At 70.5% G+C, this 47,146-nt stretch carries 37 protein-coding genes, 1 pseudogene and 1 riboswitch; of the genes and pseudogenes, 30 read left to right on the top strand and 8 right to left on the bottom strand.

Translation table 11 applies throughout. From position 1 onward, the window contains the following. A pseudogene (locus tag QM626_RS12335) lies at nucleotides 1–497 on the bottom strand (D-alanyl-D-alanine carboxypeptidase); the annotation flags it as partial. Between the two features lie 42 nt (nucleotides 498–539). Continuing rightward, a riboswitch (TPP riboswitch) is annotated at nucleotides 540–650 on the top strand. Here QM626_RS12335 and QM626_RS12330 point away from each other — a divergent pair. The 3 genes from QM626_RS12330 to QM626_RS12320 all read left to right on the top strand — a co-directional run bounded on the left by QM626_RS12330 (nucleotide 643) and on the right by QM626_RS12320 (nucleotide 3,508). Further along, nucleotides 643–1,263: an ECF transporter S component gene (locus tag QM626_RS12330; protein WP_415077247.1), complete on the top strand. Its 621-nt coding sequence runs from the start codon at nucleotides 643–645 to the stop codon at nucleotides 1,261–1,263. Its footprint overlaps the riboswitch before it by 8 nt. Then, the gene (locus tag QM626_RS12325; protein WP_415077246.1) at nucleotides 1,260–2,726 is read left to right on the top strand and encodes an ABC transporter ATP-binding protein; all 1,467 of its coding nucleotides are present in this window, start codon (nucleotides 1,260–1,262) and stop codon (nucleotides 2,724–2,726) included. The genes QM626_RS12330 and QM626_RS12325 overlap by 4 nt, the downstream gene beginning before the upstream one ends. Beyond that, complete coding sequence (locus tag QM626_RS12320; RefSeq protein WP_415077245.1) at nucleotides 2,723–3,508, top strand: energy-coupling factor transporter transmembrane component T family protein; 786 nt, start codon at nucleotides 2,723–2,725, stop codon at nucleotides 3,506–3,508. Before QM626_RS12325 ends, QM626_RS12320 begins: the two co-directional genes overlap by 4 nt. 66 nt (nucleotides 3,509–3,574) lie before the next feature. Here the strand turns inward: QM626_RS12320 and QM626_RS12315 are convergent, their stop codons facing one another. Beyond that, a complete protein-coding gene (locus QM626_RS12315; protein WP_415077244.1) occupies nucleotides 3,575–4,288 on the bottom strand; it encodes an aspartate/glutamate racemase family protein in 714 nt (237 codons plus the stop codon). After that, nucleotides 4,285–5,946, bottom strand: a complete 1,662-nt coding sequence (locus QM626_RS12310; protein WP_415077243.1) for an NCS1 family nucleobase:cation symporter-1 — start codon at nucleotides 5,944–5,946, stop codon at nucleotides 4,285–4,287. Before QM626_RS12310 ends, QM626_RS12315 begins: the two co-directional genes overlap by 4 nt. A gap of 217 nt (nucleotides 5,947–6,163) precedes the next feature. On the opposite strand from QM626_RS12310, the gene QM626_RS12305 reads away from it, so the two are divergent. After that, nucleotides 6,164–6,772 carry a helix-turn-helix domain-containing protein gene (locus tag QM626_RS12305; protein WP_415077242.1) on the top strand — a complete coding sequence of 203 codons (609 nt, stop codon included), beginning with the start codon at nucleotides 6,164–6,166 and terminating at the stop codon, nucleotides 6,770–6,772. 43 nt (nucleotides 6,773–6,815) lie between these two features. Beyond that, nucleotides 6,816–7,469: a DUF1345 domain-containing protein gene (locus QM626_RS12300; protein WP_415077241.1), complete on the top strand. Its 654-nt coding sequence runs from the start codon at nucleotides 6,816–6,818 to the stop codon at nucleotides 7,467–7,469. 3 nt (nucleotides 7,470–7,472) lie between these two features. On the opposite strand, the gene QM626_RS12295 is transcribed toward QM626_RS12300, so the two are convergent. After that, nucleotides 7,473–7,868: an MmcQ/YjbR family DNA-binding protein gene (locus QM626_RS12295; protein ID WP_415077240.1), complete on the bottom strand. Its 396-nt coding sequence runs from the start codon at nucleotides 7,866–7,868 to the stop codon at nucleotides 7,473–7,475. 222 nt (nucleotides 7,869–8,090) lie between these two features. Between QM626_RS12295 and QM626_RS12290 the strand changes: the two genes are divergently transcribed. From QM626_RS12290 to QM626_RS12280, 3 genes are all read left to right on the top strand, one after another. Next, nucleotides 8,091–8,852 carry an SDR family NAD(P)-dependent oxidoreductase gene (locus QM626_RS12290; RefSeq protein ID WP_415077239.1) on the top strand — a complete coding sequence of 254 codons (762 nt, stop codon included), beginning with the start codon at nucleotides 8,091–8,093 and terminating at the stop codon, nucleotides 8,850–8,852. Beyond that, entirely contained in the window at nucleotides 8,849–9,652 is an 804-nt protein-coding gene (locus QM626_RS12285) for an enoyl-CoA hydratase/isomerase family protein (protein WP_415077238.1), read from the top strand. The genes QM626_RS12290 and QM626_RS12285 overlap by 4 nt, the downstream gene beginning before the upstream one ends. A 136-nt stretch (nucleotides 9,653–9,788) precedes the next feature. After that, on the top strand, nucleotides 9,789–10,631 hold the full coding sequence (locus QM626_RS12280; protein ID WP_415077237.1) for an SDR family oxidoreductase: 843 nt from the start codon (nucleotides 9,789–9,791) through the stop codon (nucleotides 10,629–10,631). 99 nt (nucleotides 10,632–10,730) lie between these two features. On the opposite strand, the gene QM626_RS12275 is transcribed toward QM626_RS12280, so the two are convergent. Further along, entirely contained in the window at nucleotides 10,731–11,558 is an 828-nt protein-coding gene (locus tag QM626_RS12275) for an HAD family hydrolase (RefSeq protein WP_415077236.1), read from the bottom strand. 310 nt (nucleotides 11,559–11,868) lie between these two features. Here QM626_RS12275 and QM626_RS12270 point away from each other — a divergent pair, with 310 nt between their 5' ends. The 19 genes from QM626_RS12270 (at nucleotide 11,869) to QM626_RS12180 (ending at nucleotide 37,641) form a co-directional block, all read left to right on the top strand. Beyond that, nucleotides 11,869–18,663, top strand: a complete 6,795-nt coding sequence (locus QM626_RS12270) for a PA14 domain-containing protein (RefSeq protein WP_415077235.1) — start codon at nucleotides 11,869–11,871, stop codon at nucleotides 18,661–18,663. A gap of 669 nt (nucleotides 18,664–19,332) precedes the next feature. Next, entirely contained in the window at nucleotides 19,333–19,590 is a 258-nt protein-coding gene (locus QM626_RS12265; RefSeq protein ID WP_415077234.1) for a DUF4190 domain-containing protein, read from the top strand. Between the two features lie 107 nt (nucleotides 19,591–19,697). Then, nucleotides 19,698–20,156: a hypothetical protein gene (locus QM626_RS12260; protein WP_415077233.1), complete on the top strand. Its 459-nt coding sequence runs from the start codon at nucleotides 19,698–19,700 to the stop codon at nucleotides 20,154–20,156. A gap of 339 nt (nucleotides 20,157–20,495) precedes the next feature. Then, the gene (locus QM626_RS12255) at nucleotides 20,496–20,801 is read left to right on the top strand and encodes a hypothetical protein (protein ID WP_415077232.1); all 306 of its coding nucleotides are present in this window, start codon (nucleotides 20,496–20,498) and stop codon (nucleotides 20,799–20,801) included. Between the two features lie 140 nt (nucleotides 20,802–20,941). Further along, a complete protein-coding gene (locus tag QM626_RS12250) occupies nucleotides 20,942–22,573 on the top strand; it encodes a DUF4407 domain-containing protein (RefSeq protein WP_415077231.1) in 1,632 nt (543 codons plus the stop codon). A 121-nt stretch (nucleotides 22,574–22,694) separates the two neighbouring features. Beyond that, nucleotides 22,695–23,945, top strand: a complete 1,251-nt coding sequence (gene rlmN / locus QM626_RS12245; RefSeq protein ID WP_415077230.1) for a 23S rRNA (adenine(2503)-C(2))-methyltransferase RlmN — start codon at nucleotides 22,695–22,697, stop codon at nucleotides 23,943–23,945. A gap of 77 nt (nucleotides 23,946–24,022) precedes the next feature. Continuing rightward, on the top strand, nucleotides 24,023–25,756 hold the full coding sequence (locus QM626_RS12240) for an ABC transporter ATP-binding protein (RefSeq protein ID WP_415077229.1): 1,734 nt from the start codon (nucleotides 24,023–24,025) through the stop codon (nucleotides 25,754–25,756). After that, the gene (locus tag QM626_RS12235; RefSeq protein ID WP_415077228.1) at nucleotides 25,753–27,819 is read left to right on the top strand and encodes an ABC transporter ATP-binding protein; all 2,067 of its coding nucleotides are present in this window, start codon (nucleotides 25,753–25,755) and stop codon (nucleotides 27,817–27,819) included. The genes QM626_RS12240 and QM626_RS12235 overlap by 4 nt, the downstream gene beginning before the upstream one ends. Before the next feature lie 47 nt (nucleotides 27,820–27,866). Beyond that, complete coding sequence (locus tag QM626_RS12230; protein WP_415077227.1) at nucleotides 27,867–29,822, top strand: ABC1 kinase family protein; 1,956 nt, start codon at nucleotides 27,867–27,869, stop codon at nucleotides 29,820–29,822. A gap of 282 nt (nucleotides 29,823–30,104) precedes the next feature. After that, complete coding sequence (locus QM626_RS12225; RefSeq protein ID WP_415077226.1) at nucleotides 30,105–30,434, top strand: PadR family transcriptional regulator; 330 nt, start codon at nucleotides 30,105–30,107, stop codon at nucleotides 30,432–30,434. A 1-nt stretch (nucleotide 30,435) separates the two neighbouring features. Beyond that, nucleotides 30,436–30,801, top strand: a complete 366-nt coding sequence (locus QM626_RS12220; protein WP_415077225.1) for a DUF1048 domain-containing protein — start codon at nucleotides 30,436–30,438, stop codon at nucleotides 30,799–30,801. Then, the gene (locus QM626_RS12215; protein ID WP_415077224.1) at nucleotides 30,798–31,571 is read left to right on the top strand and encodes an ABC transporter ATP-binding protein; all 774 of its coding nucleotides are present in this window, start codon (nucleotides 30,798–30,800) and stop codon (nucleotides 31,569–31,571) included. The genes QM626_RS12220 and QM626_RS12215 overlap by 4 nt, the downstream gene beginning before the upstream one ends. After that, the gene (locus tag QM626_RS12210) at nucleotides 31,568–32,332 is read left to right on the top strand and encodes an ABC transporter permease (protein WP_415077223.1); all 765 of its coding nucleotides are present in this window, start codon (nucleotides 31,568–31,570) and stop codon (nucleotides 32,330–32,332) included. The genes QM626_RS12215 and QM626_RS12210 overlap by 4 nt, the downstream gene beginning before the upstream one ends. Before the next feature lie 90 nt (nucleotides 32,333–32,422). Further along, nucleotides 32,423–33,370, top strand: coding sequence for an ABC transporter ATP-binding protein (locus QM626_RS12205; protein WP_415077222.1), 948 nt, complete (start codon nucleotides 32,423–32,425; stop codon nucleotides 33,368–33,370). Further along, the gene (locus tag QM626_RS12200) at nucleotides 33,367–34,203 is read left to right on the top strand and encodes an ABC transporter permease (protein ID WP_415077221.1); all 837 of its coding nucleotides are present in this window, start codon (nucleotides 33,367–33,369) and stop codon (nucleotides 34,201–34,203) included. Before QM626_RS12205 ends, QM626_RS12200 begins: the two co-directional genes overlap by 4 nt. Then, entirely contained in the window at nucleotides 34,204–35,382 is a 1,179-nt protein-coding gene (locus tag QM626_RS12195; RefSeq protein WP_415077220.1) for a sensor histidine kinase, read from the top strand. Further along, nucleotides 35,379–36,005 (top strand): response regulator, encoded by a 627-nt coding sequence (locus tag QM626_RS12190; protein WP_415077219.1) that lies wholly within the window; start codon nucleotides 35,379–35,381, stop codon nucleotides 36,003–36,005. The genes QM626_RS12195 and QM626_RS12190 overlap by 4 nt, the downstream gene beginning before the upstream one ends. Before the next feature lie 36 nt (nucleotides 36,006–36,041). Next, nucleotides 36,042–37,058: an aldo/keto reductase family protein gene (locus tag QM626_RS12185; protein WP_415077218.1), complete on the top strand. Its 1,017-nt coding sequence runs from the start codon at nucleotides 36,042–36,044 to the stop codon at nucleotides 37,056–37,058. A 121-nt stretch (nucleotides 37,059–37,179) separates the two neighbouring features. Beyond that, entirely contained in the window at nucleotides 37,180–37,641 is a 462-nt protein-coding gene (locus tag QM626_RS12180) for an NUDIX domain-containing protein (RefSeq protein WP_415077217.1), read from the top strand. A gap of 16 nt (nucleotides 37,642–37,657) precedes the next feature. On the opposite strand, the gene QM626_RS12175 is transcribed toward QM626_RS12180, so the two are convergent. The 3 genes from QM626_RS12175 to QM626_RS12165 all read right to left on the bottom strand — a co-directional run bounded on the left by QM626_RS12175 (nucleotide 37,658) and on the right by QM626_RS12165 (nucleotide 40,275). Beyond that, complete coding sequence (locus tag QM626_RS12175; RefSeq protein ID WP_415077216.1) at nucleotides 37,658–38,065, bottom strand: transferase; 408 nt, start codon at nucleotides 38,063–38,065, stop codon at nucleotides 37,658–37,660. Nucleotides 38,066–38,146: 81 nt separating this feature from the next. After that, the gene (locus QM626_RS12170) at nucleotides 38,147–39,286 is read right to left on the bottom strand and encodes a GtrA family protein (protein WP_415077215.1); all 1,140 of its coding nucleotides are present in this window, start codon (nucleotides 39,284–39,286) and stop codon (nucleotides 38,147–38,149) included. 5 nt (nucleotides 39,287–39,291) lie between these two features. Next, on the bottom strand, nucleotides 39,292–40,275 hold the full coding sequence (locus tag QM626_RS12165) for a phosphodiester glycosidase family protein (RefSeq protein WP_415077214.1): 984 nt from the start codon (nucleotides 40,273–40,275) through the stop codon (nucleotides 39,292–39,294). 173 nt (nucleotides 40,276–40,448) lie between these two features. Here QM626_RS12165 and QM626_RS12160 point away from each other — a divergent pair, with 173 nt between their 5' ends. The 3 genes from QM626_RS12160 (at nucleotide 40,449) to QM626_RS12150 (ending at nucleotide 47,057) form a co-directional block, all read left to right on the top strand. Further along, the gene (locus QM626_RS12160) at nucleotides 40,449–43,034 is read left to right on the top strand and encodes an LPXTG cell wall anchor domain-containing protein (protein ID WP_415077213.1); all 2,586 of its coding nucleotides are present in this window, start codon (nucleotides 40,449–40,451) and stop codon (nucleotides 43,032–43,034) included. A gap of 151 nt (nucleotides 43,035–43,185) precedes the next feature. Continuing rightward, nucleotides 43,186–44,175: an ABC transporter substrate-binding protein gene (locus QM626_RS12155; RefSeq protein WP_415077212.1), complete on the top strand. Its 990-nt coding sequence runs from the start codon at nucleotides 43,186–43,188 to the stop codon at nucleotides 44,173–44,175. Then, nucleotides 44,172–47,057 carry a GGIII-like transmembrane region-containing protein gene (locus QM626_RS12150; protein ID WP_415077211.1) on the top strand — a complete coding sequence of 962 codons (2,886 nt, stop codon included), beginning with the start codon at nucleotides 44,172–44,174 and terminating at the stop codon, nucleotides 47,055–47,057. Before QM626_RS12155 ends, QM626_RS12150 begins: the two co-directional genes overlap by 4 nt. The last annotated feature ends 89 nt before the right edge of the window (nucleotides 47,058–47,146 follow it).

The following is a 47,146-nucleotide window of genomic DNA, read 5'->3' as shown; positions in this document are numbered from 1 at the left end:
GGCGACGCCGCGGCGGCCGCGGTCGGCTGCGCGGCCAGCGCGGTGACGGTGGGGGCGACCGCGGTCAGCGGCCACAGCAGCGTCGTCGCGCAGTAGGCGACGACCAGGAAGAGGATGAGGCCGGCGGGGACGAGGACGCCGGGCCTGCGGATCGTGCGGCGCGGTGCGCGCGCGAGCAGGTCGACCGTCGCGGGGGTGAAGGAGGCCGCCTCGAGCTGGAGCATCGGCGTCGCCCGCGCCGCGACGGCTGCGCCGTCGACCCAGGCGAGCGCGGTCGGCGGGATGACGACCGGGACGGAGGGCGCGACGGCGGGCTCCGCCGGCATGTCGTCGTGATCCGGCTCGGCGGTGTGGCCGGGCTCCGTGTCGACGGCGAGCGCGGCCGCCGCGATCAGCAGCGGCACCGCCGAGTGGTCGTCGGCGGCGGGGGGCGTGAACTCCGGGATGCCGGCCGTCCCCTCGCGCAACGAGCGTCGCGTCGGCGGCGGGCCTTCCATCCTCACCCGCCTACGGTATCGCGCCGCGTGACTATACTCGGGCACGACAACCACGGGAGTCCGGTGTGCCGGGCTGAGAGGAAGCGAATCCACGCTTCGACCGTCGAACCTGATCCGGGTCATGCCGGCGCAGGAAGGAGTATCGATGCACACGTCCACGTCCCCATCCGTCCGATCCGCGCGCTTCCGCTGGCGGGTCGTCGACATCGTCGTCGCGAGCGTCATCGGCGTCGCGGCGGGAGTCATCTTCTGGGCCTGGGGCCAGGCCTGGACGCCGTTGAGCACCGGCCTGGCGTTCCTGCCGGGCCTGGAGGGGCTGCTGTCCGGCGGCTGGCTCTTCGCCGGCGTGCTCGGCGGCCTCGTCATCCGCAAGCCGGGTGCGGCGCTCTACACCGAGATCGTCGCGGCCGTGGTCTCCATGGCCGTCGGCACGCAGTGGGGGTTCGAGACGTTCATCTGGGGCGTCCTCGAGGGCGTCGGCGCCGAGATCGGCTTCGCCGTCCTGCTCTACGCCAACTGGCGGCTGCTGGGGGCGTTGGTCTCGGGCGCCTTCGCCGGGCTGTCGACCGCGATCCTGGACACGAACCTGTCGTCGATCGCGGCCTACGACATCGGTCCGCGCACGGTGTACTTCTTCTCGTCCATCGTGTCCGGCATCCTGCTGGCGGGGCTGGTGTCCTGGCTGATCGTGCGTGCGCTCGCCGCGACCGGCGCGCTCGATCGGTTCGCCGCCGGCCGGGAGGCCCGCGCCGCCGACACCGCGTGAGCACGGCTCCGGCGGGCGCGCGGGTCAGCGCGCACGGGTGGGGATGGCGCCACGCCGGACGCCGCCGGGCGGCGGTGTCCGGACTGGATCTCGAGATCGCCCCGGGGGAGCGCGTGCTGCTGCTGGGCGCGAGCGGCGCCGGCAAGTCCACGCTGCTGCGGGGGCTCGCCGGCGTGCTCGGCGACGCGGAGGACGGCGAAGCCGCCGGCGCGCTGCTCGTCGACGGTCGTCCGCCGGGGCGTGCCCGCGGGCGCTCCGGGCTCGTGCTGCAGGATCCCGATGCCCAGGTCGTGCTCGCCCGGGTCGGCGACGACATCGCGTTCGGCTGCGAGAACCTCGGCGTCGACCCGGACGAGATCTGGCGCCGGGTCGACGAGGCGAAGGATGCCGTGGGCCTGCGCATGCCGCGGGACCACCCGACCTCGGCGCTCTCGGGCGGCCAGAAGCAGCGGCTCGCGCTGGCCGGCGCGCTCGCCATGCGTCCGGGTCTGCTGCTGCTGGACGAGCCGACCGCGAACCTGGATCCGGCCGGCGCCGTCGAGGTCCGCGACGCGGTGCTCGACACGGTCGCGCGTGCGGGCACGACGCTGGTCGTGGTCGAGCACCGGGTGTCGCTATGGGCCGAGCACGTCGACCGGGTCCTCGTGCTCGACGCCGAGGGCGGGGTCCTCGCCGACGGCGTGCCGGACGCGGTGTTCGCCGTGCACGGCGCCGCGCTCGCCGGTGCCGGGGTCTGGGTGCCGGGGATCGGTCACGGCCTCGAGGCGCTCCCTCGCACCGGGGGAGCCGAGGTCCTGCTGGCGGGGTCGGCGCTCGCGGTCGGCCGCCGTCCTTTCGGGCAGCGCGCTGCGCTCGTCGCGGCCTCCGGGATCGACGTCGCCCTGCGTGCCGGCCGGGCGCTGGCGATCACCGGGGCCAACGGCGCCGGCAAGTCCACGCTCGCCGAGACGCTCGCGGGACTCCGCCCGCCGCTGGGCGGTGAGCTCACGGCATCCGACGCCCTGCGTGCGGGCGTCCGCGGCGCACCGCACCGCTGGCGTTCCCGGGAGCTGCTGACCCGCATCGGCATGGTGTTCCAGGAGCCGGAGCATCAGCTGCTGACCGCGCGTGTGCGCGACGAGCTCGCCGTCGGCCCCCGCGCGCTGGGGCTGGGCGACGCGGAGATCGCCTCCCGGGTCGACCCGCTCCTGGAGCGGATGCGGCTGACCCGGCTCGCCGATGCCAACCCGTTCACGCTCTCCGGCGGAGAGAAGCGGCGCCTCACGGTGGCGGCGGCGATGGCGACCGAGCCCGCGGTGCTGCTGCTGGACGAGCCGACGTACGGGCAGGACGCCCGCACCTGGCGCGAGCTCGCCGGTCTGATCGACGCGCTGCGCGCCGGCGGCGCCGCGGTCGGCTTCGTCTCGCACGACCCCGACCTCGTGTCGCTGCTGGCCGACGACGAACGGCGGGTCGGCGCGTGAGCCTGTTCGTGCTGGACGCCGCGCGCAGCCCGCTCGGCCGCGCCAACCCGGTCGCCAAGCTCGCGGCGACGCTCGTCGTCTCGGTGACGCTGCTGCTGTCGATCGACCCGGTCTCGGCGGGGGTGGCGCTGGCGGCGACGCTGGTGCTGCTGCCGTTCGCCCGGCTGCCCGCACGGCAGCTGTGGCTGCGGCTGTGGCCGATCCTGGTGGCGGCGGGGATCGCGGCCATGGCGACGGTGCTCTACGGGCGGGCCTCCGGCGAGGTGTTCGCGCAGTGGGGGCTCGTGCGGGTCAGCGAGGGCTCGCTCGACCTCGCGTCGTCGATCCTGCTGCGCGTGCTGGCGATCGCGGTGCCCTCGGTGGTGCTTTTCGCCACGACCGACCCGACCGACCTCGCCGACGGGCTGGCACAGCTCCTGCGGTTGCCCGCCCGGTTCGTGCTCGGCGCGCTCGCGGGCCTGCGCCTGGTAGGGCTGCTCGTCGACGACTGGCGCGAGCTCGGCATGGCCCGACGCGCGCGCGGCGTCGCCGACCGCGGCCGCATCCGCCGGTTCCTGGGCCAGGCCTTCGCGCTCCTGGTGCTCTCGATCCGTCGCGGCACCAAGCTCGCGACGGCGATGGAGGCGCGTGGGTTCGGCGCCGACGGACCCCGTACCTGGGCGCGGTCCTCCCGGCTCGGCTGGCGGGACGGGGTGCTGGTGGTGATCGCCGTCGCGGTGGCGGCGGCGTCCGTCACCGCCGCGATCGCCGCCGGCACCTGGACGCTCGTCTGGGCCCTGTGACCCGCTCTCCCGGGATGCTCACCTTCTGAACCGCCCCGCGGGTCAGAAGGTGAGCATCCGGCAGGGTCAACGTGTGGCGAGCCGACGCGGCGGCGGCGCGTACTCGCCGTGCTTGCTGGTGCCGATCCCCATCCGCGACATCGCCGAGACGAGACCGACGGCGGCGGCCACCCCGTCGACCACCGGCACGCCGCAGCGCACGGTCAACCGCGCGCACAGGTCGGCCATGCCGGCGCAGCCCAGCACGATCGCCTGCGCCCGATCGTCCCGCACCGCACGCTCGCAGGCCGCCGCGATGATCTCGACGGCGGCGGGATCGGCGTCCTCCAGATCGAGCACGGGGACGCCGGTGCCGGTCATCGACACGCATGCACGGGTCATCCCGTAGCGGTCGAGGAGGTCGTGCGCCCGGCCGAGGGTGCGCTCGAGGGTCGTCACCACCGCGAAGGTGCGACCGGTGAGAGACGCCACGTGCATGGCGGACTCGGCGATGCCGACCACCGGAACGTCGACGAGCTCGCGGGCGGCGTCCAGGCCCGGGTCGCCGAAACAGGCCACGACGTAGCCGTCGCTGCCGCCGGCGTCGAGATCCCGCTCGACGAGCTCGACGACCGCCGCCGCCGCGTACACCTCGTCGAGATGCGACTCGATGGCGGCCGGACCGGCGTCGGGGCAGACGGCGGCGATCTCGACACCCGGCCCCGTCACCTCCCGAGCGGCGACGGCGATCTTCGCGGTCATCGCCCGGGAGGTGTTCGGGTTCAGGAGGGTGATCCTCACGGATGCGTCTCGGTGGCCACGGGGATCTCGGCCGAGATCGCGGGCGGCTCGGATGCCGCCGTCGCGGCGGCCCCGTCGAGGGTGCCGTCCGAGATGCCCTCGGCCTCGCCGACGAAGGTCGGAACCTGCGGGTTGCGCTTCTCGAAGAGCACGAACAGCGCGTAGCCCAGTCCGCATCCGATGAACCAGCTGAAGTCGCTGATGTAGGTCACGTCGAACAGGCCCAGGTCGGCGAACAGCTTCGGCAGGATCGCGATGACGACGGTCGGGATGCCCGCGGCGAACACCGTCTTGACGGCGTTCGGGTTGAAGCCGTTCCGGTACCAGTACGGCCCCTTCTCGTCCATCGTGAACATGGCGTCCGTCTTGATGCGCTGCTTCGCGGCGACGTAGTACCCGGCGATGAGCAGGCCGAACAGCGGGCCGATGAGGGCGCCGAGCAGGCTCAGCGTGTAGTGGATGGCGTCGTCGTTCGAGTACCAGTTCCACGGCGTGAGGAACACCGAGCCGACCGCGGCGATCATGCCGCCGGCGCGCCACGAGATCTTCTTCGGCGCGACGTTGGAGAAGTCGAAGGCCGGCGAGATGAAGTTCGCGACGATGTTGATGCCGACCGTCGCCGTGACGAAGGTCAGACCGCCCAGCAGGATCGCGAAGGGCGCGTCGATCGCCTCCACCGTCTTGATCGGATCGGTCAGCAGCTCGCCGAACACCGGCACGGTCGCCGAGGCGGTGATGACCGTCAGCAGCGAGAAGAACAGGAAGTTGATCGGCAGACCCCACAGGTTGCCGTTCTTCACCGCCGTGAACGACTTGCCGTAGCGCGCGAAGTCGCCGAAGTTCAGCATCGGGCCGGAGAAGTACGACACGACGAGGGCGACGGCGGTGAAGAAGACCGGCACCGACGACCAGAAGTCGAGTTCCTTCGTCGACAGGTTGAAGGAGATGTTCCCCCAGCCCGCCTGGGAGACGAGGTAGACGGCGAGCACGATCATCACCACGTAGACGGCAGGCCCGGCCCAGTCGATGAAGCGGCGGATGACCTCCATGCCGTTCCAGAACAGGAGGAACTGCGCGACCCAGAGGATGCCGTACGAGATCCAGCCGAGCGCCGACAGGCCGAGGAAGCTCACGTCGAGCAGCGCCTCGGAGCCCGGGATGAACTTCAGGAACACGATGTTCAGCGACTCGGCGGCGAGGAAGGTCTGTACGCCGTACCAGGCGATCGCGATGAGGCCGCGGATGATGGCGGGGATGTTCGCGCCGCGGATGCCGAAGATCGCACGGTTCACGACCGGGTACGGCACGCCGGTCTTCTGGCTCGGCTTGGCGACGAGGTTCGCGAAGTACTGGACGATGACGATGCCGACCAGCAGGGCGATGAGCACCTGCCAGCTCTGCAGGCCGAGCGCGAACAGCGAGCCGGCGGTGACGTATCCGCCGACGGAGTGCACGTCCGACATCCAGAACGCGAAGATGTTGTACGACGACCAGGCCTGTTTCTTCAGCGGGGCGAGATCCTCGTTGGCGAGGCGCGGGTCGTAGTCGGGCTTCACGTTGCCGGCGCCGACCGGCAGGCCGGCGGCCTCGACCACGTCGTGGGGCTTGGTCAGCGGGGCGGGTTCGGTCGCTCGGCGACCGGAGGATGATGCGGGCATGCGGATACCTTCCGAACGGGGCGCGTGCGCCCGGGACATGGATCGAATGACCACGACATGGAGTCCGCGGCGGATGGTGCGTGAGAGTGAAGCTATTGCTTCATCCCGGATCACGGGTTTCTCGGATGTAACAGGCTCATGACGTCTTTCGAGAAGCGATCACTTCACGACGACGACGTCGAGGCGTCGATGCGGATCGGGCCGATAGGATTTCGCCATGTCCGCGCCCGAGTCGACGACCGCGTCGACCGATGCGATGCCGGGAGTCGGCGCTCGGCTGCGCACGCTGCGCAAGGAGCGGGGCATGTCCGCACGGGCGCTCGCCGAGGCGCTGGGCATCTCCACCAGCGCGATCTCCCAGATCGAGCGCGGTGTCCTGCAGCCGAGCGTCTCGCGGCTGATCGCCATCACGGACGCGCTCGCGGTTCCCCTGGCGTCCGTCTTCGACGCCCCCGTGGACACCGCGCGCGATCCGGGCGCGGGCGGCTTCGCGCTCCAGCGGGCGGCGCAGTCGTCCGTGGTGATGCTGGACAGCGGTGTCACGTTCCGCCGGCTCTCGCCGGGGGACACCCCCGGCGTGGACTACTTCGAATCCGTGTACCCGCCCGGCGCGTCCGCGCACGGCGACGTGGACCTGTTCCGACACGAGGGGTACGAGGTCGGCACCGTGGTCTCGGGAGAGCTGACCGTCGACTTCGAGTCCGAGCGGGTCGTCCTGCGCGCGGGGGACGCGATCAGCTACCCGTGCTCGCGGCCGCACAGACTCCACAACGCGGGCGCGGAGGACGCGGTCGCGCAGTGGCTCATCGTCCACCCCGGCCGCTGAGGATCGGCGCGGGCCGATGGCGGGGGGCGAGGGGAACGGGTCGGTGACCGCCGTCGTGGTCGTCGCCGGTGTGGTCGATCTGCTGGTGCAGACGATGCTCGTCGTGCTCGGGCTGCTGCTCGTGCTCGGCGAGGAGAGCGAGCAGGCCGTCGTCGCCCTGCTCGTGGCGTGGTGCCTGCTCGCCACCGCGTACTGGGCGATGGCGGCCGTCGCCATCGCGATCGCCGTGCGTCGCCCGCCGCCGAGCGTGCGCACCTACTCCTGGCTGGAGCGCACGCGCTTCGCCCGGCTGGTGAGCACGCTCGCGACCTTCGTGGCCAGTCTGGTCGGCGCGGTCGCGGCCACCGAACTGCTGACGCTGCGGCGGATCGAGGAGTGGTCCGGTGTGATCGAGTGGGTCGCGGTCTGGGCGATGCTGCTGTCCTGGGCGCTGTTCCACTGGGGGTTCGCGCGCATCTACGATCGCCGCTACCGCCTCGCTCCGGCCGACGAGCCGCCGCTCGTGTTCCCCGGCACGCCGTCGCCGCGTCTGGCCGACTTCGTGTACTTCTCGTTCACGAACGGCACCGCGTTCTCGGTGTCCGATGTATCGGTCACCACGACGCGGATGCGGTTCACCGTCGTCTGGCACACGACGTTGTCGTTCTTCTTCAACGCGCTGATCATCGTGCTGGCGGTGAACACGATCATCGCGTAGGACTCAGCCGGCGTCGTCGAGCGCCCGCACGAGTCGCGCGGGCGCCGTCACACGATAGGACGCGTCGATCAGCTCCGCGAGCTCGGTCCAGTCGGTGCCGGCGGCGAGGTCGAGACCGAGCCAGCCGTGCGGGCCCAGGTAGGCGGGCACGAAGAACCTCGGATCCTGCCGCAGCGCGGGGGCGTCGGCGGGGTCGGGCTTGACGAGAACGGCGGCGTCGTGCGCGACCCACGCGCCGTCGACCCGCTGGCTTCCGCCGAAATAGCAGAAGGTGCGCGTCGTGAAGAAGTTCGGCCGCCCGTGGCTGATCCGCTCCGCCGCCTCCGGATAGGCCAGGCACACGGCGCGCACCCGCGCGAGCAGCGGGTCGTCCTCGTCGAACATGAGCGGATGCGGCACGCCGCCATCCTCGCGCTGCGCAGGCGCGCGCGCCACTGTGTCATAACTCCGCCTGCGCGCGCGGCGCCCGCAGTCGGAGCCGCGGGATCACCGCACGCGCGCAGGAGCTCCGCAGAGCTAGCCTGAGTCGTGACACGCACGCGCTCGCCGGGACCGACGATCCCGACTGACACGCAGTGTCGCCTATAGTGACACCGGATGCCATAGTTCGAAGGAGACCGTATGGACGTCAGCGGATCGTCGGCCCTGGTCACCGGCGGCGCGAGCGGACTCGGGCACGCCACCGCCGCCGCGCTCGCGCGCACCGGGGCGGCCGTCACGATCGTCGACCTGCCGTCCTCGGCGGGCGCGGAGCGCGTAGCGGAGCTCGGGGGCGTGTTCGTCCCCGCCGACGTGACCGACCCGGGCCAGGTGGTCGCGGCCGTGGCGACCGCCGCGAGCCAGGCGCCGCTGCGGGTCGTGGTGGGCTGCGCCGGCATCGCCCCGCCCGCCAAGGTGCTCGACCGGGAGGGGAGCCCGACACCGCTCGCCGACTTCGAGAAGCTCGTCCGCGTGAACCTCGTCGGCACGTACAACGTGATCGCGCAGGCGGCGGCGGCGATCGCCCGCACCGACCCGACCCCGGACGGCGACCGCGGCGTCATCGTGAACACGGCCTCCGTCGCCGCCTTCGACGGCCAGATCGGCCAGCCGGCGTACGCGGCGAGCAAGGGCGGGGTGCACGCCATGACGCTGCCGATCGCGCGGGAGCTCGCGCGCTACGGCATCCGGGTGTGCACGATCGCCCCCGGCATCATGGAGACGCCCATGCTGAAGGGACTGCCGCAGGCCGCGCAGGACTCCCTCGGCGCGCAGGTGCCCTACCCGGCCCGTCTCGGCCGCCCCGACGAGTACGCGTCGCTCGTGCTCGAGATCGTGCGCAACGGATACCTCAACGGCGAGACGATCCGCCTGGACGGTGCGATCCGGATGGCGCCGCGATGAGCGACACGATCCTGCTCGAGGTCCGCGACGGCCTCGCCCGCCTGACGTTCAACCGACCGGCGTCGCTGAACGCCATGGACTTCGAGATGGGCCAGCGGTGGCGTGAGCTCGCGCACGAGGTGACGTCCGACCCGTCGATCGGGGCCGTGATCCTGGATGCCGCCGGCCCCGCGTTCTGCGCCGGCGGCGACGTCATCGCGATGAGCCAGGCGGATGCCGGGGGCACCGAGATCACGCGGATGGCGCACGTGATCCACGACGGCATCCGCACCTTCGTCGCCTCGGACAAGCCGATCGTCGCGGCCGTGCAGGGCGCCGTCGCCGGTGGGGGCCTGGGCCTCATGCTCACCGCCGACCACATCGTCGCGAGCGAGCGCGCGAGGTTCGTGTCGCGCTACGCGAACATCGGCCTCACCCCGGACCTCGGCGTCTCGACCCTGCTGCCGGCGGCGATCGGTCAGCGCCGCGCGCTGCGGCTGCTGCTGCAGGACGAGACGATCGACGCGGCCACCGCCCTCGACTGGGGGCTGGTCAGCGAGGTCGTGCCGGCGGAGGCCGTCGGCTCCCGCGCCGATGCGGTAGCGCGCTTCTGGCTCGAGGGCGCGACCGGCGCGTTCGGGCAGGCCAAGCGGCTCGTCCGCGGCGGCGCAGCGCGCTCCCTCGCCGAGAACCTCGACGACGAGGCGGCCACGATCGGCGCCGCGTTCGACACCGCGGATGCGCGCACGCGGATCGCGGCGTTCGCTGCGGCATCCGCTCGCCGTCAGGGTCCGGACTCCCCGCGACCCGCATCGAGCTGACCATGTCCCAGTTCGGCGCGGTTGATGTCCCACTTCGGCGCGGTAAGAGGCCGCCATACCGCGCCGAAGTGGGACATGCGGGCGAGTCCGGGGGAGTGACGGAACCCGCACGAGCATCCGAACAGAAGGAGAAGCAGTGACCGAGGCGAAGCCCCTGGCGGGCAAGACGATCCTGATGTCGGGCGGCAGCCGCGGCATCGGCCTGGCGATCGCGCTGCGCGCCGCGCGCGACGGCGCGAACGTCGCGCTGATCGCGAAGACCGACACCCCGCATCCGAAGCTCGAGGGCACGGTGCACACCGCGGCGGCGCAGATCCAGGATGCCGGCGGGCGAGCCCTGCCGATCGTCGGCGACGTGCGCGACGAGGACGCCGTCACCGAGGCCGTGCTGACCACGGTCGGCGAGTTCGGCGGCATCGACGTCGTCGTCAACAACGCGAGCGTGATCGACCTGTCCGGCACGCTCGACCTGTCGGTCAAGAGGTACGACCTGATGCAGGACGTCAACGTGCGCGGCACGTTCCTGCTCAGCCGCGCGGCGCTGCCCGTGCTGAGGGATGCCGCCAACCCGCACGTCCTGTCGCTGTCCCCGCCGCTGAACCTCTCCTCGAAGTGGCTGGGCGCCCACACCGGCTACACCCTCGCGAAGTACGGCATGACCATGACCACGCTCGGGATCGCGGCCGAGTTCGCGAAAGACGGCATCGCCGCGAACACGCTGTGGCCGCGCACGACGATCGCGACCGCCGCGGTGCGCTTCGCGCTCGGCGGGGACCGGATGATGCGCGTCAGCCGGACGCCGGAGATCTATGCCGACGCCGCCTACGCGGTGATCACGAGGCCGGCGCGCGAGTACACCGGGCAGACGCTCATCGTGGAGGACGTGCTCGAGGAGGCCGGTGTGACCGACTTCTCCGGCTACGCGGCCGTGCCCGGCACGCCCGACGACGCGCTGTTCCCCGACATCTTCCTCGACTGAGCGCGCCGCCGCCTCCGCGAGACCGCATCCTGCCGCCGAGACCCTGGCGTCACCCCACCGTCTCGGCGCCCAGATGCGGTCTCGCGAGGAAGCCGCCCCTCACGGCATCGGGATCAGCCCGTGGCGCTCGAAGGCGCGCGCCACGCCGTCGGTCGACACCGAGGTCGTCACCTCGTCGGCGATCGCCTTGAGCGCGGGCTCGGCGTTGCCCATCGCGATGCCGACGCCGCACACCTCGAACATCTCGACGTCGTTCCAGCTGTCGCCGATGCCGATGGCGTCCGCGGCATCCCGGCCCAGATGCTCGAGGACGGACAGGATCGCCGAGCCCTTCGTGACCCCGCGCATCCCGACCTCGCCGTTCGAGCCGCCGGGCAGCGGCATGCTGCCGGGCACCACATGGAACGCGTCGCCCAGGTCGGCCTGCGCGCGGGCGACGGTGCCGGCGTCCTCGCTCATGAACACCGCCTTCGCGACGTCGCCGCGGTCGAGGTCGGCCAGGTCGCGGAAGCGGGGCGCCGCAGCCGGGTCGTTCTCGATGCCCCAGCGCCGCCGCATCTCGTCGACGACGCGATGCACGCGCTCGCTCGCGTACACGCCGTGGTCAGTCTGCAGGAAGTACAGGACGCCGTCGGTCTCGAAGTACGCGGTGAGCCGGTCCACCGCGTCCACCGGCATGGTGCGCGCGAGCACGGTCTCGTCGCCGACTCTCGCGAAGGCGCCGCCGTTGGAGATCACGCCGTCGAAGCCGATCTCGCGCACGGTGGGGTGGATGTCGGATGCCGCCCGGCCGGTCGACAGCAGCACCAGGTGGCCGCGCGCGCGGGCGGTGCGGATCGCGTCGATCGTGGACAGGGCGACGGTCTTGCCGTGGTCGAGGATCGTGCCGTCGACGTCGAGGAAGGCGATGCGGGGGGATGATGTCACGGTTCCATGCTCCAACATGCGGGTAGCGAACCCCTTCGCGTGAGATCAGCCGCGTGTCGACGATCTCTCCGCGACCGCTACGCTCGCGCCCAACGTCACGCGCTCCCGGTGGGCGAAGCATCGCGTAAAACATTTCTTGCGCCTATGCGATCCCTCGCAATAGTCTGCGAAAAGACTATGTAAGTCTCATGAGCGCGCTCGATGCGGAGCGCAACTGGGGGAACGAGTGGCTCGTTGGGGGAAGTCTGTCCTGCTCGCGCTGGGACTGGCGATCACGTTGGTCGTGGGAGTGGCCGTACCGTCGCAGGCGTTGACGCCCGCGGACGATCCGACGCCCGTCGAGCAGGACGATGCCGATAGCGGTCCGGCGCTTCCGGCCACGCCGGTTCCGGAGCCGGAAGCGGCGGTGCCGGAGGGTGACCCGGTCGGGAGCCTGGCGTTGCCCGAGGCGCCGGAGATGCCTGCGTCCGACGAGCAGGCGCTGGCGGATGCCGCCGCCTCGAGCGGAGCGGATGTCCCGGGCGCGGACGGCTCGCCGATCGATGTGGCGGGGCTGCAGGTCGTCGATCGGAGCGAGACCACGACGACGTATCGCACGCCGGAGGGCATGTACATCGAAGAGACGTCCCTCTCCCCGTTGAACGTCCTGGGCGAGGACGGCACATGGCGCGAGATCAACACGAGCGTCGCGCGCAGCGGTGACGGGCTCGTCGTCGACGATCATCCGCTGCAGCCGTCGTTCGCCGATTCCGCCGCGGACGACGATGCGGTGACCGTGACCCGCAACGGGCATGACGTGTCGTTCTCGCTGATCGGAGCGGACGCTGCCGACGCCGAGACTCCGTTCCAGTGGTCGAACGACGCCGACGCTCTCAACTCGTTCGACGTGACGTCGAGTGCAGTGACGTACCCGGAGGTCATGCCTGACGCGGATCTCCAATACGAGGTGCAGAAGGGCGCGGTCAAGGAGACGCTGCTGCTGAAGCAGGTGCCGTCGCAGTCATGGTGGACATGGCGGATCGACGCAGGTGGCCTCACGCCCCGTCTCGGTGACGCCGACACGCTCGAGTTCGTCGACGAGGCCGGCGAGGTGGCGCTCGTCGTGCCCACGCCGATGGCGTGGGACTCGTCCGGCGACAACGTCACCTCGTCGCCGGCGACGACGCAGTTGAAGGTATCGCTTCGCCAGGCCTCGGATGGTTCATGGCGGTATTCGTTGGGCGCCGACCCGACCTGGCTCGCGGATGCGGCCCGTGCCTACCCGGTGCACATCGATCCGACCGTCACCTGGTACCCGACCTCGCGCGACGGCTACAAGTCCGACGGCACGCACTTCAGCGGTCAGATGCACGTCGGCAACACGCGTGAGAACAACACGAACAGGTATTGGCGCTCGGTCATCGGACTCAACTACGACGGGCTGATGGACAAGTTCATCGCCGGTGCTCAGCTCGCCGTTCAGTACACCGGGTATGACACGGCCGTTCAGGAGGGGTGGGTGCAGCACGCCAGCGCGTTCGGCTACAACGGTACGGGCACCCATGTCGGGTACTACCACCTGGGAACAGGCATCGCGCAGACGGAGGGGACCGGATTTGCGCAGGAGCTCGCTCACAGCATCTTGATCGGGGACCGCCCCGCGTGGATGATCGGCGGCTGGGAAGGCAGCACGTACTCCCACAAGCAGATCGACGCCGCGATGTACGTCGCATATTGGGACTATCCGAGCGTCAGCGCGGGGACGCCGGCCGCCAACGCGACGGGCGCGTCCCTGACCCCCACCTTGACAGCGTCCACCACGAATGCCGGAGGCCTTCAGCAGTGGTTGTCCTTCCAAGTCGCCACGGACGCAGGAATGACCAACCTCGTCGCAGGCTCGGGCGCGATCACCAGCACATCGTGGACGGTTCCCGACGGCATCCTGCGCCCCGGGACGGACTACTACTGGCGCGTATCGGTCGTCGACAGTGCCAATGGCACGTTCGGCCAGTCGACGCTGCGGCAGACGGGGGTGCGGAAGCTCACGACGAACCAGGTGCCGTTGCCGGACGTGACGTCGGCCACCCCGGGATCGGTCGGCTCGAACCAGCCCCAGACGGTGACGACGCTCACGCCGAGTCTTCAGGTGGCGGCGGTCTCGGACACGGACGCCACGGGCGGCAGCATGAAGTACCAGTTCCGCATCGCGACCGGCACCGATGCGAAGTCCGGCGCGGTCGTCACCTCGGGATGGGTGACGGCTGCGAACGGGGTAGCGTCGTGGACGGTCCCCGCGGGGACGCTGCAGGACGGCGGCGTCTACTCGTGGACGGTGTTCACGGATGACGGGCAGGACAAGAACTACTTCAACACCTGGGTGAAACGCATCCGGGTCGATCTGCGACTCGGGTCCACGAGCCCGTCGCCGTATGACACCGCGGGTGGGGTGAACGTCAATCTTGCGAACGGCAACGCGAGCCTGACCTTCGCCTCGCCGACGGTGCAGACCCTTGGCGGGTCGATGGGGATGTCGTTCTCGTATAACTCGCAGGAGGTTCCGGACGCGAACCGTGGGCTCACGGCCGAGTATTTCGAGGCGCGCGTGAACGGGACGGCGCCGTCGAGTCCTTCCGGGTACACGTTCGACGGGAAGACGCCGGTGCTGGTGCGGACGGATCCTGCCGTGTCGTTCCAGTGGGGTGAATCATCACCGGCCGATGCGGTGCCCAACGACCACTTCCTCGCTCGCTGGACGGGTTTCCTCAAGCTGCCGGCCAGCTACACGGGGCAGGCGCTCACGTTCGGCGCGAACCACGATGACGGGATCAGGTTCTACTACGACGGGCAGAAGCTGCTGGACCACTGGGAGGGCGGGTCGTTCGTCACCGCCGCGACCACGACCGTGACCAGCACCGGTGTCGCCGTTCCCATTCAGGTCGAGTACTACGAGCAGACGTCGCCGGCGTACGTGGAGCTGTGGGTCGAGTACACGGCGTCCGGGGCGAGCGCGCCGACGCGCGTGCTGCTGCAGCCGGACTGGTTCACCAAGAAGGTGCAGATCCTCCCGGCGGGCTGGTCGTCGTCCACACCGATCGCGGGGGAGACTTCCGGTTGGGTGTCGGCGTCGATCGCGGATTCGGCGGTGGTGCTGACGGACGCGACGGGCAAGGCGCACACCTACACGAAGACCTCCGCAGGCGGATACACGCCGCCGGCGGGCGAGTACGGCGTCGTCTCGCTCGACGGCAATGGCTGGGTCGTGCTCACCGACGAGGACGGGACCGTCTACCAGTTCGGCAAGGAAGGGCGGGTGACCAGCGCCACACCGCCGGCCGACATCAAGAAGCCGGCGTCGCCGCAACTGCTCCTCGGCACGAACGGAGTGGCCACCGCGGTGGTCGACCCGGTGTCGAAGAGCGGAACCGACTATCTCCGGAAGGTCACGTTCACCTACCAGGACGGTGCCCAGACGCTGTGTCCCGAGCGGGCGGGCGACGGGTTCGCGAAGGCCCCGGTCGACATGCTGTGCGTGATCGGATACCCGGATGGCACGAGCACCCAGGTCTTCTACAACGCGGCCGGCCAGCTCGCGGCCGTCAACGATCCGGGCGACGCGCTCACGCTGTTCGGATACGGCAACGTGTTCGGTCTCCTCGACCAGATCCGCGGCAGCGGGGCCAACGACAGCCGTCCGCTCAGCACGTCGATCGCGGCGGACGATCCCGCCAGCGTCGGCATCGGCTACAGCTCGCTGGACGGGAAGGTCAAAGCGACGACCCTCAAGCTCCCTGCCGCGAACGGCGTTACCGCGACCGCGCGTCCCACGCGCACCTATGACTACTCCGTGCCCGGGACGACGACGGTCACGGTCGCCGGTATCAGCGGTGTCAGCCAGACGGTCACCTATGACTCCGCGTGGCGGTCGACGTCCGTGACCTCTGCCATGGGTGTGACCTCGTCGCAGGTATGGGACCCGGTCAAAGACTTGGTCCTGTCCTCGACTGATACCGCGGGACTGATGACGACCTATATCTACGACAACACCGATCGCAATATCGAGACGTACGGTCCGGCCTCACCGACCTGTTTCAGCGCGAACCGGACGCCATCGGGTAACTCCGCGAGCATCGCCTCCTGTGGGATCGTTCCGGCGAAGAACACCACGACCTACGACAGCGGGATGCAGGGGCTGCAGGCAACCTATTACACGAACACGATGAAGCTGTCCGGCAAACCCGCCGTGTACGCACTCGGCATCGGCACCTCCGACGGCAGCGTGTACAAGGAGTGGGGCACCGCCGCGCCGGTGGCAGGGGTCAGCGCGGATGGCTTCTCGCTGAGATTGACCGGGCTCGTCACGTTCTCGCAGGCCGGTACCTACCGGCTGCGGACATACAGCGACGACGGTGTGCGCGTCTGGCTCGATGACGTGATCATGATCAACAGATGGGTCGATCAGTCTCCCACCGACGTCGACAGCGCCGAGTTCACCGTCGCTGCCGGGGAGACGCGACGTGTCCGACTGGAGTATTACGACAACAGCAGCGGCGCTCACATCGACCTGCAGTGGAAGCTGCCCGGTGCCAGCGTGTTCACGGTCATCCCGGGGACCCAGCTGCATCCCGATTACGGCCTGACGACCCAGACCACGATGGAGGACGTGAGCACGACCGCGAACACGGCGGCGCCGTCGATCACGACCCGCACCGCGTATCAGAACCCGTGGACGGGTCAGGCCACCTCGACGACGGTGGACCCCGGCGGCCTGAACCTGACGACGGCGGCGACCTACGAGGATCCGGCGAGCACGACGCTCTGGATGCGCCAGCTCACCAGCACGCTGCCTGCGGCGACCGCGGCGAGCACCGTATCCGCCGCGACGAGCACGACACGCGTCTACTACAGCGACCTCGGCCAGATCACCTCCACCACCTGCGGCGTCCCATCCGGGACCCGTCAGTACGGCATGCTGAAATCCGTCACGGGACCGACCCCGGCGACTGGCAGCGCGGTCACCACGACCTACCTCTACGACGTCATGGGCCGGGTCGTGGGGACCAAGGTGACCGGTGACACGAGCTGGTCGTGCACGACGTACGACGCTCGAGGTCGGGTGACGAAACAGGTGATCCGTGGCGCGACGAGCGCCGATACGCGTACGATCACGACGACGTACACGGCAACGTCCGCCGGGATGACCGTGGCTACGAAGGGCCCGGCCATCTCGGGTTCCAGTTCCTCTACCATCACGACGAAGACCGACTTCCTCGGCCGTGTCGTCACCTACACCGACACGTCGGGCACGGTGACGACACCGACCTACGAAGCGCTCACCAGTCGGCTTCTCAAGACCGTGACCACGGCGACCGGGGTGCCGTCCAGCACGACGGAGTACACGTACGACCTCGACGGCAAGATCACCTCGGTGAAGTACAACGGGCAGACCTACGCGACCCCCGCCTACGACTCGCTGCAACGACTCTCGACCGTGAGCTATCTCGGAGGCGCGCAATTGGCGATCACCCGGGACAAACGTGGCATGATCACGCAGCAGATGTGGACCTTCGCCGGAGCGAGCACGCTGACGGACGCCGTCTCGCGATCGCGCGCGGGGCGCGTCGTCGGGGAGACCATCACCCAGGGCAGCACGTCCTACGCCAGCCGCTACTCCTACGACTCGGCCGGTCGCCTCGTGCAAGCCGCGATCCCCGACCATGAGCTGCTCTACAAATACGCCGGCACCGGTGGGTGTGGCGTCAACACCGCGGCCGGCGCGTCCGGGAACAGGACCGAGACCGTCGACACCTACGCCCCCGTATCGGGGGAAACGTCGATCACGGTGACCGACTACTGCTACGACTGGGCCGACCGCCTGACATCCAGCGCGACGGACATTCAGGAAGGAGACCCCGACCTGAACACCGTCGCGGACGGGCTCGACGCGAGCGAGATCGCCTACGACTACCGCGGCAACACGACCCGGCTCGGCGACATGACCCTCGCCTACGACTCCAGCAACCAGCACGTCAAGACGACCTATGACGATGGCACCACTGTGGTGATCAACCGCGACGCGACCAGCCGGATCGTCTCCCGCACCACGGATCCGGCCGGCGCGCCCGAGGCGACGACCGTCAAGTATCTCTATGCCGGCACGGGTGACTCGCCCTGGGCGACCGTCTCGGCGGCCGGTGTGGTGACGGTGTCGCTGTCGCTGCCCGGCGGCGCCTGTGTCGACATCCCCAGCAGTGGTGCGGCGACGTGGTCGTACCCTTCGATCCTCGGCAACACGCTCACAACGGGGGCCGGCACCACCACGACTGGGATCCGGCTCTACGACCCGTTCGGTCAGCCGTTGGATCCGGCCACGCTGGAGATCGGCACTGCGGCCGCGGACGATGGCGGCATCGTCAACGACACCACCGGCTGGCACGAGAGTGCTCAGAAGCTCGCGGAGACGGCTGGTTCGACGCAGTTGATCGAGATGGGCGCTCGCGTCTATATCGCGGCGCTCGGCCGCTTCTTGCAGGTCGATCCCGTTCAGGGAGGTGGTGAGAACGCCTACGTCTGGCCCACTGACCCCATCGGCAAACACGACCTCAGCGGTAAGCGACCTTTGGGTGCTTACGACTACGCCGGCGCGTACGACAGGAATTCCAGTGTCCACAGTGCGAGCGACATTGCTGCCGCAATGAAGGCTGCAACGCCGCAACGACCCGGCGTCGGTAGTGCCGCTCCGGCGTGGCGAACGGTAGCTGCATCGGTCGCGACAGCTATGCAGTACTTTTCATATGCGTTGGCCGTATTCTCGGTTGGCTCCCTGGTTGTTGCGGCATACGCAAAGCAGCCGCAGCTTGCTGCTGCGTTCTTAGGAGTTGGCAACGGCCTGGGATGGATTTCCGTCATAACGGGAGCTGGCGGACTGGCGCTCGATTGTTGGGCTTACAACATTGACGCACAATGCAGGGCTTCGGCTCTCACTCTTGGAATGTCATTCTTGATAGGCGCGACTGCGAGCACGACAGGAGCGGGCGCGCTTGGTGGCCCGATAGCTGCTTTGATCTTTGACACTCATATGTTCGTGGTTGGCTTGATTCCTACCTCACGGGAGCTTCCGACATGGTGAGACCGACTATCGGCGGGCCCACAGTGGTTCCGGAATTTCGTTGGCGGGGACAAGCCATGTGGGCGGGAGTCGCTATCGTTACGCTTATTCTTGTTGCCGGCTCGATCGCTGCTGTCCTGCGCCAGGAAGGGTGGGGCAGCTTCGTGACCTGGGTGCTCCCTGCACTATTCTTTCCCAGTACTTTGACATGGATTGAGTCGTCGCGCTTCCGCGGTCTTCAGCATGATGCGATGACTGCCGGCGCGCAGTACTTGTTTGTGCGCGCGGCATCCGCAACGGGCTGGGCAGAAGGCGAAAAGGTCAAAGTCGTTAGTCGGGCGGGACTAGGGTGGATAAAGCTCACTGACGCAGGCATCGAAATCTGCGAACGCCACACCCGTGCGGCTTTTACGCAGGCGTCATGGAGTGATGTGGAGGCCGCTGAAACAGTTGCGTTATGGGGATCGCTGGTCTTCGAACCGGTGTTGCGCATCACCTTCTGCTCCGGCGAAGCGGTTGACCTCGTCCCAGTCATACCTGGTATCCGCGGCTCCTTAGGTTACCCGCGGTCGCGATTTCACGCTCTAGCGGACTCTATCTCTCGCTTCGCAGCACGAGAAAGAGGTACGGGTTGACGGCCACACCCATTGGCAGGCTCGCGAAGGCGCGCCCAGATGCTAGGAATCTGCTATGACCGAGCCGACTTCAGGTGTTCGCACCAACACGCTCGCTCTCATCGGGTTCATCGCGGCGTTCATCGTGCCGCTGCTCGGCCTCATTCTGGGCATCGTCGCGGTCAACCAGCTGCGCGGCCGAGCCGTCAATCAGGGCGGCCGTGGGTTCGCCCGGTGGGCCGTGGTGATCGGCGGCCTCGGCACCTGTGCTCAAGCCGCCTTCTTCATCGTGTGGCTCACCCTGCTGATCAAGGCGCTCCAACACATGACGTGAACTTTGTGGAACGACAAGCGGTGTCGATTGATCGTGGATAGAGATGCCGACATGGTGAAGCCGTCACTCGGCGGACCCGACACGGCGTCCGTCCGCCGGTCGTCGGCGTGGTCGGCACCAAAGGGATGAACGTTCATGAGTCGGCCTCGACGAGATTCACCGGTTGCCCCGCAGGACGAACAGGACGAGAGCTGATCTCATTCGGCGAATTTCTCGCACCGCGGATGTCGCGTTTTGTCTTCACTCCGCAGAACGTGATCTCGTATTTCGTGATCGGAATCGTTGGCCCGTTGTGGATGGGGTCATATGTCGTGCTGAAGCCCGTGGCGCGGAAGACTTGGGGGGTGCTGGCTACCGAAGAGACGGCGCTGTTCGCGGTCGCGCTTCTCTTCTGCGCGGTCGCTCTGTGCGCGCTCTGGAGGGGTCCGTGGATTCGCGACGCGCTCATCCGCGCCGGTAGGTCGCGCTGCGGGGCGGTCGCGGTCGCGATCGCTGCTCCAGTGGTTGCTCTCGGGCTGTCGATCGGGGTCGCGGTGATCGCATTCGCACAGGCGGCTCCGCTGTGACGGTGGCCCAGCGCACCGGGCCGTCGGTCGTACGCCCGGAGGGCCGTTGGACCGGATATCTCATCTGGTGGTGCCTGGTGGCCTGCGTAGCGGTCTCGGCCGGAGGGTGTGTCGCTGCCCGTGCTGCGGCACGAGAGCTGGGGCAGCGTCGCGACCTGGGCGCTCCCCGGCCTGTTCTGTCCGGTCGCCCTGATCGGCATCCAGGCCTCACGGTTCCGGCGTCTTCGGCGCGAGGCGATGGCAGACGGCGGTCGGTATCTGTTCGCACGCGCCGCGTCGGTCGCCGAGCCGGCGGACCGTGCTGCCGCTGTCGTCACGGGTCTTGCCGGACCCGGGTGGATGACCTTCACCGACGCGGGCATCGAGATCCGCGAACGCCACGTCCGACGGCCGTTCGCACAGGTGGCGTGGGATGACGTGGCCGCGGTCGAGCCCGTCGAGATATGGGGTTCCCTGATCTTCGAACCCGTGTTGCGCATCACGTTCCGCTCACGCGAGGCGGTCGACATCGTTCCCGTCGAACCGGGTATTCGTGGTTCATTCGGCTACCGGCGGACCTGGCTGCGCAGGCTGGTGCATGACCTGGCTGCGCGTGTCCGGGAGCGAACCGGTCGTCGCGGACGTGGTCGAGCGTCGTGGTCGTGAACCTCGGGCGCATGGCCGGCGGGTCGGCAACCGCGCTCGCCACACCCGAGGACGAGGGAACGAGACGCCCGCGATCGGTCACGGCGGGTTCTGGCGCAGCGTCCACCTGGCGCACAGGCGCATCCTCGTAGCCTGGACGAATGTCTTTTTCCGCCCACCGACCAGGCCGTTTCGGGTCCGACGGTCGCATCGAGTTCACGACGACGGCCGAGACCGAGCCGATGTACCTGAGCGACCTGCGCGCGGCGCGGGAGGCCGAGGACGTCGACTCGCAGCCCGAGGCGGATGCCGAGGCGCCGACGGTCGTCATCCCCGCCCCGGTGGCCGAGGCGCCGGAACGGATCGAGACGCCGGAGCCGGTCGCGCCGGAGCCGCAGCCCGCCGCCGTCCAGCCCGAGCTCGCGGAGCCCGAGCCGGTCGAGCCGGAACCCGAGCCGGGCGAGTCGGAGCCCGCCCCGGTTGCGCCGGAGCCCGAGCCGGTCGATGTCGAGCCGATCGACATCGAGCCCGAGCCGGTCGGCCGCCCGCGCCGCGGCCGTCGCGCGGGGCGTCCGGGCCGCCGCATCCCGATCCTGCGCCGGCTCGCCGTGCTGGGAGGCGCCGACGGGCACGTCCTCGACGAGGTGCCGACCGAGACCTCGCGCTTCGTGCAGATGTTCTTCGTGCTCGCCGGCACGGCTCTGGTCTCGGCGCTGTCGATGACCTTCGCCCTCATCACGGGCGTGCGAATCTCGGTGTGGCTCGCGGTGCCGCTGGCGCTGGTGTGGGCGCTCATCATCTTCAACCTCGACCGCTTCCTCACCTCGACGATGCGCGCCACGCGCAACATCTGGCGACTGATCGGGCTCGCGATCCCCCGCGTGATCATGGCGGCGCTCATCGGCATCGTCGTCGCCGAGCCGCTGGTGCTGCAGGTGTTCCACAACGACATCGCCCGACAGGTCACCTCGACCAACCTCACCCAGGCGCAGTCCGACCAGGACGCCGTCACGAACGGCCCCGAGAAGGAGGCCCTGGACGAGGCCAGCGCAGCGCTCGCGGCGCTGCAGAACCAGGCCGCCACCGGCATCGTGGCGGGCACCGACTCGACCTCGGCCGAGACGGTCGCCGCTCAGGCGACGGTCGACCAGCTCACGCAGCAGCTCGCCGACCAGCAGACCGTCATCGACACGGCTCGCGCGCTCTACCAGTGCGAGCTGACCGGCGAGGGTGCGGGCACCGTCTCCGGCTGCACCGGCGTCGCCGGCGACGGCACGAGCGCCGAAGCGGCGGAGGCGCAGCTGGAGGCGGCTCAGTCCGCCTACGACGATCTCGCGGCGCAGCTGCAGACGGCGCAGGCCGCGCTGACGGCCGCCAACAGTGCGAGCACGGAGGCCGCGGCGACCTCCGCCGAGCAGAACAAGCAGGCCGCCGAGGACCAGCTCCCCGCCGCGCAGGCGACGTACGACGCCGCCCTGGCCGCCTACAACGAGCGCGCGGCCGAGGTCGCCTCGGGCAATGCCGAGGCGGTCGGCCTGCTCAGCCAGATCACCGCGCTGGAGGAGCTGAGCGAGCAGGAGCCGACGCTCGCCTGGGCGCACTGGCTCATCGCCGCGCTGTTCTTCATGATCGAGCTGCTGCCGGTGCTCGTGAAGGTGCTCACGAGCTTCGGCGACCCGTCGCTGTACGAGAAGGCCGATGCCATGCGCCGCCAGGTCTCGCTCGACCGGGTGACGGCGCGCACGTTCCGCGACCGCGCCGCCGTCATCACCTCGGAGTCCGCGGCGTCCTGACCCCGCCCCCCCCGATTCCGCGAGACCGCATCTGCGCGCCGAGAGCGTGGGGTCACCCCACCGTCTCGGCGCGCAGATGCGGTCTCGCCGGTTGCCGGGGCGCGTCCCGTACCCTGGAACCGTGACCGACACCCCCGCCCGCCCGCACGTCGTCTCGACGCGTGCGCCGCAGGTGCGTCCGGCCACGGAGGGGTGGACGCAGCAGAAGGATGCCGAGGGGCGACCGCTGCTGCAGTTCGCGAGCCCCAAGCGGGGCAAACCCCCGGTGCATCTGGCCGACCTCACCCCCGAGCAGCGCGTCGAGCGCACGAAAGAGCTCGGTCTTCCCGGGTTCCGGGCCGCGCAGCTCGAGAAGCACTACTTCACCCGCTACACCTCCGACCCGGCCGAGATGAGCGACCTGCCGGCATCCGGACGCGAGGCGCTGGTCGCCGGGCTCCTGCCGCCGTTGCTGACCGAGGTGCGCCGGCTGCAGACCGACCGCGGCGACACGATCAAGTTCCTGTGGAAGCTGCACGACGGCGCCCTCGTCGAGTCCGTGCTCATGCGCTACCCGGGCCGGATCACGCTGTGCGTGTCGAGCCAGGCCGGATGCGGCATGAACTGCCCGTTCTGCGCCACCGGGCAGGCGGGGCTGACCCGCAACATGTCCGCGGCCGAGATCGTCGAGCAGGTCGTGCGCGCCGACCGGCTCATCCGCGACGGCGGTCTCGGCGATCCGCGCCGCGTCGGCCACGCCGACGAGCGCGTCACGAACATCGTTTTCATGGGCATGGGCGAGCCGCTGGCCAACTACGCCCGCCTCATGCAGGCGGTCCGGGTGATGGTCGACAAGAAGCACGGCATGGGCATGAGCGCCCGCGGCATCACGGTCTCGACCGTGGGTCTGGTGCCGGCGATCGGCAAGCTCGCCGACGAGGGCATCCCCGTCACCTTCGCGCTCTCGCTGCACGCCCCGGACGACCACCTGCGCGACGAGCTGATCCCGGTCAACTCCCGGTGGAAGGTCGACGAGGCGCTGGATGCCGCGCGCGCCTACTTCGACAAGACGGGACGCCGCGTCTCGATCGAGTACGCCCTGATCAAGGACATGAACGACCACGCCTGGCGCGCCGACCTGCTCGCGGCCAAGCTCAACGCGCGCGGCCGCGGCTGGGTGCACGTCAACCCGATCCCGCTGAACCCGACGCCGGGCTCGATCTGGACCGCGTCCGAGAAGGACGTGCAGGACGAGTTCGTGCGCCGCCTCAACGACGCCGGCATCCCGACGACGCTGCGCGACACGCGCGGCAAGGAGATCGACGGGGCGTGCGGCCAGCTGGTGGCGACCGAGGCGGATGCCGCGGCCGCCGAGGCCGTCCCCGCTCCCTGACGGACCCCTGATGTCGGCGGCCTGTGTCAGGCTGTCCGAAGCGACCCCGTGCGGGTCGAGGACACCCAGGAGGAACCGTGCTGGCCAAGCTGCTCGTCCGCTATCTCCGCCCGTCCGGGTGGCTGCTGCTCGGCGTGCTCGTGTTCCAGTTCGCGTCGGCGCTCGCGTCGCTGTTCCTGCCGAGCCTGAACGCCGACATCATCGACGACGGCGTCTCGAAGGGCGACACCGACTACATCTGGCGCACCGGCACGTTCATGCTCGCGGTGTCGCTGGGGCAGATCGTGGCGTCCGTGGTGGCCACCTGGTTCGCCGCCCGCGCGGCGATGGCGCTCGGCCGCGACCTGCGCGACGACATCTTCGAGCGCGTGTCGGGCTTCTCCGAGCGCGAGGTGACCGATCTCGGGCCCGGCTCGCTCATCACCCGCAACACCAACGACGTGCAGCAGGTGCAGATGCTCGCGATGATGGGCGCCACCTTCCTCGTCTCGGCGCCGCTGCTCGCGATCGGCGGCATCATCCTGGCGATCGCGCAGAGCGTGAGCCTGGCGTGGATCATCGCGGTGGCCGTGCCGGTGCTGCTGGTGGTGGCCGGCCTCGTCATCGCGCGGATGGTGCCGCTGTTCCGCAGCTACCAGGGCAAGCTCGACGGGGTGAACCGCGTGATGCGCGAGCAGCTCACCGGCATCCGCGTCATCCGAGCCTTCGTCCGCGAGCCCATCGAGGAGACGCGCTTCCGCGCCGCCAACACCGACATCATGGTCGTCGGCCGCAAGGTCGGATCGCTGTTCGTGCTGCTGTTCCCCGCCGTCATGCTGATCCTCAACGTCACCGTCGTCGGCGTCATCTGGTTCGGCGGCATCAAGGTCGACGAGGGCTCCGTGCAGATCGGCACCCTCTTCGCCTTCATGCAGTACGTCATGATCATCCTCATGGGCGTCATGATGGCGAGCTTCATGACCATGATGATCCCGCGCGCCGCCGTGTCGGCCGAGCGCATCGGCGAGGTGCTCGACACGCGATCCACGCTCGAGCGGCCGGCCGACGCGATCGCCGAGTTCCCCGAGCCCGGGGCCGTGGAGCTCCGCGACGTGTCGTTCACCTACCCGGGGGCGGAGCATCCCATCCTGTCGGGCGTCGCCTTCCGCGCCGAGCCCGGGCAGACGGTCGCCGTCGTCGGATCGACCGGCGCGGGCAAGACCACGCTGGTCTCGCTCATCCCCCGGCTGTTCGACGTGACCGGCGGCGCGGTGCTCGTCGGCGGCGTCGACGTACGCCGTGCCGACCTCGACGCGCTGTGGCGCACGATCGGCCTCGTCCCGCAGCGGCCGTTCCTGTTCACCGGCACGGTGGCCTCCAATCTGCGCTTCGGTCGCGAGGAGGCGACGGATGCCGAGCTCTGGCGGGCGCTGGAGATCGCGCAGGCCGGCGACTTCGTGGCCCAGATGCCCGGGGGCCTCGACGCTCCGATCGCGCAGGGCGGCAGCAACGTCTCCGGCGGCCAGCGCCAGCGGCTCGCGATCGCCCGCGCCATCGTGCACGATCCCCGCGTGCTGGTGTTCGACGACTCCTTCTCGGCGCTCGACCTCGCCACCGACGCCCGACTGAGACAGGCGCTGTGGCGCGAGCTGCCCGAGGTCACCAAGATCGTCGTGGCGCAGCGGATCTCGACGATCACCGACGCCGACCGCATCGTCGTGCTGGACGACGGCGGCGTGGTCGGCCTCGGCACGCACGAGGAGCTGCTGGAGACCAGCCCGACGTATCGCGAGATCGTCGAGTCCCAGCTCGGGGCGGAGGCGGCCCGATGAGCGCTGCGAAGGCCTCACGCAAGGCCGTCCCCGAGCTGAGCGCCGAGGAGAAGCTCGAGATCGAGCTCGGCGAGCAGGCGCGCCTGGCCGCCGACGACTGGACCGGCGGGGTCGCGCCGGGCAAGGCGGCGCAGTTCTGGCCCACGTTCCGGCGGCTGATCGGGCTGCTCCGTCCCAACGCCGCGGCCTTCGTGTTCGTCTCGTTCCTCGGCGCCATCGGCGTGGTGCTGTCGGTGCTCTCGCCCAAGATCCTCGGCGAGGCGACGAACATCCTGTTCGAGGGCGTCGTGTCGATGACGGTCCCGGCCGGCACCACCAAGGCGCAGGTCGTGCAGGGACTGATCGACTCGGGCCAGCCGGATCTCGCGAACATCGTGAACGCGATGGACCGCTTCACCCCCGGCGCCGGCGTCGACTTCACCGCGCTGAGCCAGGTGCTGCTGACCGTGCTCGCGCTGTACTTCGCGGCATCCGTGCTGATGTGGCTGCAGGGCTATGTCGTGAACATCGTCATGGTCCGCACGATGTGGCGGCTGCGCGAGCAGGTGGAGGCCAAGATCAACCGGCTGCCGCTGCGCTACTTCGACCGTGTGCAGCGCGGCGAGGTGATCTCGCGGGTCACGAACGACATCGACAACATCACCCAGATGATGCAGCAGTCGCTCTCGCAGGCGCTCACCAGCGTGCTCACCGTGATCGGCGTGCTCGTGATGATGCTCTCGATCTCCTGGCAGCTCACGATCGTGGTGCTGGTGAGCTTCCCGCTGATGGGCGTGCTGTTCGGGGTCATCGGCCCGCGCTCGCAGAAGGCGTTCGGCATCCAGTGGCGCAAGGTGGGCCGGCTCAACGCCCGTGTGGAGGAGTCCTTCTCCGGGCACGCCCTCGTGCGGGTGTTCGGACGGGAGCAGGCCTCGCGAGAGGCGTTCCGCGCCGAGAACGAGGAGCTGTTCCAGGCCTCCTTCAAGGCGCAGTTCCTGTCGAACATCATGATGCCGGCGATGATGTTCATCGGGAACCTCACGTACGTGGGTATCGCGGTGTTCGGCGCCCTCATGGTGGCGGGCGGCCAGCTGCGGCTGGGCGACGTGCAGGCGTTCATCCAGTACTCCCAGCAGTTCACCCAGCCGCTGTCGGAGCTGGGCGGCATGGCCGCGGTCGTGCAGTCCGGCACGGCGTCGGCCGAGCGCGTGTTCGAGTTCCTCGACGAGAGCGAGCAGGACCCCGACCTCGACGACGCGCCGGCGCCCGTCGACGGCGACGGCACGATCGAGTTCCAGCGCGTCGCGTTCTCGTACTCGCCCGACCGGCCGCTGATCCACGATCTGTCCTTCCGCGTCGAACCGGGGCAGACGGTCGCGATCGTCGGGCCGACCGGCGCCGGCAAGACGACGCTCGTGAACCTCATCATGCGGTTCTACGAGCTCGATTCCGGCCGCATCCTGCTCAACGGGCAGGACATCTCCCGGCTCACGCGCCGCGACATCCGCGCCAAGACCGGCATGGTGCTGCAGGACCCGTGGCTGTTCGCCGGCACGATCCGCGAGAACATCCGCTACGGCCGGGCCGACGCCACCGACGACGAGATCTTCACCGCGGCGCGGGCGACCTACGTCGACCGGTTCGTGCACTCGCTGCCGGACGGCTACGACACGCGGCTCGACGAGGACGCGTCCAACATCTCCGCCGGCGAGAAGCAGCTCATCACGATCGCGCGGGCCTTCGTCGCCCAGCCGTCCGTCCTGATCCTCGACGAGGCGACCAGCTCCGTCGACACCCGCACCGAGCTGCTGCTGCAGCACGCCATGTCGGCGCTGCGCGAGGGACGCACCTCGTTCGTGATCGCCCACCGGCTCTCGACCATCCGCGACGCCGACCTGATCCTCGTGATGGAGGACGGCGGGATCGTGGAGCAGGGCACGCACGACGAGCTCATCGCGAGCAAAGGCGCCTACTTCCGGCTCTACAACTCCCAGTTCGCGCAGGCGGCGGCCGACCTCGACGAGGTCGTCGCAGCCGGCGATCCTTCCGCCGCCGCCATACCCGCTGCCGACGCCGCCGGTTAGCCTGGGCTCGGGCGGCCTGCGGACGGGACGCCGACGAGGGGCGGGGCGTGGACATCTGGGTGTGGATCTGGGCGGTCGTCGTCATCGCCGTGTTCTCGGTCGTCGCCGGCTGGACGAGCCGGCGCCTGCTGGAGACGCAGGTCGGCTGGATCCGCTCGGTCGTGGTGGCGGCGGTGGTGTTCCTGCTGCTGAGCCCGGTCGCCTACTGGGCGCTCGAGCAGTCCGGGGTGATCGAGGGCGAACGGCTGGTCGTGGACGGCCCGCTCGCGCTCGTCTTCCTCGCGCTCACGCTCGGCTGGGTCTTCGCGGTCGTGGTGATCGTGCTGGTGACCCTCGAGTTCCTGTGGCCGACACGTCCGCTCGCGAACCCCCTCACGATGGTGCGGGAGGCGTTCCTGCGCCGCGACCGCGCCAGGCGCTACGCGCAGATCGTCGCGATCGCCTCCCGACATGGCCTCGGCGTCTACCGCCGCCGCCGCACCGGGCAGGGCGACGACTTCCCGGCGGCGATCGTCGGCGCCATGAACGAGGCCGGCGTCACGTTCATCAAGATCGGGCAGGTGCTCTCCGCCCGTGACGACGTGCTGCCGCCCGAGCTCACCGCCGCCCTGTCGACGCTGCAGATGGAGTCCACCCCGATCCCGTGGCGCGAGGCGAAGGCCGCGATCGAGGCGCAGCTGGGGATGCCGCTGGAAGGCGCCTTCGCCGAGGTCGAGGAGAAGCCGCTGGCGGCGGCATCCGTCGCCCAGGTGCACGCCGCGCGGCTCGTGACCGGCGAGCCGGTCGTCATCAAGATCCAGCGTCCCCGCGCCCGCGCCCAGGTCGCGACCGACCTCGACATCGTCGAGCGGCTGGCCGCGGATGCCGAGCGCCACACGCAGTGGGGGCGCGACTACGGCACGGTGGCGCTGGCCGCCGAGTTCGCCCGCGCCCTGCGGGAGGAGCTCGACTACCGCATCGAGGCGGCGAACACCGAGATGCTGCGCGGGTCCGCGGGCGGCGGCCTGCGCGTGCCGCGCGTCTACGAGCGGTTCACCACCGCGCAGATGCTCGTGCAGGAGCGGGCCGACGGCGTGCCGTTCAGCCGGGTGGACGCCGCGACCCTCGACTCGTTCCGTGCCCGCGAGATCGCCGACGGGGTGCTGGAGGAGGTGTTCCGTCAGATCGCGGTGCGCGGCGTCTTCCACGCCGACCTGCACCCGGGCAACCTCGTGCTCGGCGCCGACGGACGGGTCACGCTCATCGACTTCGGCGCGGTCGGCATCCTGGAGAAGAGCCTGCGGCGGATGCTGCTGCCGCTGCTGGTCGCCATGGCCAACGAGGACGACGTGGCGGCGACCGATGTGGTGCTCATGCTGGTCTCACCGCCCGAGACCGGCGTCGTCGACCAGGCGGCGCTGCAGCACGACATCGGGGTCATCCTCACCCGCGTGCACAACACCCGGGTCGACGAGAACGTGTTCCGCGCGCTCGTGGACGTGATGCGGCGGCACCGGCTCGCGCTCCCGCCGTCGCTGCTGCTCGTGTTCCGCACGCTCGCGTCGCTCGAGGGATCGCTGCGCCGGCTCGTGCCCGACTACGACATGGTGTCGCAGGCGCTGCGCCGCGCCCCCCGCTTCGCGCGTGAGATCGGCTCGCCGCGGTCGCTGGTGATGACGATGCAGACCCAGACCGCGCTGATCGCGGAGCAGCTGCGGCTGCTGCCGCGGCGGCTGGGCTCGCTCGCACAGCAGCTGGAGGACGGCACGTTCCAGGTCAGCCTGCGCGCCTTCGACGACGGCGACGAGCGGTCGTGGGTCGAGACGCTCGTCGGCCGGCTCACCACGACGCTCGTGGGCATCGCCCTGGTGGTGGTCGCCGTGATGCTCAGCATCGCCGGCGGCGGTCCGCAGCTGACGCCCGAGGTACCGGTGTTCCCGTTCCTGGGCGCCGTCGTCGGCCTCGGCGGCCTGCTGCTCCTGCTACGCAGCCTGCGCGTGGCGTTCGTGCGCCGGCGGCGCTGACGCCCCCGGCGGTGGTGAGCCCCGGCGGTGGTGAGCCCCGGCATCCACCCGCCGCCGGCTCGTACCCACCCCGACCATGTCCCAGTTTGGCGCGGTATGGAGGCCTTATACCGCGCCAAACTGGGACATGGTCGTACTCGCAGGGGCCCGCACGGCGCTGCCCCGCTCGCGCCGGTGGCGCCTCTCTCCGCGCCGATCTCCTCGGTAGTCGCTCTTGCTAGGTACCGGTACTCGGCGTTACTATCTAGCGGTAGTCAGCGTCACTGAGTAGGCGGAGGACCGATGGGCAAGCAGGAGACCGAGATGCTCAAGGGCATCCTCGAGGGCATCGTCCTCGCGATCCTGGGCCGCCGGCCCGCCTACGGCTACGAGATCACCTCGTGGCTGCGGGAGCAGGGTTTCGCCGACATCGCGGAGGGCACCGTCTACGCGCTGCTCGTGCGGGTCGAGCAGCGGGGGCTCGTCGAGGTCGAGCGGGTGCCCTCGGAGAAGGGCCCGCCGCGCAAGGTGTACACGTTGGGCCCGGCGGGGCGGGACTACCTCGATGAGTTCTGGCGGACGTGGAGCTTCCTCGCAGAACGACTGGAACAGCTCCGAGAAGGAGGCGACTGACATGGCGAGCTGGCTGGATAAGATCTTCGGGTCGCGCGACCAGAAGAGGCGGTGGCGGGAGCTGAAGGCGCGGATGGACGCGCTGCCCGATCCCCACCGCGCATCGGCGAAGGCGGTGCTGCGCTACCTCATGTACTCGGGCGGCATCACCGACGGCGAGACCATCGTCACGATGATGGCCGACTACGTCGAGCTGTGGGAGCGGGCCGTCGCCGACGGCACGCCGGTGCGCGAGATCGTCGGCGACGATCCCTCCGCGTTCGCGGAGTCGTTCGTCGAGGCCTACTCCGGGCGGAAGTGGATCGACAAGGAGCGCGCCCGGCTGGACAAGGCGATCCGCGACGCCGAGAACGGCGGCAGGCCGTGAGCGCGCCATCGGTCGACGCGGCGATCCGGATCGCGGGCGTGACGAAGTCGTATCGCGGCCTGGAGGTGCTCCGGGGCGTCGATCTCGACGTCGCACGCGGCAGCGTCCTCGCCCTGCTCGGCTCGAACGGCGCCGGCAAGACGACGCTGGTCCGCATCCTCGCCACCCTGCTGCGAGCGGATGCGGGCGTCGCCGTGGTCGACGGCTTCGACGTCGTCGCGCAGGCGGCCGAGGTGCGTGCCGCGGTGAGCCTGACCGGCCAGTTCGCCGCCGTCGACGAGATCCTCACCGGTCGTGAGAACCTGGTGCTCATCGCGCGACTGCGGCACCAGAAGCATCCCCGGCGGATCGCCGACGACCTCCTGGCGCGGTTCTCCCTGACGGATGCCGGCGACCGCCGGGTCGCCACCTACTCCGGCGGCATGCGTCGTCGTCTCGACATCGCGATGACCCTCATCGGCGGCCCGTCGGTGATCTTCCTGGACGAGCCCACGACCGGGCTGGACCCGCAGGCGCGCCTCGAGGTGTGGGACGCGGTGCGCGGGCTCGCCGCATCCGGCACGACGGTGCTGCTGACCACGCAGCACCTCGAGGAGGCCGAGCAGCTCGCGGACCGCATCGCGATCCTGCACGAGGGACGCATCCTCGTGACCGGCACGCTGGACGAGCTGAAGCGGCTGCTGCCGCCGGCGACCGTCGAATACGTTGAGAAGCAGCCGAGCCTGGAGGACGTGTTCTTCGCGCTCGTCGGCGGGGGGAGCCGGCGATGAGCGCCGCGGCCTTCGTCTCCGACACCGGCGTGCTGCTCGGGCGCACGCTCCGCCACGTGACCCGCAGCGTCGACACGATCGTCACGACGGCGATCACGCCCGTCGCGATCATGCTGCTGTTCGTGTTCGTGCTCGGGGGCGCGATCCAGACGGGAACGGGCTCGTACATCGACTACATGCTGCCGGGCATCCTGCTGATCACGGTCGCCTCCGGGGTCTCGTACACCGCGTACCGGCTGTTCATGGACCTGAGCAGCGGCATCTTCGAACGGTTCCAGTCGCTGCCGATCGCGAGGTCGGGAGTGCTGTGGGCGCACGTGCTCACCTCGCTCCTGGCGAACACGGCGTCGCTGGTCCTCGTCGTCGCGGTCGCGCTGCTGCTGGGCTTCCGCACCGGCGCGGATCCCGCGGGCTGGCTGGCGGCGTCCGGCATCCTGATCCTGTTCACGCTGGCGCTGACCTGGCTCGCGGTGATCCCGGGTCTGACGGCGAAGACCGTGGACGGCGCGAGCGCGTTCTCCTACCCGCTGATCCTGCTGCCGTTCGTCAGCTCCGCGTTCGTGCCGACGGCGTCGATGCCGGGCCCGGTCGCGTGGTTCGCGCAGTACCAGCCGGTCACGCCGATCGTCGACAGCCTCCGCGCGCTCTTCGCGGGTCAGCCGGTCGGCGGGGGCCTGTGGGTCGCGCTGGCCTGGCTCTTCGGCATCCTCATCGTCGCCTACCTCGCGGCGATCGCGATCTACCGCCGCAGGATCCGCTGAGGCCGCCATCGCGCATCCACCGAACGGTGGACCCCGCGTTCCGTCGGTCGGCGGTAGCGCCGCGCGTCCGGCGAGGAGCAGAGTCGGAGCATGACGGATGCAGTCGTCGAGGTGACCGGATTGCGCAAGACGTACCGCGGGGGATTCGAGGCCCTGCGCGGCGTCGACTTCGACATCCGCCGCGGGGAGACGTTCGCGCTGCTGGGACCCAACGGCGCGGGCAAGAGCACGACGATCGAGATCCTGGAGGGGTACCGCGATCGCAGCGGCGGCACGGTCCGCGTGCTCGGCGTGGACCCGCACCGGGGCGGCCCGGCATGGAAGGCACGTCTGGGCATCGTGCTGCAGAGCACCGGCGAGGCGCCCAGCGCGACGGTGCGCCAGCTGCTCGCGCACTTCGCCGGCTTCTACCCGCGCCCGCGTGACGTCGACCGGGTGATCGAGGCGGTGGGCTTGACCGAGAAGGCCGCCACCAGCGTCCGGCGGCTCTCCGGAGGCCAACGGCGACGGGTCGACGTGGCGCTCGGCATCATCGGCTCGCCGGAGCTGCTGTTCCTCGACGAGCCGACGACCGGCTTCGATCCCGAGGTGCGGCGCCAGTTCTGGGACCTCATCCGCAGCCTGCAGGAGGAGGGCACCACGATCATCCTCACCACGCACTACCTCGACGAGGCCGCCGAGCTCTCCAGCCGGGCGGCGATCGTCGTCGCCGGACGGGTGGCCGCGCTCGGCGAGATCGCCACCATCGGCGGCCCGGCGGCGCGCGTGCCGATCGTGCGATGGCAGGAGGACGGCATCCTCCACGAGGAGCGCACCGACCGACCCGGCGAGCTCGTCGCGCACCTCGTGGCACGGGGCGCCGAGCCGGCGGGGCTCGAGGTGGTGCGCCCCACCCTCGAGGACATCTACCTCGACCTGCTCGGCGCGGCGCAGGCCGGGTCGTCCGAGCCGGATGCCGGGATCCCCGCCGCGGCCTCCGCGGCCGACATCGCCGTCCCGATATCCGTCGTCCCCGCCTCGGAAGGAAACCGGGCATGACCGCCATCGCATCCCCCGCACGCCTCGGGATCGGGCACACGCTGCGCCTGGGCCTCGCCCGTATCGGGTACGAGGTGCGCGACTACTTCCGGCAGGGCGACTCGGTGTTCTTCACGTTCCTGTTCCCGCTCGTGTTCCTGCTGATCTTCTCGGTCGCCTTCAGCTCGCAGAGCTTCGGCGCCGGCAGCGACGCGATCGACGCGGCATCCTTCTACCTGCCCGGGATGCTGGCGGCGGGCCTGCTGCTCTCGGGCACGCAGAACCTGGCGATCGCGATCGCCGTCGAACGCGGCGACGGCACGCTCAAGCGGCTGGGCGGCACCCCGCTCTCGCCCGTGTCGTACTTCATCGGCAAGCTCGGGATGGTGCTGATCACCGGGCTGGCCCAAGCGGCCCTGCTGATCGCGGTGGCGGCGCTCGTGTTCGACGTCGCGCTGCCGACCGACCCCGGGAAGTGGCTCACCTTCGCCTGGGTGTTCCTGCTGGGCGTGGCGACCTGCGCGATCCTCGGCATCGGGCTGAGCGCGTTGCCGCGCTCGGGCCGCAGCGCCACGGCGGTCGTCATCCCCGTCGTGCTGGTGCTCGAGTTCATCTCCGGGGTGTTCATCCAGTTCTCGCTGCTGCCCGGCTGGCTGCAGGCGTTCGCCGGCGTCTTCCCGCTGCACTGGCTCGTGCAGGGGATGCAGTCGGTGTTCCTGCCCGACTCGTTCGCCGCGATGACCCCCAGCGGCACCTGGGAGCATCCGCTCACGCTCCTCGTGACCGGCATCTGGCTGGTCGCGGGTCTCGTCCTCGCCCGTGTCACCTTCCGCTGGATCCGCAAGGATGGCTGAGTGACCACGCTGCGAGGCGACCGCGAGGCGGCCATGAGTGCGAGGGGTTGGGGGGTCGCACTCCTGGCCGCCGTCGTGGTGTGCGGTGTCGCCGCAGCGCTGGGCGCCGGCGGCGACTGGAGGGCGCCGACGCTCTCCCTCGTGCTCTTCGCCGGCTATGCGGCCGTGTTCCTCGCGTCCGGGCGCGGTGTGCCCGCCGGCTCGCTCGCCGCCTGGGGCTGGGCGATCGCCACGATCGTGTTTACCGGGGCGGCGACCGCGATCGCGGCCAGCAACGCCGTGTTCCAGTTCTGGGCGTTCCCGGCGTTGTGGATGCTGGTCCCCGGCCCTCGCCGGGGACTCCCGCTGTCGCTGGCGCTCGCGGCGGCCGTGTTCGGCGGCTTCCTGATCAGCACCGGTACCGGCTCGGGAGCGGTGATCACAGCCCTGCTGACCCAGGGCATCTCGTTCGGCTTCGCCGCCGCGATGGGCCTGTGGCAGAGCAGCCTCTACGCGCACGGGCGCCAGCGCGACCGATTGCTGACCGAGCTGACCGCGGCACACGAGGAGGTGGCCGTGCTGCATCGCGACGCCGGCGTCACCGCCGAGCGCGAACGGCTCGCGCGGGAGCTGCACGACACCCTCGCCCAGTCGCTGACCGCGGCGGTGCTGCTGGTGCAGCGCGCCCGCCGCGAGCTGGCCGGCTCCCGGCTGACCGATGCCGGGCTCGAGGGGGTGGAGGACGCTGTGCGTACCGCGCTCACCGAGACCCGCACGCTCGTCGCCGGGAGCGCCCCGCTCGAGCTGGCCGGGAGCGGTCTCGCAGGCGCCCTCGAGATCCTCGCGGCACGCTTCCGCCGCGAGGCGGGCGTCGAAGTGGAGGTGCAGGTGGCGCTGGCCCGGCCACTGGACCGCGAGACCGAGGTCGTGCTGCTGCGGTGCGCGCAGGAGGGGTTCGCCAACGTCCGCAAGCACGCCGAGGCGCGCCGCATCCTGGTCTCGCTCATCAGCGACGAGGCCGGCGCGACCCTGACGGTGCGCAACGATGGCCACGGCTTCGACCCGGGGGTGGAGCCCGCCGGCTACGGGCTGAACGGACTGCGGGCACGACTGGGCCTGGTCGGCGGCAGCCTGAAGCTCGACGGCACGAAGGGCGCCGTCGAGCTTCGCGCGCGCGTGCCGGCCGGAGCGGCGACATGATCCGGGTGCTTGTCGCCGACGACCACCCGATCGTGCGGACCGGGCTCGCTGCCCTCGTCGAGGCCGCCGCGGACATGACCGTGGTGGGGATGGCGGCCTCCGGGGCCGAGGCGGTGGCGGCGGCCGCATCGCTCGCCCCCGATGTGATCCTCATGGACCTGCGGATGCCGGGGATGGACGGCGACGAGGCAGCCTCCCTCATCCGCCGCGACGATCCGGCGGCGCGGATCGTCGTGCTCACGACCTATGAGAACGACGACGCGATCCTGCGCGCGATCGGTGCGGGGGCCAGCGGCTACCTGCTCAAGGCCGCGCCCGAGGAGGAGCTGCTCGCCGGCATCCGTGCCGTCGCAGACGGCGAGCTCGCGCTCGCGCCCAGCGTGTCGCGCGTGCTGGTGCGGCAGGCGGTGCGCGGCCCGGCGGACACCGCGCCATCGCTGACCGCCCGCGAGCTCGACGTGCTGCGGCTGGTCGCCCAGGGGCTGAGCAACCGCGCGGTGGGCGAGCGGCTGTTCCTGGGCGAGTCGACGGTCAAGACGCATCTGCTCCATGCGTTCGCGAAGCTCGGGGTGGACGACCGCACCCGCGCCGTCACCCGCGCGATGGAGCTGCGGCTGCTGTGAGCTCCCGCCCGGGGTGCGCGGGCTTAGCGTGGAGCCATGGTCAACTATCGCTACCTCGGCAACAGCGGCTTCAAGGTCTCGGAGATCACCTACGGGAACTGGATCACCCACGCGTCCCAGATCGGCAACGAGCAGGCGATCGCCACCGTGCACCGGGCGCTCGAGCTCGGCATCACGAGCTTCGACACCGCCGACGCCTACGCCAACACCGCCGCGGAGGTCGTGCTCGGCGACGCGCTGCGCGGCCAGTCGCGTGAGGACGTGGAGATCTTCACGAAGGTCTACTGGCCGGTCGGCCGCAAGGGCCCGAACGACGCGGGCCTGAGCCGCAAGCACATCCGCGACGCGATCGACGGGTCGCTGCGCCGTCTCGGCGTCGAGTACGTCGACCTGTACCAGGCGCATCGATACGACTACGAGACACCGCTCGAGGAGACCATGCAGGCCTTCGCCGAGGTCGTGCGGCAGGGCAAGGCGCTGTACATCGGGGTGAGCGAATGGACCGCCGAGCAGCTGCGGGCGGGGCACGCGCTGGCGACGGAGCTCGGCATCCAGCTGGTCTCGAACCAGCCGCAGTACTCGGCGCTCTGGCGCGTGATCGAGGGCAAGATCGTGCCCACGAGCGAGGAGCTCGGCATCTCGCAGATCGTCTGGTCGCCGATGGCGCAGGGTGTGCTCAGCGGCAAGTACCTGCCCGGCCAGCCGCGGCCCGAGGGGTCCCGCGCGACGGACGCGCACGGCGGCGACAGGTTCATCCAGCGCTTCCTGCGCGACGAGGTGCTCACCGCCGTGCAGCGACTGGCGCCGGTGGCCGATCAGGCCGGCCTCACGCTGCCGCAGCTCGCGATCGCCTGGGTGCTGCAGAACCCGAACGTCTCCGCCGCACTGGTCGGCGCCTCCCGCCCGCAGCAGCTCGAGGACACCGTGAAGGCGTCCGGTGTCGAGCTGGATGCCGACGCCCTCGCCGCGATCGACGATGCCCTGCTGCCGGTCGCGGAGACCGACCCGGAGAAGACGTACACCGTCTCGCCCAAGACACGCCCGGGCGCCTGAGCGTGCCACAACTCCTCCTGCACGTGCGCGGCGTGGGCGAGGGCCCGCGTAGCCGCGGGCGCGTCCGGGCGAGGGACCGCGGAACAGGCGGAGTTATGACACGGTCGGACCGGGGCAGCCGATGCCGGTGACCAGCGCAGGGCTGCTGCTGCACCGCGCCGCCGCCACGGAGGTCCTGATCGCCCACATGGGCGGCCCGTTCTGGGCACGCAGGGATGCCGGGGCGTGGTCGATCCCGAAAGGGGAGTACGACCCCGAACGGGAGGACGCGACGGCTGCCGCCGCGCGCGAGTTCCGGGAGGAGCTCGGCGTCGACCCGCCGTCGGTGCCGCTGCTCGAGCTCGGCACGTTCGCCTACGCGTCGGGCAAGCGCGTCACCGTGTTCGCGGCGGACGCCGACGGCTGGCGGCATCCGCCGTTCGCCTACGGCCGGTTCGAGATGGAGTGGCCGCCTCGTTCCGGGCGCCGTGCGAGCTTCCCCGAGGTCGACCGCGCCGAGTGGACGGACGTGACACGGGCGCGTGACCTGCTCGTCGCCGGTCAGCGGCCGGCGCTGGACGTGCTCGCCGCGCTGCTCGGCTAGCCCGAGACGTGGGGCGTCAGGCCGCGAGCCGGAATCCCCGCCGGTCGGTGGCGACGCGCTCGCCGTCGTGGATCGTCTGGTCGTCGCCGATGAGCGACCCGCCCGCGACGCGTGCCCCGGTGCCGACCTGCGTGCGCACACCGATCGTCGCACCGGCACCGACCTGGGCCTTCGGGCCGATGTGCGCGTGCGGTGCGATGCGCACCTGCGGGCCGATCACGACGTCCGACTCGATCCACGCGCCGCTTCCGACATAGGCGCCCGCGGCGATCTGCACACCCGGTTCGATGTACGCGCCCGCCTCGATGATGGCCGACGGGTGCACCTTGGCGCCGTTGGCGATGAGGCCACGCCCATTGGCGTGCTTGCGGTACCGCAGCGTCTCGCCGCGGTCGTTCTCGATGTCGACGTAGTTCTTGCCCACGATCCCCTCCTGCAGCGCATCAGACGCTGAACAAAGGAATAACCGCCGGGACATCGGATTCATTCCCCCGTCGTCGGTGCGTCAGCGGCGCACGAGCTCTCGTTCGCCGCGAAATCTCTCCTGGCCGCCGAGACCGCGGGGTTCGCCCACTCCCTCGCTGCCGGAATGCGCGCTCGGGGATGCGTCGGCGTCGCGCCGCGCGAACACCACCGTGCGCTGCACGCCGAAGCTCACCGCGAACAGCGTCGCCTCGGTCATCACCTTGGCCGCCAGCAGCGGGATGCCGGCCTGGGTCAGCGCGGTGATGATGCCGAAGTTGGCCGCCAGCAGCAGACCGGCGAGCGAGATGTACCGCAGCGCCGAGACCCGCACCGGGATCTCCCGACCACGACGGAACACCATCGAACGGTTGACCGCGTAGTTGACCGAGCCGCTGATCAGGCGTGCGCCGACGACCGAGAACAGCAGCCACCCCGTCCAGGACTGGAGGAGCAGCAGCATGAGCGTGTCGATGCCGAAGGCCACCAGAGCGGACGCCGCGAACCGTGCGAGCGGCGCGTAGATGCGCACCGAGTCCACCAGCGGGCGGAAATGGCTGGACGCATTCCCTTCCGTGTATATCGTCGCGATCGGCACCTCGCTCAGGCCGAAGCCGGCGGCCCGCGCCTGCAGCAGCACACGGAACTCGTAGTCGAAGCGATCCCCCGCCACGGTCAGCAGCCACTCCAGCGCGGACGCCGGCAACCCGCGCAGGCCGGTCTGCGTGTCGCGCACGTCGACGCCGGCGACGAGCCGGAACGCGACCCGGGTCATCCGGTTGCCGAACCTCGACCTGCCCGGGACCTCCTCGCCTTCGAAGGCGCGTGAGCCGAGCACGATCGTCGGCGCCTCCTGGGCGGCGAGAGCGCGGGCGACCCGCTCGATGTCGGCGGGGCCGTGCTGCCCGTCGCTGTCGGCGGTCACCACGTCGTGCCCGGGGTGATCCCGCATGATCGTGCGGATGCCGACCCGCAGCGCGAACCCCTTCCCCTGGTTGCGGCCGATCCGCACGACGTCGGCGCCGGCCGCCTCGGCGATGTCGAAGACGTCGCGGTAGTCGCGCCCGGAGCCGTCGTCGACCACGACCACCGGGCGATCGGGAGCGATCCGCCGCAGGGCGATCACGAGCTGAGGCAAACGCCCGTCCGGTTCGTATGCCGGAATGAGAATGGCTGTCGTCATGGTGATCACCCCGCGATGTAGAGGATGTCGCTGGTGGCGCGCTCGCCACCGTTGGAAGGCTCGTTCACGACCTCGCCGTTGAACCACATCTCGCTGGACCCGCCGCCGTCCAGGTTGTAGGCCGTGGTGACGCCGAGCGAGAGCATGATCTCGGCGAGGCCGGTCATCGTGACGCCCGCGCTGTAGCCGGTGTCGCGTCCGTCGACGACGACGAAGACGAGGTGGTTCTCGTCGATCACGCCGACCGCGGTGCGAGGCTGCTCGCCCTGGATCGAGTGGTTGCCGATGTTCGTGTCGATCTCGACGTCGTCGATGCCGTCGACGATCTCGCCGTCCTCGACGATCGCCGGCCCGAAGCTCAGGGTGTTCCAGGCGCCGTCGGCCACCAGCTCCTCCGCCGTGGTCGTGGTCTCGTCGTACACGGCGACGGTGCCGTCCTGGTAGAACACGAGACCCTCCCGCGCCGGCTCGTCGCGGAAGATCACACCGTTGCGGATCTCGATCCCGGTGGAGCGGAAGCCGTAGTAGTCCCCGTTGATGGCGAACACGGCGCCGTTGTCCTCGGCGATGTCGGAGACCAGGTCGGTGATGTTCTCGCCGAACTGGTTGTTCGCGAACGCGCTCTGCAGCACCGTCGCGTCGCTGAGGGTCACGTCGGCGACGTAGTAGGTGACGGTGTCGTCCCCCGAGCCCTGCGTGTACTCGGTGATCGTGATGCTCGCATCATCCGACGTGTACGTGTTGTCGGTGATCACCGCGTCGGAGTCGTCGCTCGCGTCGTCGGTCGCCGTCGTGCCGTTCTGCTCCGCCTCGTAGGCGGCGACGTCGGAGATCTCCACGTGGGGGATGACGAAGCGCTCCAGCGCCCAGACCGTGCCGCCCCCGGCGACGAGCACGACGACCAGACCGCCGGAGAGCAGGCCGAGCTTGACGCCCCTGCGCATCTTCCGCCGCGGCCGCCGCGGGGATGTCCGGGTCTTCTCCTCCATGGCATCGAGTGAAGCGGATCAGCCGATGCGGGCCGTGAGCCGGCGCTATGGGGCGACTGTGGATGCCGGAGTCACCGCGTTTGACAAAGGTGGCCTCCGAGCCATTAACCTGCTCAAGGTTAGGCTTACCTATTATTCGCCTGCCTTTTCGTCCTCGACCACATGGGAGTTTCATGAGTACCTCGACCTGGCGGAAGAGCCGCGTGCCCGCGGCGGTCGTCGCCGTCCTCGGGCTGAGCCTTGCCGCAGCCGCCCCGGCCTTCGCCGACACCGGCACCTGGCTGAACGGCGGCAGCACCGGCGCGACGGTGTCCGTCGCCGATGCCGTCATCCAGGGCGACAGCATCCATCTCGAAGGCACGGGTTGGACCGACGGCGCCGATGACGGTGACGCCGACGGTTCCTGGATCGCCGTCAAGCTCGGCGCCGCGGGCGGCGTCGAGGGCGCCAACCTCACGACCGAGCCTTCGTCCGGCCAGTTCGTCTTCCCGGGCCAGACCTCCGGCACCGCCTCGATCTGGAGCGGCATCGTCGCGGACGACGACGGCGACTTCTCCGCCGACATCCCGTTCCCGACCACCGCCAATACCGCCAACCCCGCGCTGACGTCGGAGTGGGCCGCCGGCACCACGCACCACCTGCAGCTGCTCACCGGCTCCGTGAAGCCCGGCGGTGACACCGTGCGCTCGGTGTACGTCACCTTCACCGTCAGCGCCGACACCCTGACTGTCACGACCTCCGTGGGCACGCGCGGTGCGAGCGCGGGCCAGCTGACCGTGACGGTCGCGGGCGCGGCCGGCACGTTCGCCGACGGCGAGGTCCTCACCGCCGCGGTCGACGGCACGGATGCCGCCTGGGCGACCGGCGGCACGGCGTCAGACACCGGGGCGCTGACGGGCACGACCGTCGTCTTCGCCTCCGGCGCGTTGACGGCGGGCGAGCACACGATCGCGGTCACCGGTGCCACCTCGGGCACCAAGACGCGCACGTTCACGGTGCTGCCGACCCCCTCGTACTCGTCGCTCACGCAGGGCTCCAGCGGCACCCTGACGCTCTCGAACCTGCCCGCCGGCTCGTCGGTGACCGCCGCGTCCTTCGACGGCACCGGCGTCGTCTTCAGCGGCCTGCCCACCGCAGCCGTCGACGGCGTGGCGACGCTCTCGTACACCATTCCGGCCGACCAGGCCCTCGGCACCTACCCGGTCACCGTCACGCTGGACGAGCCGGCCGCGACGTTCACGCTGAGCAGCCAGAAGATCTCGCCGGACGCCACGATCTTCGGCGACGACGCGTTCACGCTGAGCTCGTACAGCGACGGCATCTTCCAGGGCCTGTACCAGTCGGCCTACAGCGAGGCGCAGGACGCTCTGTTCGCCACCGCGGCCTCCGGCACCGGATCGGCCGAGGACGGCTACCTGTACAAGCTCGACCCCGACACGCTCGAGATCGTCGCCAGCGTGCACCCGAAGGACGTCGCCGACGGCGACGACGTGGTCGGACAGGCCCCCTACGGTGTGGGCGTCGACGACGTCAACGGCACGGTCTGGGTCACCAACACCCGTACCGGCGCGGTCGCCGTCTACGACGCGGACGACCTGACGCTGCTCAAGCAGTACGCGGCGGGCACGATCTCGCACCCGCGCGACGTGATCTACGACCCGGGGACCAACCGTGTCTTCGCGAGCTCGGCGAGCGAGGGGACGAGCGGCGACGGCTACATCAGCGTGTTCGACGCGGCCACGTTCGAGAAGATCACCGACATCCAGACCGGTGCGCGTGCCGACTTCAACCCGGTCTCGCTCGACGTCGAGGACGGCGTGCTGGTCTCGCCGAGCCTGTCCAGCAACCAGGTCGCGAAGATCGACACCGACACGCTCGAGGTCACCTTCCTCACCATCACCGGCATCGACGTCGGCGGCCGCGGCGCGTCGGGCATCGACTACGACGCGGACGACAACCGCCTCTACATCGCCAGCCAGAACACCGACGAGCTCGTGATCGCCGACGCGACCACGGGGGAGACCCTCGCCGAGGTGCCCACCGGCACCGGGGCGCTCAACGTCGCCGTGGACGAGGTCAACTCCCTCGTCTACGTGACCAACCTCAGCGGCGGCACCGTCACGGTGACCGATCTCGACGGCACGAAGGTCGCGAACCTGCCGATCGTCCGCGCGAACCACGTGACGGTCGACGGTCAGGGCAACGCCTACGTCGTGGACAAGAACACGGTGAACTCGGTCTGGAAGATCACCCCCGACGAGATCCCCACCGACGACGGCACGGATGACGGCGCCGACGACGGCACGGACACCACGGCGGGCTCGATCGACACCGTGCCGACCGAGGACCAGCTCACGGCATCGACCGAGGGCCTGATCTCGGGTCCGGCATCCGCCGCGCAGGGCGAGCAGATCACCGTGACCATCGAGACCGAGCACGGCACCACGGTGCACGCGTGGATCTTCTCCACCGCGACGGATCTCGGCATCGTCACGGGTCTGACCGGCGACAGCTTCTCGGTGACGATCCCGGCCGATCTCGCGACCGGCGTGCACAGCCTGGCGGTGACCGACGACACCGGCACGGTGATCGGCTGGTACAGCCTGACCGTGACCGCCGCGGCCGCGGCGTCGTCGGGCAGCCTCGCCGTGACCGGCGGCTCGGACGCCGGTTGGATGCCGGCGGCGGGCGCCCTGCTGCTGCTCCTGGGCGGCGCGGCCTTCGTGGTCGCGCGTCGCCGGAGCGTCCGCGGCAGCTGATCGACGCGAGCGGCGGGCGGGTCGGACCCGCCCGCCGCTCGCCGATCCGGCTGGCTTGACCTGTGTAAGAGGTATGCCTAGCCTTAGTTAGATCTGATGGCGCGCCGTGTGCGCAGCCTTCGCCCCCCCCGACGAAGCGGCTGTCCCTTCCATGTCTGTTCCCGTGCGCGTAAGAAGCGCTCTCGCCGTGCTCGTGGTCGCGATGCTCGCGCTCACCGGCTGCGCCGCCGCATCTGCGGACCCGACCGGTGCGACACGCACGGTGGTCGACGCCGAGGGGACCTCGGTCGAGGTCCCGGCACATCCGCAGCGCGTGGTCACCCTCTCCGAGCCCACGCTCGACGGCGTCCTGGCGCTCGGGGTCACCCCCGTCGGCACCGTCAGCGGCCGCGGCCAGTCGACGGTGCCGAACTACCTGTCCGACGTGGCCGGCGATCTGCCGATCCTCGGCTCGATCTCCGAGCCCAACTACGAGGCGATCGGCGCGGTCTCGCCCGACCTGATCCTGGTCGACGGCACGAGCGTCAACAACAACCCGCCCGTCATCGAGGCGCTGCGCCAGATCGCCCCCGTCGTCTACACCGGCTACGCCGGCGGCGACTGGCGCGACAACTTCACGCTCGTCGCCGAGGCGCTGGGCCTGACGGACGAGGGTGCCCAGGTGATCGCCGACTACGACACCCGCGTGACCGAGGCCGCCGCGCAGCTCGGCGCCTACGCCGACGACACGTTCTCGATCGTGCGCTGGCAGGGCGGCTCGGCATCCGTCATCCTCGAGGAGCTGCCGCCCGGGCAGGCGCTCGAAGACCTCGGCCTCGCGCGGCCCGCCAGCCAGGACCGCATCGGACGCGGTCACTCCGAACCGGTGTCGAACGAGAACCTCACCGACATCGACGCCGACTACATGTTCTTCGGCACGCTGGGCGGATCCAGCGTGGACAACCCGGACGCCGGGGGGTCGGCAGGCGTCGCGGATGCCGAGACGGCCCTCGCCGATGCGGAGGCCGTGCCCGGCTTCACCGAGCTGAACGCCTACGTCCACGGCCACATCATCCCCGTCGACGGGTCCGCGTGGACCTCCACCGGCGGCCCCCTGCTCATGAATCGCATCGTCGACGACGTCGTGGAGGCACTCGCATGACCATCGCATCCGCCCAGACCCGGGCTCGAGCCGTCGTCGCGGCGCTGGCGGCGGTGACGCTCGCCGCGCTCTCGGTGGGCGGCGCGTCCGCGGCCCTCGCCGCCGACGTGGTGACGGCGACGACCAGCGACGGCGCCGGCTACACCGGCCCGACGACCGTCGTGGTGGGCCAGACCATCCACCTCTCCGGCACCGGCTGGCTCGACACCGCGCAGACGACGGGGTCGGTGATCGGCGTCAAGCTCGACGCCGGCGCGGTCTCGACCACCGGCACGGTGACCAATCCGGCCACCGGCGCCACGATCGGCAACAAGACCGTCATCGCGGCCGTGCAGGCGGACGCCACCGGCGCCTGGAGCCTCGACCTGCCGTTCCCGACGACGGCGAGCTCGACCGCGACGTGGGCTGCGGGCGAGGCCCACACCATCAACCTGCTCACCGGGTCGCTGCTGTCGGGCGACGTGGTGCGCTCCGGCACCCTCACGTTCACGATCGTCGCCGCATCCACGGGCGCGAGCGACACCGTCACCGGCGACGGCGGTGCGACCGACACCGGCCCGGCGGATCCCGGGACGACCGACGACGCCGACTCGGGCGACACCGGGACGACCGTCACCCACACCGGCACCGAGTACACGCTCGCGAGCGACTCCTCCGTGCACTGGTGGGTGCCCAGCACCGTCGCCGAGGGCGAGGACATCGTCATCAGCGGCGCCGGCTGGGTGAACACCGCGGGCACCGGCGGCTCGACGGTCGCCGTCAAGCTCGACGACGGTGCGACGCCGAAGACGACCCTGGACGTCGTCAACCCGTTCACGGACACCGTCTTCGCGAACAAGACGGTGTTCGCCATCGTCACCGCCGACGCGGACGGCGAGTGGGAGATGACGATCCCCTACCCGACCCTGACGAGCTCGAACCAGGACTGGAGCGTCGGCGAGACCCACTCGATCACGCTCCTCTCGGGCTCGCTGCAGACCCCATCGGGCACCGACAGGGTGCGCACCACGGCGGCGCAGCCGGCATCCTTCACCGTGGTGAAGGAGCCCGTCACCGAGCCGAGCTGGTCGCACACCACGATCACCCAGACGGATGCCACGACCGGCAGCACCGCCGTCGCCTGGGTCGAGGACGACGTCGCCGCCGGAGAGGGCAGCACGATCCGCATCGCCGGCACCGGCTGGGTCGACAAGGCGGGCACCGGCGCCTCGACCGTCGCGATCAAGCTCAACTACGGCACCGGCGCGCAGTACACACGCACCGGTGACGGCGTGATCGAGGCCCTCGCCGGGTCGCCCGACCCGACGATCTGGGCGCTGCTGGCGCCCTCGAACGACGCGGACGCGCCCAATGTGTACACGATCGACGCCGACGGCAGCTTCGAGATCACGATCGACGCGCCGGCGGGCCTGACCGCGGGCCAGTTCCTGACGGCCCAGTTCCTCTCCGGCAGGTTCGGGGTGGACGACGTCTCGCGCTCGCAGACGACCTCCTTCCTCACCGTCGGGGGCGTGCCGTACACCGACACGGGCACCGGCACCCTGCCGACCTGCGTGCCCACCAGCGACACCGCCGCGGTCACGATCGTGACCCCCACCGTCGAGGCCGGTGGTCTGCTGCACGTCACCGGCGCGGGCTGGTGCAACCCGACCGCGGCCAGCGGCGGCTCGGTCATCGCGATCAAGCTCGACGAGGGCGCGTACAGCCGCCTCGACACGAGCGTGCACGCCAACCAGACGATCTGGGCGATCATCGAGGCCGACGACACGAACGGCACGTTCGACACGTACGTGCAGCTGCCGGACGGCACGACGTCGGGGTCCGGCGGCTCCTCGCCGGCCTTCGGCGAGGGGGCGCACACGCTGCGCCTGCTCACCGGCAGCCTCGCCGCCGGCGACCAGTCGCGCACCGTCCTCTCCGGCGAGTTCGTCGTCGGCGCCTACGCGCCGGGCGGCGTCCCGGACCCGCTCGACGCGGCGACGCTGACCAGCGCGACCGCGAACGGCGTGACCGCCGTGCTCGGCACCGACACGCTGACCGTCACGGTGCCCGGTGCCTCCGCGGGCGACTGGCTCTACCTCATGCCCTACGCCGCCGACGGGTCGCCGCGGTACCCCTGGCTGTCGACCTGGTTCCGGGCCGCGGCAGGCGGCGTGGTCACGGCATCCCTCAGCGGCGTGACGCTGCCCACCGGCGACATCAGGATCGCCGTGCTCAACGGCAACCAGGGCGAGACCGGCACGCTGCGCGGCTGGGCGTCGCTGCACGTGCCCGAGGCGGCCGCCACGACCGACGGCACGAGCACCACCGCGACCACTGCGACGCCCGCGCCGAGCGTGCGCACGATCGGCGTCTCCGTCGGCAGCACGGTCGCGCCCACCACGGTGCCGGCTTCCCCGGTCGCCTCCGACGCGGAGCTCACCGCCGCCAACGCCGGATCCGTGACCGGCACGCAGGACGGCACGATCGTGACGATCCTGTTGCCGTATGCGTCGCCCGGCGACTGGGTGTACGTCTACGCGTTCTCCGATCCGACGCCGGTGGGCTGGATCGCCGTGGACACGGACAAGCTCATCCGCGTCGACGTCGCGGCGCTGCCGGCCGGCGCCCACAAGCTGGCCGTGCTGGACGCCGACGGCGCCCTCATCGGCTGGACCGCTGTCACGGTCGCGGCGAGCGAGACCGCCACGACCTCGAGCGCGACGAGCGACGACGTCGCCGACGCCTCGGCGGAGGCCGCCACGACGACGGGCACCGGCTCGGGAGGCGCTCTCTCGGCCGCGGACTGGTGGTTCATCGGCGGCGGCGCGGCGCTGGCCGCGGCCCTGGTGATCGTCGTGATCGCGGTCGCCCGGCGTCGCCCGACGGAGGCGGCACGATGAGCCGCGCGGGGCGAGCCCTCGCCGGTCTCGCGCTCGCCGGCGCCCTCGCCGTCGGCGTCGCGCTGCCGGCGACGGCGCTGCCGCCCGGC

It is taken from the genome of Microbacterium sp. (assembly GCF_047606385.1).
GTDB lineage: Bacteria > Actinomycetota > Actinomycetes > Actinomycetales > Microbacteriaceae > Microbacterium.
Note: the sequence above shows the minus strand (reverse complement) of the source record. Positions and strands in the feature narration are given on the sequence as shown.

Bases quoted from the DNA above. Each gene is read 5' to 3' on its own strand.
- QM626_RS12190 (WP_415077219.1), top strand. From the start codon at position 35,379: ATGATCCGGGTGCTTGTCGCCGACGACCACCCGATCGTGCGGACCGGG.
- QM626_RS12150 (WP_415077211.1), top strand. From the start codon at position 44,172: ATGACCATCGCATCCGCCCAGACCCGGGCTCGAGCCGTCGTCGCGGCG.
- QM626_RS12170 (WP_415077215.1), bottom strand. From the start codon at position 39,286: ATGACGACAGCCATTCTCATTCCGGCATACGAACCGGACGGGCGTTTG.
- QM626_RS12235 (WP_415077228.1), top strand. From the start codon at position 25,753: ATGAGCGCTGCGAAGGCCTCACGCAAGGCCGTCCCCGAGCTGAGCGCC.
- QM626_RS12330 (WP_415077247.1), top strand. From the start codon at position 643: ATGCACACGTCCACGTCCCCATCCGTCCGATCCGCGCGCTTCCGCTGG.
- QM626_RS12285 (WP_415077238.1), top strand. From the start codon at position 8,849: ATGAGCGACACGATCCTGCTCGAGGTCCGCGACGGCCTCGCCCGCCTG.
- QM626_RS12225 (WP_415077226.1), top strand. From the start codon at position 30,105: ATGGGCAAGCAGGAGACCGAGATGCTCAAGGGCATCCTCGAGGGCATC.
- QM626_RS12305 (WP_415077242.1), top strand. From the start codon at position 6,164: ATGTCCGCGCCCGAGTCGACGACCGCGTCGACCGATGCGATGCCGGGA.
- QM626_RS12310 (WP_415077243.1), bottom strand. From the start codon at position 5,946: ATGCCCGCATCATCCTCCGGTCGCCGAGCGACCGAACCCGCCCCGCTG.
- QM626_RS12265 (WP_415077234.1), top strand. From the start codon at position 19,333: ATGACCGAGCCGACTTCAGGTGTTCGCACCAACACGCTCGCTCTCATC.
- QM626_RS12250 (WP_415077231.1), top strand. From the start codon at position 20,942: ATGTCTTTTTCCGCCCACCGACCAGGCCGTTTCGGGTCCGACGGTCGC.
- QM626_RS12255 (WP_415077232.1), top strand. From the start codon at position 20,496: ATGACCTTCACCGACGCGGGCATCGAGATCCGCGAACGCCACGTCCGA.
- QM626_RS12290 (WP_415077239.1), top strand. From the start codon at position 8,091: ATGGACGTCAGCGGATCGTCGGCCCTGGTCACCGGCGGCGCGAGCGGA.
- QM626_RS12205 (WP_415077222.1), top strand. From the start codon at position 32,423: ATGACGGATGCAGTCGTCGAGGTGACCGGATTGCGCAAGACGTACCGC.
- QM626_RS12180 (WP_415077217.1), top strand. From the start codon at position 37,180: ATGCCGGTGACCAGCGCAGGGCTGCTGCTGCACCGCGCCGCCGCCACG.
- QM626_RS12200 (WP_415077221.1), top strand. From the start codon at position 33,367: ATGACCGCCATCGCATCCCCCGCACGCCTCGGGATCGGGCACACGCTG.
- QM626_RS12160 (WP_415077213.1), top strand. From the start codon at position 40,449: ATGAGTACCTCGACCTGGCGGAAGAGCCGCGTGCCCGCGGCGGTCGTC.
- QM626_RS12185 (WP_415077218.1), top strand. From the start codon at position 36,042: ATGGTCAACTATCGCTACCTCGGCAACAGCGGCTTCAAGGTCTCGGAG.
- QM626_RS12155 (WP_415077212.1), top strand. From the start codon at position 43,186: ATGTCTGTTCCCGTGCGCGTAAGAAGCGCTCTCGCCGTGCTCGTGGTC.
- QM626_RS12165 (WP_415077214.1), bottom strand. From the start codon at position 40,275: ATGGAGGAGAAGACCCGGACATCCCCGCGGCGGCCGCGGCGGAAGATG.
- QM626_RS12210 (WP_415077223.1), top strand. From the start codon at position 31,568: ATGAGCGCCGCGGCCTTCGTCTCCGACACCGGCGTGCTGCTCGGGCGC.
- QM626_RS12220 (WP_415077225.1), top strand. From the start codon at position 30,436: ATGGCGAGCTGGCTGGATAAGATCTTCGGGTCGCGCGACCAGAAGAGG.